This window comes from Acetobacter oryzoeni (assembly GCF_004014775.2).
Lineage (GTDB): Bacteria > Pseudomonadota > Alphaproteobacteria > Acetobacterales > Acetobacteraceae > Acetobacter > Acetobacter oryzoeni.
In genome coordinates this window covers 288,358-346,028 of the sequence record NZ_CP042808.1, presented here as the reverse complement: position 1 = coordinate 346,028, position 57,671 = coordinate 288,358, and the positions used below count along the sequence as shown (strand labels likewise).

52 protein-coding genes (2 of these 52 only partly in view) are annotated in these 57,671 nt (G+C 54.2%); 24 read left to right on the top strand and 28 right to left on the bottom strand.

Annotated elements, in window-relative coordinates:
• Positions 1 to 738, bottom strand: the 5' portion of a protein-coding gene (locus tag EOV40_RS01670; protein ID WP_128104862.1) for a Hint domain-containing protein. The gene continues 687 nt to the left of window position 1, outside the view; the window shows 738 of its 1,425 coding nt (coding positions 1-738); its start codon is at positions 736 to 738; its stop codon lies off the left edge, out of view.
• Between the two features lie 257 nt (positions 739 to 995).
• Between EOV40_RS01670 and EOV40_RS01665 the strand changes: the two genes are divergently transcribed.
• The 3 genes from EOV40_RS01665 to EOV40_RS01655 all read left to right on the top strand — a co-directional run bounded on the left by EOV40_RS01665 (position 996) and on the right by EOV40_RS01655 (position 4,811).
• Positions 996 to 1,256: a hypothetical protein gene (locus EOV40_RS01665; RefSeq protein WP_128104861.1), complete on the top strand. Its 261-nt coding sequence runs from the start codon at positions 996 to 998 to the stop codon at positions 1,254 to 1,256.
• Positions 1,257 to 1,350: 94 nt separating this feature from the next.
• Positions 1,351 to 2,655: an HlyD family secretion protein gene (locus EOV40_RS01660; protein ID WP_128104860.1), complete on the top strand. Its 1,305-nt coding sequence runs from the start codon at positions 1,351 to 1,353 to the stop codon at positions 2,653 to 2,655.
• Complete coding sequence (locus EOV40_RS01655) at positions 2,655 to 4,811, top strand: peptidase domain-containing ABC transporter (RefSeq protein WP_128104859.1); 2,157 nt, start codon at positions 2,655 to 2,657, stop codon at positions 4,809 to 4,811. The genes EOV40_RS01660 and EOV40_RS01655 overlap by 1 nt, the downstream gene beginning before the upstream one ends.
• A gap of 9 nt (positions 4,812 to 4,820) precedes the next feature.
• Here the strand turns inward: EOV40_RS01655 and acuI are convergent, their stop codons facing one another.
• Positions 4,821 to 5,801 carry an acrylyl-CoA reductase (NADPH) gene (gene acuI, locus EOV40_RS01650; protein WP_128104858.1) on the bottom strand — a complete coding sequence of 327 codons (981 nt, stop codon included), beginning with the start codon at positions 5,799 to 5,801 and terminating at the stop codon, positions 4,821 to 4,823.
• A 224-nt stretch (positions 5,802 to 6,025) separates the two neighbouring features.
• Here acuI and EOV40_RS01645 point away from each other — a divergent pair, with 224 nt between their 5' ends.
• Positions 6,026 to 7,348, top strand: a complete 1,323-nt coding sequence (locus tag EOV40_RS01645; protein ID WP_050819136.1) for a hemolysin family protein — start codon at positions 6,026 to 6,028, stop codon at positions 7,346 to 7,348.
• On the top strand, positions 7,345 to 8,640 hold the full coding sequence (locus EOV40_RS01640) for a histidine-type phosphatase (protein ID WP_128104857.1): 1,296 nt from the start codon (positions 7,345 to 7,347) through the stop codon (positions 8,638 to 8,640). Before EOV40_RS01645 ends, EOV40_RS01640 begins: the two co-directional genes overlap by 4 nt.
• 48 nt (positions 8,641 to 8,688) lie before the next feature.
• Here EOV40_RS01640 and EOV40_RS01635 read toward each other — a convergent pair whose 3' ends face one another.
• Complete coding sequence (locus EOV40_RS01635; RefSeq protein ID WP_128104856.1) at positions 8,689 to 9,555, bottom strand: glycosyl transferase; 867 nt, start codon at positions 9,553 to 9,555, stop codon at positions 8,689 to 8,691.
• A gap of 219 nt (positions 9,556 to 9,774) precedes the next feature.
• On the opposite strand from EOV40_RS01635, the gene EOV40_RS01630 reads away from it, so the two are divergent.
• Positions 9,775 to 10,218 (top strand): glycine zipper family protein, encoded by a 444-nt coding sequence (locus EOV40_RS01630; RefSeq protein WP_006116868.1) that lies wholly within the window; start codon positions 9,775 to 9,777, stop codon positions 10,216 to 10,218.
• Between the two features lie 101 nt (positions 10,219 to 10,319).
• Here EOV40_RS01630 and EOV40_RS01625 read toward each other — a convergent pair whose 3' ends face one another.
• The 10 genes from EOV40_RS01625 to trpB all read right to left on the bottom strand — a co-directional run bounded on the left by EOV40_RS01625 (position 10,320) and on the right by trpB (position 23,001).
• A complete protein-coding gene (locus tag EOV40_RS01625; protein ID WP_128104855.1) occupies positions 10,320 to 11,987 on the bottom strand; it encodes an OprO/OprP family phosphate-selective porin in 1,668 nt (555 codons plus the stop codon).
• A gap of 164 nt (positions 11,988 to 12,151) precedes the next feature.
• A complete protein-coding gene (pstS, locus tag EOV40_RS01620; RefSeq protein WP_003623764.1) occupies positions 12,152 to 13,186 on the bottom strand; it encodes a phosphate ABC transporter substrate-binding protein PstS in 1,035 nt (344 codons plus the stop codon).
• Between the two features lie 73 nt (positions 13,187 to 13,259).
• On the bottom strand, positions 13,260 to 14,567 hold the full coding sequence (locus EOV40_RS01615; RefSeq protein WP_128104854.1) for a sensor histidine kinase: 1,308 nt from the start codon (positions 14,565 to 14,567) through the stop codon (positions 13,260 to 13,262).
• Between the two features lie 19 nt (positions 14,568 to 14,586).
• The gene (gene phoB, locus EOV40_RS01610) at positions 14,587 to 15,276 is read right to left on the bottom strand and encodes a phosphate regulon transcriptional regulator PhoB (protein WP_019088766.1); all 690 of its coding nucleotides are present in this window, start codon (positions 15,274 to 15,276) and stop codon (positions 14,587 to 14,589) included.
• Between the two features lie 222 nt (positions 15,277 to 15,498).
• The gene (locus EOV40_RS01605; RefSeq protein WP_128104853.1) at positions 15,499 to 16,788 is read right to left on the bottom strand and encodes an adenylosuccinate synthase; all 1,290 of its coding nucleotides are present in this window, start codon (positions 16,786 to 16,788) and stop codon (positions 15,499 to 15,501) included.
• A gap of 64 nt (positions 16,789 to 16,852) precedes the next feature.
• Positions 16,853 to 18,037, bottom strand: a complete 1,185-nt coding sequence (locus EOV40_RS01600) for an ATP phosphoribosyltransferase regulatory subunit (protein WP_128104852.1) — start codon at positions 18,035 to 18,037, stop codon at positions 16,853 to 16,855.
• A 52-nt stretch (positions 18,038 to 18,089) separates the two neighbouring features.
• The gene (locus EOV40_RS01595) at positions 18,090 to 19,568 is read right to left on the bottom strand and encodes an ATP-binding protein (protein ID WP_050819129.1); all 1,479 of its coding nucleotides are present in this window, start codon (positions 19,566 to 19,568) and stop codon (positions 18,090 to 18,092) included.
• A complete protein-coding gene (locus tag EOV40_RS01590) occupies positions 19,565 to 20,818 on the bottom strand; it encodes a TIGR03862 family flavoprotein (RefSeq protein WP_128104851.1) in 1,254 nt (417 codons plus the stop codon). The genes EOV40_RS01595 and EOV40_RS01590 overlap by 4 nt, the downstream gene beginning before the upstream one ends.
• A gap of 33 nt (positions 20,819 to 20,851) precedes the next feature.
• Positions 20,852 to 21,685 carry a tryptophan synthase subunit alpha gene (gene trpA / locus EOV40_RS01585; RefSeq protein WP_050819128.1) on the bottom strand — a complete coding sequence of 278 codons (834 nt, stop codon included), beginning with the start codon at positions 21,683 to 21,685 and terminating at the stop codon, positions 20,852 to 20,854.
• A complete protein-coding gene (trpB, locus tag EOV40_RS01580) occupies positions 21,682 to 23,001 on the bottom strand; it encodes a tryptophan synthase subunit beta (RefSeq protein ID WP_208729236.1) in 1,320 nt (439 codons plus the stop codon). Before trpB ends, trpA begins: the two co-directional genes overlap by 4 nt.
• Before the next feature lie 188 nt (positions 23,002 to 23,189).
• On the opposite strand from trpB, the gene EOV40_RS01575 reads away from it, so the two are divergent.
• The 3 genes from EOV40_RS01575 to rho all read left to right on the top strand — a co-directional run bounded on the left by EOV40_RS01575 (position 23,190) and on the right by rho (position 26,448).
• On the top strand, positions 23,190 to 24,380 hold the full coding sequence (locus tag EOV40_RS01575; protein WP_196332611.1) for a magnesium transporter CorA family protein: 1,191 nt from the start codon (positions 23,190 to 23,192) through the stop codon (positions 24,378 to 24,380).
• A gap of 1 nt (position 24,381) precedes the next feature.
• On the top strand, positions 24,382 to 24,915 hold the full coding sequence (locus EOV40_RS01570) for a hypothetical protein (RefSeq protein WP_128104849.1): 534 nt from the start codon (positions 24,382 to 24,384) through the stop codon (positions 24,913 to 24,915).
• 234 nt (positions 24,916 to 25,149) lie between these two features.
• Positions 25,150 to 26,448: a transcription termination factor Rho gene (rho, locus tag EOV40_RS01565; protein ID WP_042787093.1), complete on the top strand. Its 1,299-nt coding sequence runs from the start codon at positions 25,150 to 25,152 to the stop codon at positions 26,446 to 26,448.
• A gap of 64 nt (positions 26,449 to 26,512) precedes the next feature.
• On the opposite strand, the gene EOV40_RS01560 is transcribed toward rho, so the two are convergent.
• A complete protein-coding gene (locus EOV40_RS01560) occupies positions 26,513 to 26,806 on the bottom strand; it encodes a sulfurtransferase TusA family protein (RefSeq protein ID WP_003623789.1) in 294 nt (97 codons plus the stop codon).
• Between the two features lie 159 nt (positions 26,807 to 26,965).
• Between EOV40_RS01560 and EOV40_RS01555 the strand changes: the two genes are divergently transcribed.
• The 4 genes from EOV40_RS01555 to EOV40_RS01540 all read left to right on the top strand — a co-directional run bounded on the left by EOV40_RS01555 (position 26,966) and on the right by EOV40_RS01540 (position 30,668).
• Positions 26,966 to 27,454: a Fur family transcriptional regulator gene (locus EOV40_RS01555; RefSeq protein ID WP_006116856.1), complete on the top strand. Its 489-nt coding sequence runs from the start codon at positions 26,966 to 26,968 to the stop codon at positions 27,452 to 27,454.
• Positions 27,451 to 28,299, top strand: coding sequence for a GNAT family N-acetyltransferase (locus EOV40_RS01550; protein ID WP_128104848.1), 849 nt, complete (start codon positions 27,451 to 27,453; stop codon positions 28,297 to 28,299). Before EOV40_RS01555 ends, EOV40_RS01550 begins: the two co-directional genes overlap by 4 nt.
• Positions 28,300 to 28,363: 64 nt before the next feature.
• Positions 28,364 to 30,010 (top strand): apolipoprotein N-acyltransferase, encoded by a 1,647-nt coding sequence (lnt, locus tag EOV40_RS01545; RefSeq protein WP_128104847.1) that lies wholly within the window; start codon positions 28,364 to 28,366, stop codon positions 30,008 to 30,010.
• Positions 30,011 to 30,173: 163 nt separating this feature from the next.
• Complete coding sequence (locus EOV40_RS01540) at positions 30,174 to 30,668, top strand: helix-turn-helix domain-containing protein (protein ID WP_080986739.1); 495 nt, start codon at positions 30,174 to 30,176, stop codon at positions 30,666 to 30,668.
• 41 nt (positions 30,669 to 30,709) lie between these two features.
• Here EOV40_RS01540 and EOV40_RS01535 read toward each other — a convergent pair whose 3' ends face one another.
• Positions 30,710 to 31,546, bottom strand: coding sequence for a DUF2076 domain-containing protein (locus EOV40_RS01535; RefSeq protein ID WP_128104846.1), 837 nt, complete (start codon positions 31,544 to 31,546; stop codon positions 30,710 to 30,712).
• Between the two features lie 75 nt (positions 31,547 to 31,621).
• Here EOV40_RS01535 and EOV40_RS01530 point away from each other — a divergent pair, with 75 nt between their 5' ends.
• The 3 genes from EOV40_RS01530 (at position 31,622) to EOV40_RS01515 (ending at position 35,914) form a co-directional block, all read left to right on the top strand.
• Complete coding sequence (locus EOV40_RS01530) at positions 31,622 to 32,668, top strand: glycine--tRNA ligase subunit alpha (RefSeq protein ID WP_197687316.1); 1,047 nt, start codon at positions 31,622 to 31,624, stop codon at positions 32,666 to 32,668.
• A gap of 4 nt (positions 32,669 to 32,672) precedes the next feature.
• The gene (gene glyS / locus EOV40_RS01525; RefSeq protein ID WP_128104845.1) at positions 32,673 to 34,733 is read left to right on the top strand and encodes a glycine--tRNA ligase subunit beta; all 2,061 of its coding nucleotides are present in this window, start codon (positions 32,673 to 32,675) and stop codon (positions 34,731 to 34,733) included.
• Positions 34,734 to 34,954: 221 nt separating this feature from the next.
• Complete coding sequence (locus EOV40_RS01515; protein WP_128104844.1) at positions 34,955 to 35,914, top strand: DMT family transporter; 960 nt, start codon at positions 34,955 to 34,957, stop codon at positions 35,912 to 35,914.
• Between the two features lie 9 nt (positions 35,915 to 35,923).
• Here the strand turns inward: EOV40_RS01515 and EOV40_RS01510 are convergent, their stop codons facing one another.
• The 9 genes from EOV40_RS01510 to EOV40_RS01470 all read right to left on the bottom strand — a co-directional run bounded on the left by EOV40_RS01510 (position 35,924) and on the right by EOV40_RS01470 (position 45,704).
• A complete protein-coding gene (locus EOV40_RS01510) occupies positions 35,924 to 36,094 on the bottom strand; it encodes a DUF1328 domain-containing protein (RefSeq protein WP_003623804.1) in 171 nt (56 codons plus the stop codon).
• Positions 36,095 to 36,224: 130 nt separating this feature from the next.
• Positions 36,225 to 36,983, bottom strand: a complete 759-nt coding sequence (locus tag EOV40_RS01505; RefSeq protein ID WP_128104843.1) for an OB-fold nucleic acid binding domain-containing protein — start codon at positions 36,981 to 36,983, stop codon at positions 36,225 to 36,227.
• A 121-nt stretch (positions 36,984 to 37,104) separates the two neighbouring features.
• Positions 37,105 to 38,682, bottom strand: coding sequence for a bifunctional phosphoribosylaminoimidazolecarboxamide formyltransferase/IMP cyclohydrolase (gene purH, locus EOV40_RS01500; protein WP_003629724.1), 1,578 nt, complete (start codon positions 38,680 to 38,682; stop codon positions 37,105 to 37,107).
• A gap of 98 nt (positions 38,683 to 38,780) precedes the next feature.
• Positions 38,781 to 39,518: a tRNA (guanine(46)-N(7))-methyltransferase TrmB gene (trmB, locus tag EOV40_RS01495; RefSeq protein ID WP_128104842.1), complete on the bottom strand. Its 738-nt coding sequence runs from the start codon at positions 39,516 to 39,518 to the stop codon at positions 38,781 to 38,783.
• An 18-nt stretch (positions 39,519 to 39,536) separates the two neighbouring features.
• Complete coding sequence (gene metK, locus EOV40_RS01490; protein WP_128104841.1) at positions 39,537 to 40,724, bottom strand: methionine adenosyltransferase; 1,188 nt, start codon at positions 40,722 to 40,724, stop codon at positions 39,537 to 39,539.
• A 189-nt stretch (positions 40,725 to 40,913) separates the two neighbouring features.
• Positions 40,914 to 41,693, bottom strand: coding sequence for a 4-hydroxy-tetrahydrodipicolinate reductase (dapB, locus tag EOV40_RS01485; protein WP_128104840.1), 780 nt, complete (start codon positions 41,691 to 41,693; stop codon positions 40,914 to 40,916).
• Between the two features lie 6 nt (positions 41,694 to 41,699).
• On the bottom strand, positions 41,700 to 42,842 hold the full coding sequence (gene dnaJ, locus EOV40_RS01480) for a molecular chaperone DnaJ (RefSeq protein ID WP_128104839.1): 1,143 nt from the start codon (positions 42,840 to 42,842) through the stop codon (positions 41,700 to 41,702).
• A gap of 155 nt (positions 42,843 to 42,997) precedes the next feature.
• The gene (gene dnaK, locus EOV40_RS01475) at positions 42,998 to 44,902 is read right to left on the bottom strand and encodes a molecular chaperone DnaK (RefSeq protein ID WP_050819116.1); all 1,905 of its coding nucleotides are present in this window, start codon (positions 44,900 to 44,902) and stop codon (positions 42,998 to 43,000) included.
• A 205-nt stretch (positions 44,903 to 45,107) separates the two neighbouring features.
• Positions 45,108 to 45,704 carry a nucleotide exchange factor GrpE gene (locus EOV40_RS01470; protein WP_050819115.1) on the bottom strand — a complete coding sequence of 199 codons (597 nt, stop codon included), beginning with the start codon at positions 45,702 to 45,704 and terminating at the stop codon, positions 45,108 to 45,110.
• 193 nt (positions 45,705 to 45,897) lie between these two features.
• Between EOV40_RS01470 and EOV40_RS01465 the strand changes: the two genes are divergently transcribed.
• Positions 45,898 to 46,611 (top strand): response regulator transcription factor, encoded by a 714-nt coding sequence (locus tag EOV40_RS01465; RefSeq protein WP_003623821.1) that lies wholly within the window; start codon positions 45,898 to 45,900, stop codon positions 46,609 to 46,611.
• 9 nt (positions 46,612 to 46,620) lie between these two features.
• Positions 46,621 to 48,423, top strand: a complete 1,803-nt coding sequence (locus EOV40_RS01460) for an ATP-binding protein (RefSeq protein WP_128104838.1) — start codon at positions 46,621 to 46,623, stop codon at positions 48,421 to 48,423.
• A 19-nt stretch (positions 48,424 to 48,442) separates the two neighbouring features.
• Here EOV40_RS01460 and EOV40_RS01455 read toward each other — a convergent pair whose 3' ends face one another.
• Positions 48,443 to 48,841 carry a RidA family protein gene (locus EOV40_RS01455; protein WP_128104837.1) on the bottom strand — a complete coding sequence of 133 codons (399 nt, stop codon included), beginning with the start codon at positions 48,839 to 48,841 and terminating at the stop codon, positions 48,443 to 48,445.
• Positions 48,842 to 49,105: 264 nt separating this feature from the next.
• Between EOV40_RS01455 and rapZ the strand changes: the two genes are divergently transcribed.
• Positions 49,106 to 50,086, top strand: coding sequence for an RNase adapter RapZ (gene rapZ, locus EOV40_RS01450; protein WP_128104836.1), 981 nt, complete (start codon positions 49,106 to 49,108; stop codon positions 50,084 to 50,086).
• Positions 50,087 to 50,111: 25 nt separating this feature from the next.
• Here the strand turns inward: rapZ and EOV40_RS01445 are convergent, their stop codons facing one another.
• Positions 50,112 to 50,720, bottom strand: coding sequence for a YqgE/AlgH family protein (locus EOV40_RS01445; RefSeq protein WP_050819112.1), 609 nt, complete (start codon positions 50,718 to 50,720; stop codon positions 50,112 to 50,114).
• A 113-nt stretch (positions 50,721 to 50,833) separates the two neighbouring features.
• On the opposite strand from EOV40_RS01445, the gene EOV40_RS01440 reads away from it, so the two are divergent.
• Positions 50,834 to 51,751 carry a polyphosphate kinase 2 family protein gene (locus tag EOV40_RS01440; protein WP_050819111.1) on the top strand — a complete coding sequence of 306 codons (918 nt, stop codon included), beginning with the start codon at positions 50,834 to 50,836 and terminating at the stop codon, positions 51,749 to 51,751.
• Positions 51,752 to 51,757: 6 nt separating this feature from the next.
• Complete coding sequence (locus EOV40_RS01435) at positions 51,758 to 52,261, top strand: DUF3465 domain-containing protein (RefSeq protein ID WP_128104835.1); 504 nt, start codon at positions 51,758 to 51,760, stop codon at positions 52,259 to 52,261.
• A 91-nt stretch (positions 52,262 to 52,352) separates the two neighbouring features.
• Here the strand turns inward: EOV40_RS01435 and clpA are convergent, their stop codons facing one another.
• Together clpA and clpS are read right to left on the bottom strand one after the other, a co-directional pair.
• Positions 52,353 to 54,698: an ATP-dependent Clp protease ATP-binding subunit ClpA gene (clpA, locus tag EOV40_RS01430; protein WP_050819109.1), complete on the bottom strand. Its 2,346-nt coding sequence runs from the start codon at positions 54,696 to 54,698 to the stop codon at positions 52,353 to 52,355.
• 166 nt (positions 54,699 to 54,864) lie between these two features.
• Entirely contained in the window at positions 54,865 to 55,242 is a 378-nt protein-coding gene (clpS, locus tag EOV40_RS01425) for an ATP-dependent Clp protease adapter ClpS (protein WP_128104834.1), read from the bottom strand.
• Positions 55,243 to 55,554: 312 nt separating this feature from the next.
• Here clpS and EOV40_RS01420 point away from each other — a divergent pair, with 312 nt between their 5' ends.
• From EOV40_RS01420 to ggt, 3 genes are all read left to right on the top strand, one after another.
• A complete protein-coding gene (locus EOV40_RS01420; RefSeq protein ID WP_050819108.1) occupies positions 55,555 to 56,703 on the top strand; it encodes a D-alanyl-D-alanine carboxypeptidase family protein in 1,149 nt (382 codons plus the stop codon).
• Positions 56,704 to 56,828: 125 nt separating this feature from the next.
• Complete coding sequence (gene map / locus EOV40_RS01415) at positions 56,829 to 57,629, top strand: type I methionyl aminopeptidase (protein ID WP_050819107.1); 801 nt, start codon at positions 56,829 to 56,831, stop codon at positions 57,627 to 57,629.
• A 6-nt stretch (positions 57,630 to 57,635) separates the two neighbouring features.
• Positions 57,636 to 57,671, top strand: the 5' portion of a protein-coding gene (gene ggt, locus EOV40_RS01410) for a gamma-glutamyltransferase (RefSeq protein ID WP_128104833.1). The gene runs 1,785 nt beyond the window's last position; the window shows 36 of its 1,821 coding nt (coding positions 1-36); its start codon is at positions 57,636 to 57,638; the stop codon falls past the right edge of the window.

Sequence of the window (57,671 nt, the reverse complement as noted above, 5' to 3'; positions counted from 1 at the left end):
ATGGTAGTAATCATAAGATGTTATGGTGGTATCATAATAAATGGAACGACCATTTACCAACATACGTGCGGGAACAAACTTTCCTTCTACAAATAGACAGTGTTCGGGTGTTATCAACATATCCTTAAAAGGTACGTTTTCTGAAATAGCATTTTTTAAAATACGCACAGGAAATCTGGCCTGATCTTCCGGCAAATTGGCATTGACAACAACATGCGCTGTTCCTGCCCATACAACTTCTTTTTGTTCTTCTTTATCATCAATAAAAACGGAAACCATTTCACCAGGAGCAATATCCTGCACCGGCATATATCCATTTTTTGTTTTTATTAAAGAATCTTTTAAAAAACATGAAAATGTATCGCTGTACTTTCCATCTGTTGAAATATTTGTAACCAAGTCTTTACCAAGGAAAGTGGTATTGAGATTTAACGGATTAGAAACCGTTGCTGTGTCCGGAATCACAACGTAGAGGTTCTGGTTTGCATAACCCATGTCTCCTTTAAGATCTGTGCTAATAATTGTTTCTTTCTTTGCTGAATCATATGTTGCATATAGATCTGATGTCGAAATAGAAAGATCTAATGTGAAAGGATGATCATCTGGATTGCTGATTTCATAATAATACGAATCTGAAAGATTGGAAGAATCAGGACCAGAAAGAGATACATCCTGATTAGGTGAGGTAATTTCTATAGTTTTTAGATCTGACATTTGAGAGTCACCATATAATTTTATGAAAACATGCCAAAACGTAAGAGCTTTTGAAGTGCGTCCGTGAATGCAAAAATTACATACCTGATTTGATTATTTATTTTTGATAAGCATTAATGAACAAAATAAATACACTCCATGTAATATAAATTATTTTATTTAAATATTTAGTTGTGTATTCTTTTATTTGTTACTTTACTATACTGTTGTCAGAAAATATATTTTGCCAGAATATAGGCCTGCCGCAATGGCACAACTTTCTTAGTCAAAGGTGAAAACCTATGAAAAATCTGAACGATTCCGAAATCGCTATGGTTGCTGGCGGCACGCTGGGCGATGCTCTGGGCACCACACTGACAGACACACTGGCTGGTCTGGATGTGGGACTGGCCACCATCCTTGGCGGCGTGAACAGCACGGTTAATGCTCTGGTTCCTGCTGTAACAAGCGGCGTAACCACGGTTGCCGATGGCCTGCTGACGGGTCTGGACGCCACAACCAATGGCGTAACCTCCCTGCTGGGTGACGTTCTGAAAGTTTAATTTCAGGAATTTCCAGGCGGTTTTCAAAAATCCGCCTGGTTATTTTGCAAAAATACTAAAGTGGTAAAACCTTGCTCTCTTCAAAAAAGCCTGCATGAGTTCGGACCTTTTTAGACGTGAGGTTCTGGAAGCACGACGTCAATCATGGCTTGGGCAGGTTCAGGCCTCTCAACCGCTTTCTATCCGAATTGCGGCATGGTTCACGCTCGTTCTTGTGGTACTGGCCATTCTCTACACTATCTGGGGTGTTTATACCCGGCGTGTGCACGCTACCGGCTTAATGGTTCCTCCTTCAGGCCTTATTACCGTTAATGCCAATACAACTGGCACTATTGCGCAACAAAATGCCATAGAAGGCCATCACGTTAAAAAAGGTGATGTGCTGTTCACCATAGATCTGGAGGCAACATCTTCATCAGGTCCCACGCAGGAGCACATCCTCTCCCAACTGCGCCATCAGCGCGACCTGTTGCAGCAGCAAAAGAATATTCGCACGCAGGATGCTCCCGTGGAAAAACAATCCATGGTGACCCAGATCCGTTACCTCAACCAGCAACATCAACATATCGGGCACCAGCTTGATAACGATGCCCATGTGCTGCCTGTGGTGGAAGCTGCTGTACGCCGTATGCAAACGGCACAATCCGCACATCTGGTGACAGAAACACAATTCCAGAGCCAGCTTTATACCTATGCCCAGTTGCTCAGCAGTCATGCACAGTTTTTACAAAGCTATACGGACACAGAAGGAAAGATTGCGGACCTGACCACAAAGCTCATTCGCTATGATGGCCAACTGGCGCATGATCTGAATGATCTGGACAAGCAGATTGCCCAGATTGACCAACAGATTGCCGAAAGTGAAGGCCACCGCAGCAGTATTATCCTTGCTCCGGATGATGGCACCCTCACCGCCATTCGCGTTAACCCCGGCCAGCAGGTTTCGTCTGGCACGCCCCTGCTCACATTATTGCCCACAGGCCATGCCCTGGAAGCTGAATTGTATGTCAGCTCTGCCTCTATAGGCTTTTTGCATGAGGGCGAGCCCGTGTTGCTACGCTATGCCGCCTTCCCCTATCAGCGTTTTGGTTTGTATCGCGGTCATGTCAGCGAGATTACGCGTGCACCTGTTACCGCAACAGATGGCACAGGCCAGAAAGCTGCCCCTTCAGACAAAGACAAAACGCAATCTCAAAATCCGGGGCAGGATATTTACCGCATCCGCGTACGCCCCGATCAGCAGTTTGTTGATGCCTATGGCCAACACAAGCCGCTTGAAGCCGGCATGGAAGTTGAAGCCGATATCGCTATTGATACCCGCAGACTTTACCAGTGGATTTTCGATCCCGTTATCAGCATGCGTGATGATTTTTACGCCGTAAGCGGAGGATTGAGGTAATGGGCGTAACCCTCAAATCCCTTGAATTCGGGTGGCGTTCGCGCACGCCTGTTATTTTACAGGTAGAAGCCGCAGAATGTGGTTTGGCATGTCTGGCCATGATTATGGGCCATTATGGCAACCAGATTGATCTGGCCACATTGCGCAGGCGTTATTCCATATCTGTTAAAGGCGTTACGCTGCGCGATCTTATCGCTACGGCTGATACGGTGGGGCTTTCTACCCGCGCCGTGCGGCTGGAACTGGAAGACCTGCCCAACCTGCGCATGCCCTGCATTTTACACTGGAGCATGAACCACTTTGTGGTGCTTACGCAGGTTAAGAGCAACAAAGTTACTATTCATGACCCAGCAGTGGGCCGCCGTACGCTTAGTATGGGCGAAGTCTCGCGCGAGTTCACGGGTATTGCCCTGGAAGCCACGCCAAACGATAGCTTCCGCCGCGAAGATGACCGAGAAACCCTGCGCTTGCGCGATCTGTTTCGTCATGTCGCTGGGCTGCGCCCTGCCCTGATGGTGCTGGGTGCGCTTTCTCTTGGGTTGGAAGTCATTGCGCTGATCATGCCCATGGTCTCGCAAGTCGTGATTGATGAAGTGGTGGTAACGGCAGATCACGAACTGCTCATTACCATTGCTTGTGGCATGGCCCTGCTTTTGCTTTTGCAAATGCTTATTGGCTGTGTGCGCCAATGGGCCGTGCTGCTGCTGAGCACGCGCGTGGGCCTGCAATGGAACACCAGCCTGTTTGACCACCTCTCTCGCTTGCCGCTGGATTATTTTTCCAAACGCCATGTGGGCGATGTGCTTTCACGCTTTAACTCTCTGGGCACCATCCAAAAAACTATCACCACCGATATGGTGCAAACGGTTATGGATGGGGTGATGGCTGTGGGCATGGCCATCATGCTGTTCATTTATGGTGGCTGGCTGGGCATGGTGGCTATGGTAGCCACGGGGCTGGATGTGCTGTTGCGGCTGATTACCTACCGTATCTACCGTGAGGCATCTGAAGAACAGATTGTAATTGATGCCCGCCAGCAAAGCCATTTTATAGAAACCCTACGCGGCATGGCCAGCGTAAAACTTTTGGGCCTGCGTGAACGCCGCCGCACCACATGGCTGAACTTGCTGGTAGACAGCATTAACATCCGCCTGCGCCTGCAACGCTATGATCTGATTTATGGCCGCATGGGCGATCTGATTTTTGGCGCTGACCGCCTGATCATGATGGTTCTGGGTGCGGGTGCTGTTATGAGCGGCCACATGACTGTGGGTATGCTGGTGGCTTTCCTGTCCTACAAAGATCAGTTTGCCACACGCATTGGCAACCTCATCAGCAGCGGCTTTCAGATACGTATGCTGAATGTGCAGACAGACCGTTTGTCTGACATTGTGATGACAGACCCGGAAACCACGAACACCACGGCTGCTGTGCCGCCACCCCGCCTGGGTGAACAACGGGCCAATGGCACGCTCAGTTGTTCTGGCCTGTCTGCCCGCTACGGCTCACAAGATCCGTGGATTTTCCGCAATATTTCACTAGAGGTACCTGCGGGCAGTAGTGTTGCCATTGTCGGCCCTTCGGGCTGTGGCAAAACCACATTCCTTAAGACCCTGATGGGGCTGATGGAAACCCAGGAAGGCAGCATCCAACTGGATGGTGCAGATTTGGAAAGCCTGACGCTTGAGGGCTATCGCAACCGCATTGCCGGAGTGTTGCAGGATGATGGCCTGTTCTCTGGCTCTATTGCAGATAATATCAGTGGTTTTTCCGAACAGGTGGATGAGGCATGGCTGGTGGAATGCGCCACCCGTGCTGCCATTATTGACGATATCAAGCGCATGCCTATGGGGTTTGAAACCTTGGTGGGTGATATGGGCAGTGGGCTTTCTGGTGGGCAAAAGCAGCGCGTTATTCTGGCACGCGCGCTCTATCGCAAACCCGAAATCCTGTTTCTGGATGAAGCCACGAGCCATCTGGATGAACTGACCGAACACAAGGTGGCCGAAGCCCTGCGCGATATGAACATTACCCGCATTATGGTTGCCCATCGCCCGGCAACCATTGCACATGCAGATACCATTTATATCTTCCAGCCCGGCGGCGTGCTGACCCAGTATCAACCACCCCATAAGCAAAACAGGGCGGCATCTTAATTTTTGGGGTTAAGGAATACGTACAACCAACCGTCCCCGCACATGGCCTGCCAGAAGCATATCCGCAGCCTGCGGGGCTTCTGCCAGATCAATCTCACGCACCATGTCATCAAGCTGACTAGGGTTTATCAGTTCAGCAAGGCGCGCCCATGCTTCCTGCCGCTCTCGCCGCGGACATTGCACGCTATCAATGCCCACCAATGTTACGCCACGCAAAATAAATGGGGCCACCGTTGCGGGAAAATCCATCCCTCCGGCCAACCCGCATGCTGTAACCACCCCTTGAGGGCGCATACTTGCACACACCGAGGCCAGAACCTGCCCCCCCACAACATCAACCGCACCAGCCCAACGCGCTTTTTCCAACGGGCGGGATGGCGTGGTAAAATGCGCGCGCGGCAATACGTCTGCAGCCCCCAAACTGTGCAGGTAAGGTTGCTCTTCCAACCGCCCGGTTACTGCCACAACCTGATACCCCAACCGCGATAGCAGCATGATAGCCACGCTACCTACTCCGCCACTGGCGCCGGTAACCAGTACCGGCCCGCTTGCAGGTTCCACCCCTTCACGCTGAAGGGCCTGCACACACAGCATAGCCGTAAAGCCCGCCGTGCCGAGCGCCATAACCTGCCGCCCATTTAGCCCCAAAGGTTGTGGCAAAGCCCATAAACCCGGCACACGCGCCAGTTGGGCAAACCCACCCCAGCGGCTTTCCCCCAAGCCATGCCCTGTCACAATAACATCCTGCCCAACAAGAACCGCCGGATGTGTAGAAGCCTCAACTTTACCTGCCAGATCAATACCCGGCACCATGGGCCAGTTACGTATGATCGGCCCCTTACCTGTAAGCGCGAGCGCATCCTTGTAATTAAGGGATGACCACTGCACCCGGATTGTTACATCCCCTTCTGGCAGGTCTGCCTCTGCCAGTTCACGCAGCGTAACCTGCTGGCCAGTTTCTGTTTTTTCTACATACAGGGCTTTAAACATGTTTTTTCACCGCTGGTTAAGCTTTTGCCACCCATCAACCGGCCAAAATCTTGGGCACGGTACGCAGTACACCAACGCATGCAAAGCCCATCTGTGCCTGCATGACAGTATTTTGAAGTTTCCTCTCATTCCGGTTGGGAACAAAAATTAAACTAGGTATCTGTTCGGCCTGCGGGTATAGATGAAGCCACCATTACAGGTTTCACTTTATTTCGGACGTTCTCTTGTTCCTGTTTATTATGGGTCTGCTGACCCTTGTCCTGCTGATTGCTGTCAGCATTCTGATTTCACTTTCCGAGATATCCTTCGCAGCTGCGCGGGAAGTCAGGCTTCGCAGTCGTGCAGAAGCAGGAGACAAGCGCGCCCAAGCCTTTCTGGCCCTGCGCCGCAACAGCGGACAGGTGATGACCGCCATCCAGATCTGCCTGAACGGCGTAGGGATTCTGGGCGGTATTGCCAGTTCCGAAATGTTCACCCCGCCTGTAACCGAATTTCTAAGCCGCTGGGGTATGTCAGACTGGTGGGCGCAGAATCTGGCCTCCACTTTCAGCTTTATTTTTGTAACCGGCGCCTTTGTTCTGTTTGCTGACCTGCTGCCCAAGCGCGTAGCCATGAACAACCCGGACAAAGTGGCTATGGCTGTGGGGTGGTTCCCCCGCGTGGCCCTGCGGGTGCTGTATCCGTTTGTGTGGATTTTTTCCAAGATTTCCGATGCCATTTTGCATGCACTGAAAATCCCGGCAGCTTCTGCGGTCGAACCCATCACGCCGGAAGACCTGCATGCCATTCTGGCCGCTGGCACGGCATCCGGTGTGTTGCTACAGCAAGAACACCAGATGATTGAGAACGTGCTGGCCCTACAGGCGCGTTCCGTCACCTCCGCCATGACCCCGCGTGATGAAATCATCTTTTTGGATATTCAGGACACGCCTGAACATAACCACGAAAAGGTACGCACCAACCCTTATTCCCGCTATCCGCTGTGCAATGGTGGGCTGGATAGAGTTATCGGCTCCATCCGTGCGGAAGACGTGCTGGCATCTGTGGTGGATCCTTCCATCGCACCCTCTGGCCGCCCCCATAGCAACCCCATTGCCCGGATGCGGCGTGAAGTTCTCTCTGTTCCCGAAACACTGAACCTTTGGGATACACTGGCTCAGTTTGATACGCACGGCACCGGCTTTGCCCTGATTGTCAATGAATACGGGCTGGTTGTGGGGCTGATTACCTTTAAAGACATTATGGGCGTACTGATGGATGGGCTAGCCAGCCCGTTTGAAGAACAAGCCATTGTAAAGCGTGATGAGAACTCATGGCTTGTAGATGGCGCCGCGCCGATTGGTGATGTTATCCGCGAACTGCATGTCGTGGATCTGCCCGATAGCGAGCAGTTTGACACAATTGGTGGCTTTATTATGCACCGTCTGCGCCGTATGGCCCGTAAGGCAGACCGGGTAGATGCCGCTGGTTTCCGCTTTGAAGTGGTGGATGTGGAAGGATTCCGTATCAATCAGCTACTTGTGACACGTATGACCGAGACCCCATGAATTTTTCCTGCTCCCGTTCCTCCGCTTTCCTTCTTACCTGCTTTCTGGGCACCACCTTTTCTCTTTTTCCGCCCACAATCACTATTCCAGAGGCATCTGCTGCGCAGGCAGATGTCTCTGATGCCACATTGGAACGGGTTGTGCTGGTTTCTCGCCACGGAATCCGCAGCCCAACCAAGCCTTTGGACAAGCTAGAAAAAAAGACCCGCCATACGTGGACACCCTGGCCCGTTCCCCCCGGTGAGATGACGGCGCATGGCCAGTTTGATCTGGGCCTGATGGGGCAGTTTTTAAAAAGCTATTACCATATTGCCAGCAGGGATGGTTCTGCCCGTTGCCTGCCGGAGCAACCAGCTTTTATCTGGGCAGATTCCGCCAGCAGCCGCACACAACACAGCGGCGATATTCTGGCTGCCGCGTTAAGCGATGGTTGCCAGACGCAAGCGCGCTCCATGCCTGCTAAAACACATGATCCGCTGTTTAACGCCTTGGCTGCCCAAAGCACGGCGCTAAATACAGATGACGTTGAAAAAAACCTTAATCCAGATCTCACACCGGGCACGGAACTGCCACCGCCAGTGCAATCGGGCGTTCAAACCCTGCAAGCTCTCTTTGCCCCCAACGCATGTACAACTGGCACAACGCCATGTTTTTCCAAGCATGCGCCCCTTTCATGGAAAAAGGGCACACCCCACGCAGAAAATGGGCTGGCGTTAGGTTCTACTGTTTCAGAAGCTCTGCTGCTGGAATATGTGCAGGGGTTACCTTCCTCTGTAACCGCAGCCCATACGGATACTGTAAATACGCTTAATAGCGTTTTACCTGTGCATAATTATCAAAGTGCACGTATGCGCCGCACCCCAGCCATTGCCATTCCTCGTGGTGGCAAACTGGCCCAAGCTATTTTAACACTCCTGAATGAACAGCCCCTTCCCCTACCGGATGGAAGCGTACTGCCTGCACAGGCCCGCGTGGTGATGTTTGCCGGGCATGATACCACACTGGATATGCTCACCACTCTGTTCGGGTTGGACTGGAGCTTTACAGACCAACCGGACCCGACCGCCCCCGATACAACTCTGGCTTTTGAAACATGGAAGCACTCTGATGGACGCAAAGAAATCCGCTTTGCCGTTTTCCATCAATCTCTCGCCCAACTGCGAGATGGCCTGAAACTGGACAATGTTGCCGGGCAAGGTGCGCCCCTGCTGTTAACCAGCACACTGTGTAACCAGCCTAAAAATGAAACCTGTTGGCTGGAAAACTTAAGCCAGAATGTGCCGCAACATTAAGGCACATGGCCTATGCATTGAAACCACATTGCATAGGCCAGCATATTTTCACCTAAATGGTTTAAGAAACCTAAATGCCGAGCGTGTAATCTTGTTACCTTTGTAACGCACCTGCGTTTTTTTGGGTAAAACGCCAAAATGTTCTTTAACCCGGTAAGTATCTAGGCTGAACCCGGCTTCCAGCGCTTCCTTGTAAAGCTCGTCAAATTTCTGTTGCAGATCTGGGCGCGGATGGTTGTAAATTGTGCCATCAAACCAGTGCTTGCGCTCTTCCCCCTTCAGCCGCTCCAAGGAATATTTGTGGGAAAACTGCGTACCCATATCCGAATAATGCAGAAATTTTAATGCTTCCAGCGGCATACCGTCACCATCCAGATTGCTGAAGGCGGGATCTAGCGGCTGGATATATTCGGGGTGCTTTTCAAAAAACGTTTTCAGCTTTTTGTGGGCCGAAGCGTCTTTCTTAATTTCTGCCAACGGGGGCAAAAGCTTCATGGCGGCTTCACAATCCCACATCAGGGTCCCCAACCGCAAATCTCGCCCCTGACCAGATGCCAGCATCACCTTGCCTTGTGGAATAGGCTGGTTCCATAGCTCTGCAATATCTGAAAGGGCAAAAATATCAGCATCCATATACAGCGCACGGCCCTTGCCACCACAATAGGCAGGAATGCCCCAACGGAAACCAGAAAAAGGCGTTGGCCATTCCGTTGTATTCCAGCCTTCCTCTGGTTTCAGGCCAGAATACCAGAAACTGGAAGGATCACGCGTAAGCTGCATGAAAGTAATATCAACCGGCAAACTACTATATTTTGTAATACTATAGTGTAACACCATTAACTGTTCGAGGTCACAATCATTTGGATCACAGCCAATAAACAGTTTCACTACGGCATTCATTCGTAGGTCTTTCATATTGATTTTTTGTTATTAGAATAAACGTTTGCATAACAGAAAGAGCCAACACTTCAAACAGAAGTCAGGCTAGTTTATTTTTTAATTACTGCATGGCCGTTTATCTTGTAAGAAAGCTTTTCCTGGTCATATTTTCATTCTTTCTTTTCCTTAAAAATGGCATGATTACCTACCATATATACGTATGTATCATGGCTTATATACAGAGGACAAATATACATGAAACTTCATAAAGCAGCGTTTGCCTTTCTGCCGGCGCTTTTGCTGGCCGCTTGTGCTGAAACGCCCATGGGCCCGACTGCACAGGTACTGCCCGGCCCCGGAAAGGATTATGGCACCTTCCTGCAGGAACAGAATTTCTGCCGTTCTCAGGCTGCTGCTGCTGTGCATGGTCAGGCCGGTAGCCAGAATCGCAAGGCTCTGTATGGCGGGTTGGCAACCACTGCGCTTGGCGCTGGCTTGGGTGCTGCTGTTGGTGGTGGCACAGGTGCTGGCATTGGTGCCGCAGCTGGTGCGTTGGGTGGTGGCCTTGGTGGCAGTGCATATTCCAACAGCCAGCAAGGCGGCATCCAGACCCAGTACAACAATGCTTATGTAGCCTGCATGGTGGCCTACAAAAACGTGCTGCCTGCTCCCAATGCTGGTTATATGCCCCAGCAATAAAAGCTACGCTTTACCAGCACACACATATTACGTGGGTTGATAATAGCAAAAAGAGATCGTTCCGTAAGGAACGATCCCTTTTTAGTGGCAAAATATTGGGTTTAGAATGCAGCCTGCACACGGGCGGCAACAGAGTTCCCATCGCGGCCAAGAATGTTATAGGCTTGGCTATTACGCGTTACGATAAAGTGGTTGAAGTCCAGCATCACACGGAAGTGGCGGTTGGGATACCAGTTCACCCCACCGGACCATACTGTCTGGCGGCCACCGCGCACACTGTTTGCCGTATCATCAAAGTCAGCCACACTGTAACGGCCAGAAAGTTCCAGCGCACCCCAGTAGCCATGTGCGGGGTCAAATTCGTGCTCTACACCCGGAGCAGAAAACGCACCTTCTTTTTCATTATACATACGGGGCTTGCCAAACAGCGTATAGTTGGCCGCGCCATAGTAACCCTCAAACGACAGAGACGGCAGAGACTGCCCACCCTGCTGCTGATTACGGGTTACGCCGATGTGGTAATATTCACCCTTCAGCACCAGCTTTTTCCAGCGGAAACCCAGTTCTGGGCCAGCAGACCATACGGAACCGATGTTGCGCAGGGCACCCGTGTTCAACAGCGCAGTGGTTGTCAGGTTAACTTCCGGTGCTTCCTTAAAGGTATAGGTGCGACCGTTGGTGCCATCATTCACCTTGAATGCGCTAATGGCAGAAAGACCCAGATGCACGTCTATGTCTTTAGAAACATAAGGGCGCCCGGCAACACGGAAGGTACCACCTGTCTGGCTATCGCCAATGTTGGCATCCTTGGCGCGGTTACCAAATGTCTGTCCGGTGAAATACCCTGCAATCCACCAGCGTTTTTCATAATGCAAGCCACCAACACTAAAGCGGGCATCGCCTGCGGCAATGTTACGCACGATGTCCGTGATGGCGGGACGTTCCATCATTTCGAAATCGTTGGAGCTTTCGGAATCTTCTTCCGTCACACGCGGCTGGAAGTAACCTACTGTCAGGATAGTGTTGTGCAGGCCGGTGTAGTTCAGGTTGGCTTCATACAGACCATCCGACCCGTCCGCGCTGCCTGATCCGAAATCAGGCGTTACGTTTGCCACCCAATCTTTATAGCGGAAGGTGAACGGAATACGCAGGCGACGGGCGTTTTCTGTAAAGCTGGAGAAATCACCCTTGGTTTCACCCCGGCGCGGAGACATGCCCATAAAGCCACCGAAGTCTTCATGGAATGCCAGACCGATAGACAGGCCATAAGCGCCATCTTCAGATGCAACCGTAAAGCGCCCTTTGGGGAAACCGATGATCATGCCACCAACGTGCACATTTTCATCCTGCTGCGTCGCTGCCTTGAAATCCTTCCATGATGTCGTCATGCCGCGGTCAGAGGGAGGCGTGCCAACACCATTGTTCAGCAGAATATTTTTGTGCGGAACTTGTTCACCAAACTTTACGTTGGGATCTACATCGTTATCAGCATATTTTTCCGGGAACTTATACCCGTTCTGTGCCGTTGTACGTGCAGTCCGGCGGGCAACAGGGCCTTTCTGCCGTGTTTCGTTCTGAGCGATCTGAGATTTAAGATGTGTGATCTGCCCCATCATTTCACGCCGCATTTCAGCCATTTCGGCTTTCAAGGCGCGAATCTGGGCATCATCTGAGCTGGAAGCCTCGGCCACTGGGGCGATTCCAGACATTAAAATAGAAGCAAATGCAAAAGATGGAAGAAGCGGTGAACAACGACGCATCATGGCCATTCCAAAAGAGAAGAGGAGCGATGCGTGGTGAATAACTTTATTCCAACTTTTTGTGCGTGACGCTTAGATGATGGTTTCATGACAGTTTCATGAAAAAAGCGGCCCACAAAGGGGCCGCTTTCCATAATAAAATATATTATTGAAATAAGGGTATTAAAAACTGCTTATTTACCTGCCTGCCATGCAGATTGAATGCTGTCTTTAACAGCCTTGGGCAGTGGCACGTAATCCAGCTTTGCTGCAATGGAATCGCCCTTAGCAAAATCCCAGATAAAGAAGCGCTTTACGGCTTCATCACGCGCAGGGTTACGTGCTGGCAGCGGCACCAGAACATAGGTAGCAGAAACAATAGGCCATGCCTGTGCGCCAGAAGTGTTCAGCAAATTTACAGAGAAATGCGAAGCATTTTTCCAATCTGCTGCTTCTGCTGCCTGAGAGAAACTGGCCTGAGAGGCTGCAACGGCCTGACCAGAACTGTTTTTGAGGCGAATGGTGGTCAGATGGTTACGGCTGGCATAAGCGTATTCCACATACCCTACGCCACCTTCTGTGTTCTGCACGGTGGCAGATACGCCATCGTTCCCACGTGCGCCCAAACCACCGGGCCAGCTGATGGATGTGCCTGCGCCGTACTGATCATGCCAATTTTTGGAAGACTGATCGAGGTAGGACGTAAACACAAATGTTGTGCCAGACCCATCTGCACGATGGATAGGTGCCACTGCGGTATCTGGCAGGGAAACACCCGGGTTAAGTGCAGCAATCTTCGGGTCATTCCAGCTGGTGATATCGCCGGAATAAATAGAAGCCAGCACATCACCGCTCAGCACCAGCACATCTGCCTTAATGCCCGGAATATTCACAACCGGCACAATCCCGCCCATAACGGTGGGGAACTGAAAAAGATGTGCGCTTTCCAGCTTTTTGGCATCCATAGGTGCATCAGATGCCCCAAAATCCACCGTGCCTGCCAGAATCTGGTTCTGCCCGGCGCTGGACCCTACGGTCTGATAATTTACATTAACACCTGTATCTGCTTTGGCGGCAGAGGCCCATGCCTCATAAATCGGGGCAGCAAAACTGGATCCCGCACCAGTTACACTTTGTGCGTGAGAAAAGGAGGGCACCGCAGCCAGCAAGCAGGCAACCGCAGCAGCACAGGTTTCAGACCGAAAAGAAAAACGCATTTTGGGGAGCATCCCTAAGCATCAACACAAAACGGCACCAGTATATGCCGCCTCTGCTTCGTAAGGGAGGGAACGCAAAAATGGGTTACGTCTGCAAGACAGTTTGGTGACAGTTTGATGAATGATCCGCCACCAAAGGTAAAAGTGGGAGCCAGATATGGCAGGACGTGCCCTGCCCCACAGCACTTTCCACCACAAACCGTCCGCCATGCCGGCTGACAATATGCTGTACAATGGCAAGCCCCAACCCACTACCCTGCACTGCGGCCGCAGTTTTGGCCACGCGGTAAAACCGTTCTGTTAAACGCGCCAGATGCCGGGCCGGAATACCGGGGCCATTATCTGTTACACTCAGCACAATACCTGGCGCAGATGGCCAACGTTGATCTGCCTCTGCCTGTTGGCAACTTATGGTAATAGATACAGGTTTACCGGCCTTTGTTTTTTCTGAAACAAGGCTGTATTTTATGGCATTTTCAACAAGATTAACTACAACCTGCAAAAGCTGGGTTTCATCTCCTGCAACCTGCCAGTTCTGATTTTCTGGCGGCTGCACATCAACCGTAACGGGTAAACCAGAGCTTAGAAGATCTCCTTCTGTCTGGCACTGATCCAACAGATCAACCAGCCGCACTACGTCTCGCGGTTTCTGATGTTCCTGCATTTGCACGCGGGAAAGATAAAGCAGGCTGTTCAGCAGGTTTTGCATCCGCTTGGCCTGCTGGGCCATAATTTCCAAAAACTCTTTTTGTGCGACTGGGTCATCCGCAGCAGGCCCTTGCAGGGTTTCTATAAATCCCAGCAAAGCTGCCAAAGGGGTGCGTAGTTCGTGGCTGGCAAATGCCACAAAATCTGTATGCTGGCGCTCTGCAACAACGGCATCTGTTTCATCATGCAAATCAACAAAAACCAGAGTTGTTTGCGCATTGGGTGCTGTGTTTTCCCGGCGCATACTTATGGGCAACAATGCTGCTGGTAGGCTTTGTTTTTGCAAAACGGCCTGAACGACACGAAGGCGTGGAATATCCAGAATGACACGCACACGGCCAGGCTGTATGTTCCCTGCCTTTTGCGCAAGCACCACATCCAGTTTGGCCTGAAAGGCCGGATGGCGCACTATACTGCCAAGGTCTCCATCAAACTGTTGTTCAGCCATTTTGGAAACCACGCATAACCCGCGTGTTTCGTTTATCACCAGCATGGCGGCGGGCAGGCAAGCCATAACCTGCTCCAAGCAAGGTTGTGAAACTTCCTTACTCGGGCTGCGCCGGGCAAGAACAGGCACACGGCTTGCAGAGGCACGCATGCGCCCAAGCACCATGCCACCCAAAGTTGCCACGGCTGCACCAGCTATGGCCCCTTCCCCCATTATCAGCCATGCCTGTGCAACCATGCCAAAAATTTACCCTGTTCTAGCCCTGCGGCAGATCCAGCGCATACCCTCTGGCGCGCACTGTGCGGATAAGATCCTGCTCATCACCTTCATTCAGGGTTTGCCGCAGGCGGCGGATATGCACATCCACTGTACGCAATTCCACAAAAGAACTGCGTTCCCAAGCATGTTTTAAAAGTTCCTCGCGAGAGAAAACTTTACCCGGATTGAGCATAAAAAATTCTAGCAGACGATATTCGGTTGGGCCCAAAGCCAGCAAACGCCCACTACGTTCTACCTTGTGGCTCACTCGGTCCATCACCAACGTATCAAACCGTAGGGTTTTATCTGCTGGAGGCAGGCGGCGCAGCATGGCTTTTACGCGCGCAAACAGCGCCTCCATGCTAAAGGGTTTGACAAGATAATCATCCGCCCCGGTATCTAAACCGCGGATCGTATCTGTTTCTTCCCCACGTGCGCTCAGCATCACAATCGGAAGCGTTGCCGTTTTGGGTTGCCCCCTTAACTGGCGGCACACTTCCAAGCCAGAAATACCCGGCAGCATCCAATCCAGCAACAACAGATCAGGACGTTTTTGGCGCACTTCTTCAAGTGCTGCTTCACCATCCCCAACAACACGGACTGCATATCCCTGCTTTTCAAGATTGTAGCCGATAAGCCGGGAGAGTGCCGGATCATCCTCAACCACCAGAAGATCTGCCTTATTCATGCTTTCCCTGCTTTTTGTAACATGATTGAAAGATAGGGGGTTCTCACAGCAAAAAACAACGTCCCGCCACCTTGCAAGAAAGAGATCATGTGTGAAAACCGCTTATATATCGGGCAAAAAGTACCCGTATGAAAGTTTTGTGAAACCCTCACAAAGTTGCAACAAAAAAAGGCCTTCCCGTATGGAGAAGGCCCTTTTGTTACAAACACATTGCCTGCCAGATCAATCTTCAAACGGGTCACGCATCAGAATGGTGTCATCCCGATCTGGGCTGGTGGAAAGCAGGGTAACAGGTGCGCCCACCAGTTCTTCAATCCGGCGCACGTATTTAATGGCCTGAGCTGGCAGGTCTGCCCAGCGGCGTGCACCGTGGGTGGTTTCCTTCCAGCCTTCCAGCGTTTCATAAACCGGGCGCACACGCTGCTGCGCTGCCGGGGCGGAGGGGAAGCGTTCAATCTTCTGCCCGTCCAGTTCATACCCCACGCAAATCCGGATTTCATCCAGACCATCCAGCACATCCAGCTTGGTAAGCGCCAAACCGTTTACACCACCAACGCGCACGGCATGACGCACCAGAACGGAATCAAACCAGCCGCAACGGCGCGGGCGGCCCGTGTTGGTGCCAAATTCATGCCCACGTTCGCCAAGGCGGCGGCCTGTTTCATCATGCAGTTCTGTAGGAAACGGGCCTTCACCCACACGGGTGCAATATGCCTTGGCAATACCCAGCACAAAACCCGCAGCCGTTGGGCCCATGCCAGACCCTGTGCCCGCATTGGCAGCAACCGTGTTGGAACTGGTTACAAACGGATAGGTGCCGTGGTCCACATCCAGCATTACAGCCTGCGCACCTTCAAACAGAATACGGCGGCCTGCACGGCGGGCATCATCAAGAATATCCCAAGTAGGAGCCATATAAGGCAGCACTTTAGGAGCAATATCTGTCAGGAATGTAAGAAGTTCTTCTTTGGTGAATACGGGTGCACCCAGCCCTGCCAGCAGGGTGTTGTGGTGCAGCAGCAGTTCATCCAGCTTCCAGTCCAGCGTTTCTGGCTCGGCCAGATCACACAGGCGGATAGCGCGGCGGGCCACTTTATCTTCATACGCAGGGCCAATGCCACGGCCCGTGGTGCCAATTTTACGATCACCACGCGCAGCCTCACGCGCACGATCCAGCGCGCCATGCACAGGCAGAATCAGGGGGGCGTTTTCTGCAATCTTGAGCGTATCAGGCGTAACTTCCAGACCCTGTTCCTGAATACGGCCAATTTCTGCCAACAGAGCCTGCGGGTCCACCACCACACCATTGCCGATAATGCCCAGTTTGTTGTTCACAACGCCGGAAGGCAGCAGGGAAAGCTTGTAAACCTGATTGCCCACAACCAGCGTGTGCCCGGCATTGTGCCCACCCTGAAAGCGCACAACAATATCAGCCCGACTGGCAAGCCAATCTACGATTTTGCCTTTGCCTTCATCACCCCACTGGGCGCCAATCACGGTTACGTTGGACATGGATGGTGTGCTCCTGAAAGAATCTTGCCGCTAACTGAAAGAGAAAAAGCCCCTTACGGGGAAATTATGACAGGGCCGTACAAACGGTACCACGCAACACGTGGGTGCACCCTAAACGGCGCGCTTCAATCTCTGGCTCTGCGGTGAGAGAAGACGCCGCCAGCGTGGCATAACCCTGCGTGCGCAAGCACGCAGCCTCCCGCTTATCTGCCCCCGGTGCCAGATAGACACGAGGGCGTGCAGGGGTTGGCGGAATCATGCGGAACAGCACATCTGGCCGCAATGTCAGCCCGCATGCGGGTTCATTATCATTACACAGGTACCGGCCACCGCGCCCCAGCTCTTCCGAACGGCCAACGGCAAACAGCGTTACGCACACACCTGTGTGGTATTTCCAGCCCCGGAACTCTACGGGGTCTACCGTCATACGCAGGTTGGGGCACTGCTCACGCAGGGCGGCCACTGTATCCACCAAGCGGTCCAGAACAGCGCGGGCTTTGGGTGGCAGAGTAATTTCCGTCAGCCGCGCTACGGCATGTTCTGCCAGCCCGGTGGCTTCCAGCAACGCAATAAGTGTACTTGCCAGCGCCCCGCCCTGTTCAGCCACCGCTGCGGAGTCCTTACGGTCCAACGCACGCATAAGGGCAGCACGTTGTGCTTCGGGCACTTTGCTTTCTTCCAGCAGGGCCGGAATAAAGGGCGGCATGGTGAGATCGAAGGAAACATCCTTCACACCCAGACGCTCAAGAGCTTCCGCCCCAACAGACATGACCTCTGCATCCGCCTCTGGCGAATCCGGGCCTATCAGTTCGATACCCGTCTGCATAATCTGGCGGCTGCTTTCTTCCGCAGCTACGGGAGAAACCACAACACACACACCGGCGTAAGAAACACGCAGCGGGCGCGGCGTGCTGGCCACACGCGTTGCCGCCATACGGGCAACCTGCGGCGTAATATCCGGGCGCAGCACCATCATGCGGCGGGTATCCGGGTCCATCACCCGGAAACTCTGTTCCGCAAGGGCCGCACCGGCACCCGCCAGATACGTGTCCTCAAACTCTATAAGAGGAGGCCGCACGCGGTCGTATCCGTGGGATGCAAACACGTCCATAAGCGTGGCAACACCCTCTGCCTCGGTTCGGGCATCGGGCGTTAAAAAATCTACAAAGCCTGCGGGCAGCAGCGCCGGGCTGAAAGGCGGGTCTTCCGTCATGCTTCGGGCTATAGCACTGCATGGCGTGCCCGTCATGCCCGCAAAGGGGCACTTTTTGCGCTATATGCGTCTAACTGGTGTGGTTTTTTCAGCCATCTGCGTTGCCGGGCAAGGTTTCCCACCCTGTGCCAATAAAAGTCAGCACGCGGCGGCCCATGCCATCTGCACGCAAGACAATCAGATTCTGGTCTTCCAACCAGCCAAGCAAACGGCGCGCACGCCCTTTTGAAACCGTGCCATACACCCGCGCAATAGCGGCATCAGATGGGCATGGCTGCCGCTCCAATGCGGCGCGGGCCAGAAAAAGCCCCACGGCCTGAAGGTCCTCCGGCAAAGTAGAGGCCAGCGCTTCAGCCTCCTGCCATTCAGGCTGAGTGGATGTTTCTTCATCCACCCCACTGCGAGCGGTAGCCAAGGCCCGGTTAAAGCGCCGCATATCCAGCGCATTCCGCCCAAGCCCAGCAATACGGCACCGCACCAGAAAATCCTGATACAAAACCGGTGCAGGACGAAAGGCAGCTTCCTCATCCTCCATCATGTCACGCAAGATGGCACGCATGCGGGCTTCACGCTCGGCCTGAGTTTCGGATGTTTCTTCGGGGGCTTCCTGTTCAGCTTGGGCAGCCTGTGCCTCACCATGCGCAGCAAGTTGGGTGAGTAAATCAGGCGGTGGCGGTGCAGGTGCCTTACGCGGGCGCACCGGCATATCCTGCACAGGTACGGGGGCCAGAATAAGATCATGCACAGGCGCTGGCGGCGGCTCAAACGGTGTGAGAACTGGCCCGGCAGAGCGGCTTTCTGTTTCCACTGTGCCAATACGCACCGGCATTGGCCTGCGGCACAAGGCCGGGCCAAGCGCTACAAAGGTGCCACGCGCCAGATCACGGAACGATTCGGCCTGCCTGCGCTCCATCCCCAGCAAATCTGCTGCGCGGGACATATCAATATCCAGAAATGTCCGGCCCATTAAAAAGTTGGAAGCCTCTGCGGCCACGTTTTTGGCCAGCTTGGCCAAACGCTGTGTGGCAATAACCCCGGCCAGACCACGTTTACGACCACGGCACATCAGATTTGTCATGGCGCCAAGGGATGCACGCCGGGCTTCGTCCGAAACCTCACCCGCTGCGGCTGGGGCAAAAAGCTGCGCTTCGTCCACCACCACCAATACCGGATACCAGTATTGGCGCGGCACCTCGAACATACCGCCCAAAAATGCAGCCGCCCAGCGCATCTGCTGGTCTGCATCCAAGCCTTCCAGATTCAGCACAACAGATGCACGGTGCATACGCATGCGCTCGCCCGCCGCGTGCAGCGCCATTTCGGAATGGTCTGCGCCATCAATCACCAGATGGCCGAATTTTTCCGCAAGGCTGACAAAATCCCCCTCCGGGTCAATAATCGCCTGCTGCACCATGCGGGCAGATTGCTCCAGCAACCGCCGCAGCAAGTGTGATTTACCAGACCCCGAATTGCCCTGCACCAGCAGGCGCGTGGCCAGAAGTTCGGCCAAATCTAATTGTGCCGGGCCACCCCCCGGCACTTCACCCATTATAATCATGCTGCTCATGGCTGGAGGGGATACCGCTTAGCCCCTGTATCCTGCAACCATGCCTGTAGGCCCTTTGCTGCCGCACGCCCCGTGGCAAGGCAGGCATGCAGCAGATAGCCGCCAGTTGGGGCCTCCCAATCCAGCATTTCACCCGCCACAAATACGCCGGGCACTGCGCGCAGCATAAAACCCTCTGTGCAGGAGTCGCGCGTAATGCCACCCGCGGTAGAAATGGCACGGGCAAGCGGTTGTGGAGCGCTCAATACAACTGGCACAGCTTTTAACCGCGCGGCCAAGGCTTGCGGTGAGGAAGGAATATCCTGCCCCCCTTCACGCAGCAGTGCGACAGCAACAGGTGGCAGACGCAACGCCTTACGTAATTTGTTGGAAAGGCTCTCACGCGGGCGGGTGGCGGCCAGACGGCGGGCTATTTCCTGCTCTGGCATATCCGGGCGCAAATCGACCATCATAATGGCCACACCCTCTTCGGCAATAGCGGCCCGAATTGGCGCAGACAGCGCATATATCGCGCCGCCTTCCAGCCCTTTGGCCGTTACCATCACTTCACCCTGCACGCGTTGCCCTGCAAAGCTGAGTGCTACAGGTTTAAGGGGCTCACCTGCAAAGCGCCCCCGAAACAGATCGGACCAAGCTGTTTCAAAACCACAATTTGCGGGCTGCAATGGCGCTATATTAACGCCCTGCTGCGCCAGAACCGGAACCCAACCTCCTGCACTGCCCAAGCGTGGCCAGCTTGCCCCACCTAACGCCAGCAATGTGGCATCTGCCTGCATGGGTTGTGGTTCAGGCTGCCCTTCGCGCTGCACGAGCAGGTGACCTTGTGCATCCCACCCTTTCCATGCGGTACGGGTGTGAAACACAACTCCAAGCTCCCGCAGCCGTGCCAGCCATGCACGCAGCAACGGAGAGGCCTTCATGGCCGAAGGAAATACGCGGCCGGAAGACCCCGTAAAATGGGCTTGCCCCAGCCCTTCCATCCAGTGCTGGATGTCCTGCGTGGTCCATGCATCCAATGCTGGGCGCAACCAGGATTGCGCCACACCATAACGCCGCATCAAGGCCTCATGCGGTTCGGAATGTGTGATGTTTAACCCACCCCGCCCCGCCATAAGCAGCTTGCGGCCAACACTGGGCATACGCTCCAGCACCTGCACGCCGTAACCAGCTTGCGCCAGATATTCCGCCGCAGCCAGCCCCGCAGGGCCAGCCCCGACAATAACGATGTTAGCGGCTGAAGCGTTTGTCATGGGCAAGATATTACTGGAATCGGAAAAGCGGAATCATACCGCCTTTCCGCCAGCACTGCGCACAGCTTTTGCCAGATCTTCAATCTGCGCCAACACGCGCGGAAGGGTTTCTGCCGTAGCGCGGCCTTTGTCATCCAACGTTTCTGCCAAGGTGGACAGCAGGGCCGAGGCCACAACTGCACCATCTGCAATGCAGGAAGCATTGGCGGCCTGCTGCGGCGTACGCACACCAAACCCAATGGCAATTGGCAATTTGGTGACCTTGCGCAGGCGTGGAATAGCGGCTTCCAGATCATGCGTCGTGGCAGAACGTGTGCCCGTAATGCCCGTGATGCTGACGTAATAGACAAAGCCAGACGCATGAGAGAGCACATAAGACAGGCGCTCATCCGACGTGGTGGGTGCCACAAGCCGGATGATATCCAGCTTGTTGGCCTTGGCAAATGGTGCCAGCACATCGGCTTCTTCTGGCGGCAGATCCACCAAAATCAGGCCATCCACACCGGCACTGGAGGCATCGCGGCAGAAGCGTTCATAACCGTAGGATTCTACCGGGTTCAGATACCCCATAAGGATAATCGGGGTTTCGTTATCCTGCTGGCGGAAGTCCGTTACCATATCCAGCACGCCTGCCAACGTGGCCCCGGCTTTAAGGCCACGGCGGGCAGCGGCCTGAATAACCGGGCCATCGGCAGAAGGATCTGAAAAAGGCATGCCAATTTCAATCAGGTCTGCGCCAGCAGCGGGCATTTTCCGCAACAGTTCGAGCGATGTATCCCAATCTGGATCATACGCTTCCAGATACGGGATAAGCGCGCCGCGGCCTTGGGCGGCTAATGCTTTAAAACGGGCTGCTATACGGCTCACAGCTTGACCCCCAGATGTTCGGCAACAGTGAAGATGTCTTTATCACCCCGGCCAGAAAGGTTGACCACCAGCAGGGTATCCTTGGAAAGCGTAGGCGCAATTTTGGCGGCATACGCCACGGCATGGGCAGATTCCAGCGCAGGAATAATACCTTCCATACGTGTGCAGAACTGGAAGGCATCCAGTGCCTCGTTATCCGTAATGCCTACATATTCTGCACGGCCGATATCATGCAGCCATGAATGCTCGGGCCCAACACCGGGGTAATCCAGCCCGGCACTGATGGAATGTGCTTCTTCAATCTGCCCATCTGCGTTCTGAAGCAGATAGGTACGGTTGCCATGCAGCACACCGGGGCGCCCACGCTCAATAGAAGCTGCGGTTTTGCCGCTATCCAGCCCGTGGCCAGCGGCTTCCACACCAATCAGACGCACAGATTTATCATCCAGGAACGGATAGAAAATCCCCATAGCGTTGGAACCACCGCCAATAGCCGCCACTACTACATCTGGCAAACGGCCTTCGGCAGCCTTCATCTGAGTCTTGGTTTCCGTGCCGATCACGCTCTGGAAATCACGCACCATAGCCGGATACGGATGCGGGCCTGCCACTGTGCCAATAAGCATGTAAGTATCGGCAATGTTGGCCACCCAATCACGCATGGCCTCGTTCATGGCATCCTTTAGCGTGCCTGCCCCGGAGGTAACGGGCACCACCTCTGCACCCAGCAGACGCATGCGGAACACGTTGGGCTTTTGCCGTTCCACATCGGTAGCACCCATGTAGATTACGCATTTCAGGCCAAACAGAGCGCATACGGTTGCCGTGGCCACACCATGCTGGCCGGCCCCGGTTTCTGCCACAATACGGGTGCGGCCCATACGCCGGGCCAGCAGAATCTGCCCCATGACGTTATTGAGCTTGTGTGAGCCCGTATGATTGAGTTCTTCACGCTTAAGAAAAATTTTAGCGCCACCGAGTTCTTCCGTCATGCGCTGGGCAAACCAGAGCGGGCTGGGGCGGCCGACATAATCTTTCAGATAGTAATCCAGCTCCTTCCGGAAAGCCGGATCAGCCTTGGCGGCCTTATAGGCCTCATCCAGTTCCAGAATGAGGGGCATAAGGGTTTCCGCTACAAAACGGCCCCCATGACGCCCACCAAAATGCCCCCGCTCATCCGGCTGGTGCCGGAGGGAATTGCTATGCACCGCTGACGTGCCGTGTTCCTTCGGATCTGCCATTTCTGGTCTGCCGCTCCCATACCGCGTGAAAAACCGCGCCTGCCAGATATATAAAAGCCTGACATCGCCTGTCATAACGAAGCCGCAGGCTTACCAGATACCGCAAGGCGTTGCACAGCCCTGCAACCACGTAACCTTGCCAGAAACATGTAGAAGGCCGCATAATTTGTAACAGTTGAATATTTGCAGCCCATACCGCCACCTGACATTCTGTGTTCAGAAAACAGTGGCCCTGCCTGCCTTCGGTAGCGCGCGCACACAAAATGGAGAATCGCATGTTCCTGGCCCACCGGCCTGGTATGCCCGCACGGGCTATTGAGACCGCCGCCGACGCCGCCGATGCCGTATGGCTGGACCTTTTAGACCCCACACCACAGGAACAGGCCCTGGCTACTCAGTTATGTGGCCAGCCCATTCCCACACTGGATGATCTGAATGAAATTGAAAGTTCATCCCGCATTAGCGTGCGCAATGGCGCGGCCTTTCTTTCCTCCCCTTTATTGCAAAAAACTGGCCCGGAATTTCAGACAACACCGGTAGGCTTTATTCTCACGCAAAACCGGTTGTTTACTATTCGCTTTCAGGCCTACCAGTCTTTTGAAACGGTGGCTTTGCTTGTGGCGGACCATGCTCAAGTTATGCCCGCCCCCCATGCCATTCCCACGCCAGAAACAACGGCCCCTACGCCTGCATCCACAGCGGCTCCCTCTGCCCCATTGCACACCCAGCATGATGCAACCCTGCATGCCGGGGAAATTCTGGTGGCGTTGATTGAAACCATTGTGGACCGGTTGGCCGATATTTTAGAAAGTGTGGGAGACCTGCTGGATACCCTCTCTCACGATATTTTCCGCACCCGCCCATCCGGGTCCGCTGTGCGTAATATTGCCTCCTGGCAGCGTGATCTGCTCCAGCGCGTTGGCAGTTCGGGCAATCTGTGTTCACGTATGCGCGATACGCTTTTGGGTATGGAGCGCATTGCCCTGTTTTTGAGCGAAAGCCGCAAAACGGCCAGCGCCATCCCTACCCCCGGATACATGCTGAGCACACGCCACATCACCACAGACTCCGTACCCCAAGAAGGGGGGAGCAATACTGCCGCCGCCTATGCACTTTCCAACCCGCTGCGGATGCGCATTACCACCGTAAGCCGAGACCTTTCCTCGTTGGATGCCTATGTTTCCCAAGCGCAGGACAAAGTGGAATTTCTGCTGGATGCCACGCTGGGCTTTATCAACATTGAACAGAACGGGGTGATGAAGGTGCTGACAGTTGTCAGCTTTATTGGTGTTGCCCCAACTTTGATTGCCGGTATCTATGGTATGAACTTCAAGAACATGCCTGAACTGAACTGGTCTTTCGGATACTGGTATTCACTCGGGCTTATGGCCTCCACCATTGTGTTACCGCTACTGTGGTTCTGGAAAAAAGGCTGGCTGGGAGGGATCAAGTAAGATGCATCAGTTCTGGAAAACGGCTTTTTTCTGCGCCTCTCTTATGGGGTCCGTTGCTACGGCACATGCCGCGCCTTCCTCACCCGTTCAGGCTCCGCCGCCTAACGGATATCAGGCATTTTTTGATCATCTCAGTACCGAGCCTCTGCGCTATGCCGCCATTTCTTCACACAGTGGCAAACGGCTTCTTGTAGGGCTTCATCCCTCTACAGAAGGCCATGTGACAGGGGAATTGATGCTGCTGGATGGCACCATGCGCCCGCTGTTAACTGCAGATGTGGAAGGCACCGCGCCTGACCTGCAAAATGGGCAAACAGGTGCATGCCAGCTCACAGCCACCCTGAAGGAAGACAGCCTGCACCTAAATGGCCCGTGCTCGCGGGATCAGATTTCCGGCGGGCTTACGCGCACCATGCACCCTTCCCAACTGTGGTCGCAGGTCAACAGCTTTATCTCGCCCGATATGTCCGTTTCTGCCGTGTGGCTGACGCGCACCGGGTGGAATGCGGCCATTACACCCGCGCCAACGCCATGAAGCCCACACCACAAGGTTATTGACGACACATCGGGCCATCGTTATTATGCGGTTCCATAGTGCTGGCTGACTTCACCTGCCCAGCGCATCCTCCCTTTAGTCTGGATTATTCTGCTCCGGCATCACCTTCCAGCAAGGTGTTTATTTGCCATAGCCGCGCGCTTTCGGCAGCCGATGGCATGAGAAATCCTGACATATCCCTTATGAACTTTTGCCAGTCAGGGCATTTCCTAGATGCATCTTGCGGAACTCAAGGCCAAATCCCCAGCGGATCTTCTGGCCTGCGCTGAAGACCTGAATATTGAAAACGCGTCATCCCTGCGCAAGCAGGACATGATGTTTGCCATCCTGAAGGCACTGGCCGACAACGACCAGGCGATCTACGGCGAAGGCACGCTTGAGATCATGCATGACGGGTTTGGTTACCTGCGTTCCCCCGAATCAAACTACCTTCCCGGCCCGGATGATATTTACATCTCCCCCACTCAGGTGCGCCGCTTTGGCCTGCGCACGGGTGATACGGTAGAAGGCCAGATTCGCGCCCCGCGTGATGGTGAACGCTACTTCTCCATGCTCAAGATCAACACGATCAACTTTGAGCCACCGGATGCCGTACGCCACCGCATCAACTTTGATAACCTGACCCCACTTTACCCTGAACGTCGCCTTCAGATGGAAGTGGAAAGCCAGGCTTCCGCCCCAGAACCAAAGGCCGAAAAAGGCAAGAAAGGCGCGCAAAAAGACTTTACGCCGCGCGTTATCGATCTTGTTTCCCCCATTGGTATGGGCCAGCGCGCCCTTATTGTGGCGCCGCCCCGTTCGGGTAAAACGGTTATGCTGCAAAGCATTGCCTCTTCCATCAGCGCGAACCACCCGGAAGTTTTCCTGATTGTTCTGCTGATTGATGAACGCCCCGAAGAAGTAACCGACATGGCGCGCTCTGTGCGCGGTGAGGTGATTGCCTCCACCTTTGATGAACCCGCACACCGCCACGTGCAGGTTACGGAAATGGTGCTGGAAAAAGCCAAGCGGCTTGTTGAACACAAGCGCGATGTGGTGATCCTTCTGGATTCCATTACCCGTCTGGCCCGCGCCTACAACACCGTTGTGCCTTCATCCGGCAAGGTGCTGACCGGTGGTGTGGATGCCAACGCCCTGCAGCGGCCCAAGCGCTTTTTTGGTGCTGCCCGTAATATTGAAGAAGGTGGTTCCCTCACCATTATCGCCACCGCGCTGATTGATACCGGCAGCCGTATGGACGAAGTGATCTTTGAAGAATTCAAAGGCACGGGTAACTCCGAACTGGTGCTGGATCGCAAGCTGGCAGACAAGCGCACCTTCCCCGCGATCGACATCACCAAGAGCGGCACCCGTAAGGAAGAACTGCTGGTGGATCGGGCTACGCTATCCAAAATGTGGGTTCTGCGCCGTATTCTGGCCCCTATGGGCACGATGGACGCCATGGACTTCCTGTTGGACAAGCTGAAATACAGCAAAACCAACAACGACTTCTTCGAAGCCATGAACAACTGATTGGGCAGGCGCTTTTCTCGCCTTCCCCTCTATCAGTTCTTTTCTACAGAGCGCCTGCTTCGGTTTACGAGGCAGGCGTTTCCTGTTTTTTGCGCAGCGTAAGCACCACACTGCCATCGGGCTGCGGCACATCAGACAAAATGGTATGCCCCAGCGCACGGGCAGACCGGCTGATATTCTTCAGCGGTTCCTCCCCTTTCAGGCGCACAGCCAGCAAACCACCCGGCGGCAGACCATCCAGCGCCAAGCGCGTGCGCACAAATGTCATGGGGCATTTTTCCGTTGTAATATCCAAAACGGCAATGCGTGGCTCTTCCTGCACGTTAAAATCGGGCACGTATGCAGCAGAACGGGTCATTCAAAAACTCCACAAAATGGCGAAAAATGTAAGCTCATCTGCAAAAGATAGGGGCCTGCATCGCATAAAAAAACTGCCAGCGAGTGTAAAATTGGACAAACCCTATCACTTTCGGCTACCTGAAACCTGAAACACAAATTGTAACTCAAAGCAGGATTTGTGATCTTGAAGGCACAGTCGGCAGAATCGCGGATCGAGCAGCTGTGTGTTGAACACGGCCTGAAAATGACCGGACAGCGGCGCGTTATTGCGCGTGTTCTGTCTGAAGCAGACGACCACCCAGATGTGGAAGAACTGTACCGCCGTGCCTTAACGCTGGATTCCCGCATTTCAGTGGCCACGGTGTATCGCACCGTACGCCTTCTGGAAGAAAAAGGCATTCTGGAACGCCGAGATTTTGGCGGCGGGCGCGCACGGTATGAAGCAACGGAAAATGGGCGTCACCATTATCATCTGATAGACGTGGATAATGGGAAGGTTATAGAGTTTGAAGACCCGGAACATGAAGCCTTGATGAAAAAAGTGGCGGATCGGCTGGGCTTTGAATTTGTTTCCATGCGGCTGGAGCTGTTTGGCCGCAAAAAATCCGCTGCAAAGCCGGGCACCAAAACATCCTCTCGCGCCCGCCAGAAAGGAAATGCTGCATGAGTGCAACGCGCAACAACGGAGGGGGGCTTTCTGCGCTGGATCTGGAACGCAAAGGCTTTCCTGAACTGCGTGGTGGCACCCTGAGCGTACGCATTGCAGAAACAGAGGCCGAGCTGGAAGCAGCACAGGCCCTGCGTTATCGCGTTTTTTATGAAGAAATGGGTGCACGCCCCGAGGGCGAAACCCTGCGCCTGAAACGCGATATTGATGAATTTGACAATGTAGCAGACCACCTGCTGGTTATTGACCACGCTATTGCCTCAGACGCACGGGGCGTGGTGGGCACATACCGGCTGGTGCAAAGTGATGCCGCAGAAAAAATCGGGCGTTTTTATTCTTCCAGCGAGTATGACATTACGCCGCTAAAAGAATTCCCCGGTAAATTGCTGGAAGTGGGCCGGTCCTGCGTAGATAAAAACTACCGTGGGCGCACAGCCATGCAGTTGCTGTGGCGCGGCATTGCCTCCTACATTTTCCTGCATCAGATTGATCTGCTGTTTGGCTGCGCCAGCCTACCGGGAACAGACCCGGATAAAATGGCAGATGAGCTGACTTATCTGTATCACAACCACTTGGCCCCTCCGGCCCTGCGCGTACGTGCATTGCCAGACCGGAAAGTGGAAATGCTGCGCACAGACCCGCACAGCCTGAACCTGCGCCGGTGCTTGGCTGGCTTGCCCCCACTTATCAAAGGCTATCTGCGGCTAGGTGGCTATGTAGGTGATGGCGCCGTGGTGGACCCGCAGTTCAACACCACAGATGTGGCTATTCTGGTTAAAAGTGAACTGCTGGCAGATAAATATTACAGGCACTACGAACGCCGCCTGCGCGATGCGCTGGACTGAGAACGGGCAGCTTTTTCAACGTCCGTTTTCTTTTTCTGTCAGTCAGTAAGCTAAGGTTTGCGCCGTGGTAAAACTGCCCGCGTTTTTTCAAACGGCGCATACCCGCCTGCGCCGGTGCTGGCGGGAAAATTGGCGTTTTATGGGGTTTATGCTGGGGGTTGGCGCTCTTTCTGCGCTGGCTCTACCCCCTTTGCATTTTTTACCTATTTTGTTGCTAACCTTTGGCATACTGGGCCGGATACTCAACACCACAACAAGCTGGAAACACGCGGCGTGGGCTGGCTGCCTGTTTGGCTTTGGCTTTTACACCGCAGGGCTTTACTGGCTGGTTAATGCGGTGCTCATCCGCGCGGATGAGTTCTGGTGGTTTGTACCCTTCCCTTCCATGGGGTGTGCTCTCATTCTTGCGCCAATGGTAGGCGCACCAGCCGCGTTAAGCCTGCTTGTACCTGCGGGACTGCGCCGTTTGGCATTTTTTGCCGGTGCGTGGACAGTGTTTGATATGGGCCGCACATTTTTATTCAGCGGCTTTACGTGGAATGCACTGGGCAGTTGCCTTGCCATACCCGGCCCTGTTGGGGACCTGCTCATTCAACCTGCTGCATGGATGGGGGAAGACGGGCTGACTTTGGCGCTTGTACTGGTAAGCCTGTTATGCGGGAGCGCCTTATTAGACAGCCTACACCTGCACACGCCATTTACACCGCAATCAGCAACACCGTGCTGCTCATCTGCAGCGCGGCGTAGAATTTACGTGGGCAGTCTCGCGGCCTGTGCGCTTTGGCTTGGTGTTGGGGCAGCACGCTTTTACAGCATTCACCCCCAAGGAGAATCCGGCCCAATAGCTGTTATGGTGCAAGGCAATGTGCCGGAAACTGAAAAAGTAGGCAGGTTACGCCCAAGAGATATCTTTTTGCATTACCTGCGCCTTACAGCCCAAGGTGTGCAGCAGGCGCGGCAAATTCAGATTCAGCAGGCAGCTTCTGGCACACCTTACCGCCCTATTGTGTTTTTATGGCCAGAAACCTCTTTTCCCGGCTATGATCTGTTGCAGGATACGCCCAAAGCCCGCGAAGTTATTATGGACTGGGCACTGGGGGCTGATGCAGGAATTATTGGAGCACTTCGCCAGGATGATAATGGGCGTTACCGCAATTCCGTTTTAGCTTTGGCGCCCGATGGCGCCGTAAGTGCTGTGTATGACAAGGCACGCCTTGTACCTTTTGGAGAGTATCAACCCTCCTTCATTCCGTTGCAGATTGTACCACAAGGCGGATTGGCTGCTGGGCCGGGCCCACAAACATGGCATTTAGCCAACATTCCACCTGTTGGTCCGTTAATCTGTTACGAGGTGATTTTTTCAGGCGATGTCACCAACCCTCATGATCGTCCGCGCTGGTTGGCTAATGTGACGAATGATGGCTGGTTTGGTAATAGTGCAGGCCCACGCCAACATCTGGAATCCGTGCGCTTGCGGGCTGTAGAAGAAGGGTTGCCCATAGTCAGAGCTGCCAATACAGGTATTTCTGCCGCGTTTGATGGTAGAGGCCATCTTCTTTCCAAATTGGGGTGGGACAAAACAGGAGTACTTGTTTCTGCTGTACCTGCTGCGCTGCCCCGCACATTTTTCGGGCATTACGGGCAAACTGTTCCTTTACTATGCTGTGCGTTGCTAATGCTTGGAGCCCCTCTCCGGCGCAATAAAATCTAACTTTTTATTCATTACTAGTTCATCATTTTTTAATTTTATGACGCAGTTCCTTTTTAAACAGGTGTCTGCACTGTTTTTCTTTTGGAGGAAATGACTAACATCTTTATAAAATATTAATCTTCTTGAGCATCTCATTTCATGAAAGCATGAAAAGTTTCGAGGCGTGAAACACACGGAGCACGAACCGATCGACACCACCATGATCCAGTCTCATGCTGCTGCCACTGCCATTGATGCCCATGTTGGCAAACGCATAAGACTACGCCGCACACTGCTAGGCCTCTCTCAGGAAAAACTGGGAGAAGCTTTGGGAATTACCTTCCAGCAGATCCAGAAATATGAACGTGGCGCAAACCGTGTGGGTGCATCACGGCTGTACCATATTGCCTGCGCGCTGGATGTGCCGATCAACTTCTTTTTTGATGATATGTATCCCGCTGAAGCTGTTTCCAACAAACATGCGCACTTTTCGGAAACACGTAAAAGCTTTGGCACAATATCGGATAAAAATGTTCCTGTAACTTCTACAACAGATACAAAAAATATTTTCAAAAATCAGGAAACACTGGAACTGGTGCGCGCATATTACAGTATTCCAGATGCCCAAATGCGCCAAAAAATTCTCGAACTCATGCAAACAATGAGTGGGACCAAATAAAAAAGGGCGGCCTTAAAGCCGCCCTTTGTAAATGAGGTCGATCAGAAACTCTGATCATCTCCGCCACCCCAGTCTCCACCGGCATCTCCAGCGTCTCCGGCATCGCCGCCCCAGTCAGAACTGTTCGCGTCAAAGTTGGGGTCTGCGCTGGTGCCAGCACCGCCAAACGGATCTGCGCCCGCTGCTCCAGCTCCTGCTCCTGCTCCTGCTCCTGCATCACCATAGTAATTGTTAATGGTTTCCGTGGGGGCTGCACCACCGCCCCAGCCTGCATCACCACCTGCTGCACCGGCATCATGATGCCCGCTGAAAAGGCTGGTCAGCGCATTGGCAGCCATCATGCCGCCAGCAACACCTGTAGCTGTGGAAAGCGCGCTGCCCAAAAAGCCGGAACCGCCCTGAAACATGGAGGGGCGCATACCATACGGCATGGGCTGCGGCTGATACTGCGGCGGCATGGGCGCTGCTGCAGGACGACCGCCCCAACCCGGAGGAGCCGCCGTTGGCTGCGGTTGTGGCTGTGCATTCTGCCCGCCGCCAAACAGGCCGCTAAAGAAACCACCAGATTTCTGCTGCCCGGCGCCCTGCTGCTGCTGTGCCTGTTGCAAAGCCTGCTGGGCCTGCTGCAACTGGAACTGAAGCTGCTGAATACGGTTTTGCGCTTCTACCAGTGCGGCTTCCTGCACAACCGCCATTTGGGTAATGCGATAGCGCGCTTCCGGATATTTCTGGAATTCCTGCGCAATAAACTGGTCTGCCTCCGGGTCTATCGGGGGCAGGTTGGGCCGCGTAGAGGGCACACTGGCAAAACCGCCCTGTGGTGCGCCGCTTACACGCGCAAAGAATTTTTCGATCAGATCGCGTTCGTCGTTATTCATCCCATACCTTCCCTGCCCTTTGGGGGCTAACACTGGCGGCTATAGCCTTTGTTTTACGCCAACACTCTGTCCAAGATGTGGCGCGGATACAAGCGCGATGCAAGAAGCCCTGCGCAGGAAGAATTGCACCATGGCCTGCCTTCTCTTCCGGTTCGGCGCATGGGGCTGTATGGTGTGCCCGCACGCAGCATGTATGAGCTGCATTATAACGTAACCTACCGGAGTAGCACCCTGATCATGGACCCGGCGTCTCCCCGCCCCACTGAGCGGCCTCTTTCCTTTCAGGATCTTATCCTGACCCTTCACCAGTTCTGGTCCAAACAGGGATGCGCCATTCTCCAGCCCTATGATCAGGAAATTGGCGCGGGCACTCTTTCCCCCCACACCACCTTGCGCGCCCTTGGCAGCAAACCGTGGAAAGCGGCTTATGTGCAGCCTTGCCGCCGCCCGTCCGATGGCCGGTATGGGGAAAACCCAAACCGCTTGCAGCACTATTATCAGTATCAGGTTCTGCTCAAACCCACGCCAGAAGAAAGCCAGAAACTGCTGCTGGACAGCTACCGCGCCATCGGGATTGACCCAGAACTGCACGATATCCGCTTTGTGGAAGATGACTGGGAAAACCCCACCATCGGTGCATGGGGCCTTGGCTGGGAAGTCTGGTGTGATGGTATGGAAGTCACGCAGTTTACGTATTTCCAGCAGGTTGGCGGTATTCCCGTAACCCTGCCTTCTACCGAGCTGACATACGGTCTGGAACGTCTGGCCATGTATGTGCAGGGCGTAGAGAACGTGTACGATCTGGATTACAACGGCGCGGGCCTGACCTACGGTGATGTGTTCCTGCGGGCCGAGAAAGATTATTCCCGCCATAATTTTGAACTGGCAAATACAGACCTGCTGTTCCAGCACTTTACAGATGCAGAAAAAGAAAGCGTGGCACTGGCAGAAGCCGGCGTGGCCCAGCCTGCATATGACCAGTGCCTGAAGGCCAGCCACCTGTTCAATCTGCTGGATGCGCGCGGCGTTATCAGCGTGAGCGAACGTGCTGCCTATATTGCCCGAGTGCGTAATCTGGCCAAGCTATGCTGTGAAACCTGGCTGGCTGGCGAGGACAAGTAAGATAATGCCCGAACTGCTGATAGAACTGTTCTCTGAAGAAATTCCGGCCCGCATGCAAAGTCAGGCAGGAGAAAACCTCCTACGCCTGCTGACAGAAGCTCTGGCCCCTCTTCACCCGCAAAATGCCGTGGCGGCCACTGGCCCACGCCGTATTGCCGCCAGCCTGAACATTGATGCCACTGTACCCGGCCGCACGGTTTCTGAACGCGGCCCGCGTGAGGGCGCGCCAGACAAGGCGCTGGATGGGTTTACCCGCAAGCACGGCGTAACGCGCGATGCGCTCACATTGCAGAACGGGTTCTGGATTCTGGAGCGTGAAGAACCAGCCGTAAGCGCACAGGCCCATATTGCGGCTGTGCTGCCTGATCTGCTGCGGCGCTTCCCTTGGCCCAAATCCATGCGTTGGGGGGCTGGCAGCAGCTTTACATGGGTGCGCCCGCTGCGCCGCATTCTGTGCATTCTGGATGGTGAAACCGTGCCTTTCTCCCTCGCTCAGGGTGAAGATAACGGGCACAATCTGGTGGCTACCAACCTTACAGAGGGCCATCGCTTCCTCAACCCCGGTGCTGTGGCTGTTTCCAGCGCTGCGGAATGGCGGAAAACCCTGCATGACCGCCACGTAATGGTGGATGCTGCTGAACGCCGCAAAACCATTACAGAAGGCCTGAACGCTCTGGCGGCCTCCGAAGGGCTGCAGATTGTGCCAGATGCCGGGTTGGTAGACGAAGTGGCCGGGCTGGTGGAATGGCCTGTGCCGTTCCTTGGCCAGATTGATGCGCAGTTTATGGAACTGCCTGCTGAAGTGATGCAGGTTTCCATGCGTGTAAACCAGCGTTACTTTGCCCTGCGCAACAGCGATGGTACGGCTGCACCGCGCTTTGCTTTTGTGGCCAACATTGTTCCGGCAGATGATGGCACGCTTATTGTCACCGGTAATGAACGCGTGCTGCGTGCCCGCTTTGCAGATGCCCGCCACTTTTGGGATCTGGACCGCAAGCAAACGCTGGCTTCCCGCCTGAAGGCGCTGGATTCCATCACCTTCCATGCCAGCTTGGGCTCTCAGGGTGATCGTACACGCCGTATGGTGCGTCTGGCCGGTATTCTGGCCGACATGGTGGGTGCACCCAAGGCCGACTGCGAGCGCGCGGCTGAACTAAGCAAAACCGACCTGACAACCGGCATGGTTGGAGAGTTCCCCGAACTTCAGGGTGTGATGGGCGGTTACTACGCCAAACATGACGGCGAAAGTGCTGCCGTAGCGCAGGCCATTAGCGAACAATACACCCCACGCGGCCCCGGTGATTCGGTGCCAACTGCTCCGGTTTCCGTTGTGCTGGGGCTGGCTGACCGCATTGATATGCTGGTAGCCTTCTTTGCTGCGGGTGAAAAACCTTCGGGTTCGGGAGATCCGTTCGGCCTGCGCCGTGCAGCCTTGGGTGTTATCCGCCTGATCCGTGAAAACAATCTGCGGCTTGATCTGGTGCGCCTGTTTGTTTTGGCAGCCGAAGCTCTGCCTGCCGATTTGCAAGATGCGCCTGATCTGGATCTGCTACCGCAGTTCATTGCCGAACGTCTGCGCGTGCAGGTACGCTCTGAAGGGGCGCGGCATGATTGTCTGGCCGCAATTTCCGTTGATAATTCCGATACGGATATCGTGCGCCTACTAGCCCGTGCCCATGCCTTGCAGGACATGCTGGAAACAGAAGACGGCAAAAACCTGCTGGCCGCCACGCGCCGCGCTGCCAACATTCTGCGGATTGAAGACAAGAAAGACGGCCCGCACGAAGATACGCCAGACCCCGCCCTGTTCACGCAGGATGAGGAGCGCGCCCTGTTTGACGCTCTGGAACGTGTGGAACCTGCCGTAGAAAAGGACTTTGCCGCCGAACGCTTTACCGATGCCATGCGCGAAGCCGCCAGCCTGCGCGAGCCGTTGGATAAGTTCTTTGAAGTGGTAACGGTAAATGCTCCAGAACCAGAACTGCGGCTAAACCGCTTGAAGCTGCTTTCCCGCGTTGTACGTATGATGCGGCTGATTGCAGATTTCAGCCAGATTGAGGGGTAATTACCCACATTATCTTAACGTGGCTTGCTGCCTGTAAACGCAGCAAGCCACGTTAAATCTGCCCGCAAAAACCCCACACAATGCGTTGCACGCAGGCGTGTAGCTGATACCTGCAAAAAGCATAGTGTCTGCCCCAATACTCTTTTAGACAGGCATGAACCTTTCTCCGGCAAAACAAAGCTGGAATTGGCCTTTTCCGGTTTTTTGCATGGTAGAATAAAATGACATCTTCCCGCTCTCTCACCCTTGGTGTGCTTAATGGTATGGGAAGCGGTGCGTTATGGGGCACTGTATTTATTGTTCCCCTGCTGCTGCATGATTTTACATCTCTGCAAATGACAGCCGGGCGTTACATTGTTTATGGTCTGATCTCTCTGGCCCTGTTATTGCCCCGTTGGAATATTCTTAAAAACATTCTGGGAAAAGCCGAGTGGATTGCGCTTATCCGCTTATCTATTCTGGGCAATGTTCTGTATTACATTCTGCTTTCCACTGCCATTACAACCGTAGGCGGCCCTGTAACCACGCTTATTATTGGGTTTTTACCCATTGCTGTGCTGATTATGGGCATACGGGCGGGCAGTAGCATCCGTATCAAACAGATTGCTGCCCCCATGAGCCTTAGTATTATTGGTATTCTGCTTATTGTCTCGCGCAGTTTTACAGCTCATGCAGCAGCCACTCCGGCGCACCCGGTGGCTTTTTCTACCCAAGTTATTGGATTGCTTTGTGCTGTAGGGGCTTTGGCATCATGGACATTATATGCCGTTGAAAACACGCGCTGGCTGTTAAAAACCTCTACCGTGAGTGACCATGACTGGTCTCTGCTAACAGGCGTTGTTACCGGCGCACTTGCTCTTGTGCTGGTTATTCCTGCCTTTGTTTTGCATGCTGCGCCCCATGCCTGGCTAGATTGGGCACGTTTTTGGGGCGTGTGTAGTGCTACGGCGCTTTTGGCTTCTGTGGTGGCCAACGGGTTATGGAACCGAGCCTCCCGCCTGCTGCCGCTCACGCTTTCCGGGCAAATGATTATTTTTGAAACGCTGTTTGCCCTGCTTTACAGCTTTGTATGGGCGCATCGCTGGCCCAGTCTTGTAGAGTTTTGCGCCATTATCTGCCTGATAACAGGTGTGCTGTGGTGCACGGCAGCCCACCGCACACCACACAACACATCTGAATAAAGGCTGAAATCAGGTTCGGGGTGTACGGCCAAAAAAGAGGCTGATTACCAGCAGCACCACAAACACAAACAGCAGAATTTTAGCTATTTCTGTAAAGTTGCCTGCCGCGCCAGAAAACCCGAATATGGATGCCAGAAGGGCAAAAATTAGAAAAATCAGAACCCAGCGTAAAATAGCCATCTACTTTCTCCCTTCCGCCACACGTCAACACGTATGACTGTTAGTCACCTGTAGTAGAAAGGCTAACGCACAAAAGCGGCAACAGTTTGCTTGCCACTTTGCGCTTACGCTGCACGCCTATAGGGCGACTTTAGTGTTCTTCTGCACCGGGAATAATATCATAAGCCGGGCTGCCAGCAGGTGGGCCGGGTGGCGGCGCATCACCCACAGCAATACCCACCATTTTTTCGGCTGATGTACCAATTTCTCGTGCATCAATGGCCGTGCCAAGCTCACCACTACTGCCTGTGCCAACAGCATAGAGCATTTGGCCCGGTGTAAGCAGATTAGCCACACGCGCAGCTTCACGCGGGGTAATGCAGATAACGGAGTGATCTTTCAAAATCACACCGGAAAGTTCCCCATTGGCATTGTAAAGCTGCTGCCAGATTTCGCCATGCAGCACCAAATCCGGGCCAGCAATCATTTCAGTAGAGTGCACGGGCATGGCAATAAAATTGTCCTGCATGCCACGGCCACGCGGGCTGGTAATTCCAAACGCCCGAATAATAGGCAATGTGCGGCCTTTTAACCCGCGGATAGAAATAATATCCCCCGGTTTAACCAGCCCAGCCAATGCATGCGTTTGTTCTGGGGAAACAAAAACCTGCGTGCCATCTTCCAGCACCAGCCCAAACACACCCCCATGAGGGGATGGCAGAAACTGCGCGACCTTACCGCTAAAGGAAGGCAAGCCAGAAAGATCATATACACCATCTGCCTGCTTTTCTGTGTGTGTCTGCCGAGCAGAAAAGGACTCTGCCTTGGAGGCAGGCGTTTTATGTGCTGGCGCGGCTACAGCCACGGAAGACACCAATAATGCAGCAGACAAAGAAAGCAGATAGCGCATAGCCCAACCGATTATGAAACGCCGCCCCCGCCCATATGTGCACGGGGGACAGCATTGCGTGAGATTCGTGGCCCTATTCTTTGCCACGAACTGTCATTCCCGCAAGAGCGGGAAAAGCGTGTCAGTGGCGGAAATGGCGCATACCAGTAAACACCATGGCAATACCGGCGGCATCTGCTGCGGCAATCACCTCGTTATCACGGATGGAACCACCCGGCTGAATAACCGCAGTGGCCCCAGCGGCAACAATGGTTTCCAGACCATCTGCAAACGGGAAGAACGCATCAGACGCAGCAACAGAACCCTGCGTAAGCGGCGTATCCTGCCCGGCAGCCTTTGCGGCCTCACCACTTTTGGAAGCCGCAATACGCGCAGAATCCACACGGCTCATCTGGCCAGCGCCAATGCCCACTGTGGCGCCATCCTTGGCGTACACAATAGCGTTAGACTTAACGTGCTTGGCCACGCGGAATGCAAAGATCAGATCCTGCATTTCCTGTTCCGTAGGGGCGCGCTTTGTCACCACCTTCAGGCCTTCACGGCTGATCTGGCCGTTATCACGCGTTTGCGCCAAAAAACCACCGGCTACAGAACGCACCACAATGCCTTCTGCCGCAGGGTTAGGCAGGCCACCGGTTAGCAGCAGACGCAGGTTCTTTTTGCGAGACAGAAGCGCCTTGGCATCTTCTTCCGCATCTGGAGCCACAATCACTTCCGTAAAGATAGTGGAAATCTTTTCTGCCGTAGCCGCATCCAGCGTGCGGTTTAGGGCCACAATGCCCCCAAAGGCAGAAACCGGATCGCACCGCAGAGCCTGATCCCACGCGGCTGTCAGTGAAGGTGCAACAGCCACGCCACAAGGGTTGGCATGTTTTACAATCACAACGGCCGGGCTATCAAATTCGGCAACAGCCTCAAACGCAGCATCGGTATCATTGATGTTGTTATAAGAGAGAGACTTACCCTGCACCTGCTGTGCCGTAGCCACGCCGGGGCGCACTGTGCCATCACGATAGAAAGCGGCCTTCTGGTGCGGGTTTTCACCGTAACGCAGAATTTCCGCACGCTGGCCAGCCATAATGAAGCGTTCGGGGAAAGGCTGCTGAGCCTGCTTGGCAAACCATGCAGCAATGGCGGCATCATACGCAGCAGTACGGGCATACGCAGCACCAGCATAGGCACGGCGCATTTCCAACGTGGTACCGCCATCACCCAACGCATCAATCAGCCCTTCATACTGGGCCGGATCTGTCAGCACCACCACATGGGCATGGTTTTTGGCGGCTGCGCGAATAAGTGCAGGGCCACCGATATCAATGTTTTCAATGCAGGTGTCTGCATCTGCGCCAGAAGCAACCGTTTTTTCAAACGGATACAGATTGACAGCCACCAGATCGATCGGGCCAATGCCGTGTTCTTCCATCTGGGCCACGTGCGCAGGAAGATCACGCCGGCCCAGAATGCCACCATGGATTTTGGGCACCAGTGTTTTTACCCGGCCATCCAGAATTTCGGGAAAGCCCGTGTAATCCGAAACTTCCGTAACAGGGATGCCTGCATCGCGCAGCGCCTTGGCAGACCCCCCGGTAGAAAGAATTTCTGCCCCCTGCGCCGCAAGAGCGCGGGCAAGATCAAGCAGACCTGTTTTATCGGAAACAGAAACAAGGGCACGACGGATAGGCAGCGTCGTCTGGCTCATGGCGGACCTTTCGCATGGCAAAAACGTAATGCGGGCTGATGACCCAACATGTCACATGCAGACCATCAGCCGAGGGGTAAAAAACGACAAAACCCGCCTTAGCGGCGGGTAAATGTCCAGTACATAGGCTGGCGGCCAGCAGCAATGGCCTTGGCCTCATACCGCGTGGGGAACCAGCCTTCCGGCCGGGTTAAAACGGGTTTTGGCGCTTCAAAGTAATCCTGAGCTGCCATAACTTCCTGCACCCATGCCTGATAGGTAGGATCATCACTAGCAACGCGCCACACGGCACCGGGCTTAAGCACACGGGCGGCCAACGCCACATTTTGCGGATGCACAAAGCGCCGCTTGGCATGGCGTGCCTTGGGCCACGGATCTGGAAACATCAGGAACAACCTGTCCAGACACGCATCGGGCAGCACATTCAGCACTTGCCGGGCGTCATCATCCCACAGCCGCAGCATTTCTGGCACGGGAGCCGTTGCTTCTTCCCCCACCGGCACAAGGCGGCTTAACAGGGAGCACAAACCATTATGGAAAACTTCGGAGGCAATATACCCCACTTCGGGGTGTGCATTGGTTTGGGCAAGCACGTGCTCACCACCACCAAAGCCAACCTCAAACCAGATCTGTTCTGGCTTATGGCCAAAAACAGAAGCCGGATCTGCCGCGCGCTCTAGCGGAAAGCGCATACGCGGCAGGGTTTCATCCAGCAGCCGTTCCTGACGGGGGCGCAACGGATGCCCGCGCTGGCGGCCGTACAGCCGCTCCGGCGGGGGTTTAACATCTGCTACCACAGGCTGACCATTTTCAGCCGAACCTTTAGCCTCCGCCATGAACAAAACGCCCTAAACTTAGCGGTTCAGCGCGCTACGCAGGGCATCAACCAGATCGGTCTGTTCCCACGTAAAGGTGTCCAGCTTGGCATCTGGCTGGCGGCCAAAGTGACCATAAGCAGATGTCACAGCATAAATCGGACGATTCAGGCGCAGGTGCTTACGGATACCACGCGGGGTAAGATCCATCACTTCACGCAGCACGTCACCCAGACGGTTTTCATCTACATCTTTACCGGTTTCATCCAGATCCACATAGACGGACAGCGGATGAGACACGCCAATGGCGTAGGAAAGCTGAATGGTGCAACGGTCTGCCAGACCAGCGGCCACAACGTTTTTAGCCAGATAGCGGCAGGCATAAGCTGCGGAACGGTCCACCTTCGTGGGGTCCTTACCGGAGAATGCACCACCACCATGCGGGGCTGCACCACCATAGGTATCCACAATAATCTTACGGCCTGTCAGCCCGCAGTCACCATCCGGGCCGCCAATTACGAACACACCCGTGGGGTTGACGTAGAATTCTTTTTCCGGCGGCACCCAACCTTCTGGCAGCACATTCTTAACCACCTGGCCCAGACGGCCACGCAGTTCTTCCTGATTGATGCCTTCATCATGCTGGGTGGAAATCACCACAGAGGTTGCACCAACCGGGCGGCCATTGACGTAGCGCAGGGTCACCTGGCTTTTGGCATCCGGCTGCAGGCCTGCCACAATCGGGTCACCCGCACGGCGCAGATCACGCATTTCATGCAGAATGCGGTGCGCATAGTAGATGGGAGCTGGCATAAGGGTATCGGTTTCGTTCGAGGCATACCCGAACATGATCCCCTGATCGCCTGCGCCTTCGTCTTTTTCACCTGCGCTATCAACGCCTACTGCAATATCAGCAGACTGCGCATGCAGGTAATTGGCAGCTTCCGCACGGCGCCAGGAGAAACCTTCCTGATCGTAACCGATATCTTTGACAGCTTCGCGCGCCAGTTCAATCAGCTTGTCCGATGTAACGGAAGATGGGCCACGTACTTCACCCGCAAGAATGATGCGGTTGGTGGTTACCAGCGTTTCACAGGCAACGCGGGCTTCCGGATCTGCCGCAAGATAAGCGTCCAGAACGGTATCGCTGATCCGGTCAGCAACTTTATCGGGATGGCCTTCGGAAACAGACTCCGAAGTAAACAGAAAATCGCCGTCTTTACGCATGATGGTGCCGTTTGCCCCACGCACTGTGAAAAAGGAAACAGAAGCCCGCCCTAAAAAAGGGGGGACGAGGTCGTATGAAGGGATAGCAAGCAGCGGTCAAGAGTATTGGCCAAACAGGCCAGTAAGAAACGCCGTTTTCAGCCTTGCACCCAACGCGGGGCGGACGCTGCCCGCCCCTTTAAGCTGGCCTTATAGTGGGGGCAGGCCCAGCACGTCTTCCATGCTGTAAAGGCCGGGTTTGTGCCCTTTTACCCACTTTGCGGCACGCACCGCACCAGTGGCAAAAATGCGCCGATCAAAGGCGCGGTGCCCCAGAACAATCTGCTCATCCGCTGATGTGAACAATACTTCATGTTCGCCCACAATCTGCCCACCGCGCAAAGCTGCAAAGCCAATAGCCCCTTCCTTGCGGGGGCCAGTATGGCCATCACGCCCACTTTCACGCACGTCTGCCAGCTTTACACCACGCCCCTGCGCCACGGCCTCACCAATAGCCAAGGCCGTGCCAGATGGCGCATCCACTTTCTGCCGGTGGTGCATTTCCACAATTTCAGCATCGTAGGAGTCTGCTGGCAGCACACGTGCCATCATCTGCGCCAAACGCTGCACCAATGTAACGCCGGGGGAGTAATTGGCAGCATGCACCACAGCAATTTTTTCTGCTGCTTTGTTTACGGCTGACTGCTGCTCTGCTGAAAGGCCAGTTGTACCCAGCACCCATGCCGTGCCTGCTGCGGCCAATGCCTGTGCATTCGGGATAACCGTATCAGCGTGGGTGAAATCAATCACCACATCGCTGTTGGCAGCTAATTCGGCCATATCCTTAAACAGCGGCACACCTTGGGGCAGACCACTGGCGGCTTCTGGCTTACGTGTTGTGCCACCAGAAAGGGTTGCCCCTGCAGCCTGCACTTCTTCCACCAACAAACGGCCCACGCGCCCCGTTATGCCTGCAATACCGATACGCATGAGCACTTATTCCTTCCCTTCAAAAAAGTCCCGCACGCGGCGGAAGAAGCCCGTATGTTCGGGGCTCTGCTTCACATCCTCACCGGCTTCTTTTTCAAATTCTTCCAACAGTTCACGCTGGCGCTTGCTGAGGTTTTGCGGCGTTTCCACCGTAACCTGAATGTACATATCGCCGCGGGCCGTAGAGCGCAGAACCGAGAAGCCTTTACCGCGCAGGCGGAAATGTGCACCGGTTTGTGTGCCGGCCGGAATTTTTACCTTGGTGCGGGAGCCATCAATAACAGGCACTTCAATTTCTGTGCCCAAAGCAGCCTGCGCCATGCGCAACGGCACGCGGCAATAAATGTTGGCACCATCACGCTGGAAAATGCCATGTTCTGCAACGGAAACGTGGATATACAGATCACCCGGCGGCACACCGTTGCCTCCGGCTTCCCCTTCACCAGAAAGACGGATGCGCGTGCCGTCTTCCACACCGGCAGGAATCTGCACTTCAACCGTGCGTTCCTTTTCCACTGTGCCTTCGCCGTGGCAAACCTTGCAGGGGTTTTTCACCACCTTGCCTGCGCCATGGCAGGTTGGGCATGGGCGTTCCACAACAAAAAAGCCCTGCTGCGCCCGCACCTTGCCTGCACCGTGGCAGCTTGGGCAGACTTCAACGCCCGATGCGCCATCGTTAGAACCTGTGCCGTGACAGGATTCGCACGCCACGCGGGTAATGACCCGCACATCTTTCTTCACGCCGGTAAAAGCTTCTTCCAGCGTGATTTCAACATGGGTCTGGATATCGTTGCCAGTGCGTGCACGGCCACCACGGCGACCGCCCATCATGTCACCAAACATCTGTTCGAAAATATCGCCCAGACCACCGCCACCAAAGCCACCGCCAAAGTCAAACCCGCCGGGGCCAGGGCCACCGCCTTCAAACGCGGCATGGCCGTACTGGTCATACGCAGCGCGTTTTTGTTCGTCCTTCAGGATATCGTAGGCTTGGTTGATTTCTTTGAACTTGGCTTCTGCTGCATCATCCCCCGGGTTCCGATCGGGATGATACTTCATGGCCAGCTTGCGATAGGATTTCTTGATTTCATCAGCCGTGGCTGTTCGGGAAACCTCAAGAATTGCGTAGTAATCGAGCTGAGTGGCCATGGAAGTCCTCTTGTCGGGGGCTGCCTCTAAAGCATGAGCACAGCATTTGTCCGAAACAACAAAAAGCGCCCGCCTTACAATGAAGCGCGGACGCCAGAAATAAAGTAAAGGGTGACTATGTTTGTCACATAGTCACCCTTGTGCATAGCGTCCGATCAGGACTTCTTGCTGTCGTTCACGTCTTCAAAGTCAGCGTCAACGATTTCTTTTTCGTCCGGCTTTGCAGCTTCTGCTTCCGGAGCAGCTTCACCAGCCTGACCAGCCTTGTAAGCGGCTTCACCCACCTTCATGGCTGCCTGTGTCAGGCGTTCGGTTGCGCTTTTCAGAGCTTCTGCATCTGTGCCTTCCATAGCGGCCTTAACAGCGGCAATGGCGCTTTCTGCTTCGCTCTTTTCAGCAGCCGGAACCTTGTCACCAGCTTCAGTCAGAGACTTTTCAGTCTGATGCACCAGAGCTTCGGCATTGTTGCGCAGTTCTACCTGCTCACGCTTGGCTTTGTCGGCTTCAGCGTTAGCTTCAGCGTCCTTCACCATCTTGTCGATATCGGTATCGGACAGACCACCAGAAGCCTGGATCTTGATCTGCTGTTCCTTACCGGTTGCCTTGTCCTTAGCGGACACGGACACAATGCCGTTGGCATCGATATCGAAGGTCACTTCAATCTGCGGCACGCCACGCGGAGCTGCAGGAATACCGGTCAGGTCGAAGTTACCCAGCAGCTTGTTATCAGCTGCCATTTCGCGTTCGCCCTGATAGACCTTAATGGTCACAGCGCTCTGGTTATCTTCCGCTGTGGAGAACACCTGGCTCTTCTTGGTCGGGATGGTTGTGTTGCGGTCGATCAGACGGGTGAACACACCACCCAGCGTTTCAATACCCAGAGAAAGCGGAGTTACGTCCAGCAGCAGAACGTCTTTAACATCACCCTTCAGAACGGCACCCTGAATAGCAGCACCAATGGCCACAACTTCATCGGGGTTCACGTTACGGGCTGGGTCTTTGCCAAAGAAGCCTTTAACCGTTTCGATAACCTTGGGCATACGGGTCATACCGCCAACCAGAATGACTTCGTCAATCTGAGAAGCAGACAGGCCAGCATCCTTCAGCGCTGCCTTACAGGGTTCCAGCGTACGCTGCACCAGATCGTCCACAAGGCTTTCCAGCTTGGCGCGGGTCAGCTTCAGAACAAGGTGTTTCGGGCCAGATGCATCGGCCGTGATGAACGGCAGGTTGATTTCTGTTTCCTTGGAGGAAGACAGTTCGATCTTGGCTTTTTCTGCTGCTTCTTTCAGACGCTGCAGAGCCAGCTTATCAGACCGCAGATCAATACCCTGTTCGCGTTTGAACTCGTCTGCCAAGTAACCGATGATACGGTTATCAAAGTCTTCACCACCCAGGAACGTATCACCGTTAGTGGATTTCACTTCGATCACGCCATCGGAAATTTCCAGGACGGAAACGTCAAACGTGCCACCACCAAGGTCATACACAGCCACGGTGCCGCCGCTTTTCTTTTCCAGCCCGTAAGCCAGAGCAGCTGCTGTGGGTTCGTTGATGATACGCAGCACTTCAAGGCCGGCAATCTTACCTGCATCCTTGGTTGCCTGACGCTGGGCATCGTTAAAGTAAGCCGGAACGGTGATAACCGCCTGAGAAACTTTTTCACCCAGATAGGATTCAGCCGTTTCCTTCATCTTGCCCAGAACGAAGGCGGAAATCTGTGAGGGGGCATATTTTTTGCCGCGCGCCTCAACCCATGCGTCGCCATTGTCACCCTGAACGATGGCGTAGGGCACCATTTCCTTGTCTTTCTGGACTGTCGGATCATCAAAACGACGACCGATCAGACGCTTAACAGCGTAGAAAGTGTTGGCCGGATTGGTAACTGCCTGACGCTTTGCAGCCTGACCCACCAGCATTTCACCACTTTCGGTGAAAGCCACCATAGACGGGGTGGTGCGTGCGCCTTCGCTGTTTTCGATAACCTTAGTTTCGTTACCTTCACGCACTGCAACGCAGGAGTTGGTCGTACCAAGGTCGATACCAATAACTTTACTCATTATATATTCCCTTTCAGCGACCCTATCTGGCCCGAAGCACCAGAAAAGGCCCTTGCTTTCATTTACCCGCCCGCTCTGCCCGTAATAAGGTAAAAGCAGGCCTGAATGATAAACCTGATGTATGGTGGCGTTTTCTCTTTTTCAAGAAGGGAAAACACCTTGGCGGGCAGGATTTTTTACCTGCCGCCATGCCGTAACCTCCTGATCAGGAAGCCTTGGCAACCACCACCATGGCTGGCTTAAGCAGGCGCCCGTGCAGCGTCCATGTTGGCGTCCATGCCTGCATGACCGTACCGGGTTCGTGCTCAGCACTGGGCTGCTCCGCCATTGCCTGATGCAGGTTGGCATCAAATGGCTTGCCTGACGGGTCATCACACTTGATGCCATGGCGTTCCAGAATGGAAATGAAGGAACGTTCCGTGCTTTCAATGCCTTCACGCATTTTGGTCAGCACAGAATCTTCACCTTCCTGCGCAGGTGGCAGGCTGGCCAGCGCACGGCGCAGGTTTTCTGCGGCCTCTACAACGTCACGCGCAAATTTCTGCACGGCGTACTGGCGGGCATCATCCAGATCACGCTTGGCGCGGGCGCGCAGGTTCTGGTTTTCAGCCTCTGAGCGCAGCCACTTTTCCTTAAAGTCAGCAGCGGCCTGCTCAAGTTCCTGAATACGCGCTTCCGGGCCGCTTGGCTGACCGTTCTGCGCAGCTTCAGCAGCGGCTTCGTGTTCCGGAGCCGTCTGCTCGGCCGGGGCCGGCTGTGCTGCCGGCGTTTCGACCTGTGTGGGATCTGTATCTTGGGTCATGCCTTTTGAAGTAAGCAACACAAACGCCGCCGACAAGACCCGCCACCCCTGCCATGTGCATGATTTTATGCCCCATCTACACAATACAGAAAAAAGCTGGCCGATTCTGGACAGGGGCACTTGGCAGGATAGGATGGCACGTCCTAGTCTATAGGGCTTGCTCGCATGGCAGCAGGGAAGGACAACGCAGACAATGACAGAGCGCACCAAGCAGACAATTGCGCTAGTGGATGATGACCGCAATATCCTGACATCGGTGCAGATGACGCTGGAGGCAGAAGGCTTCAATGTTCGCACATATACAGACGGCGAATCGGCGCTGCAGGGCTTAACGGCCTATCCGGTTGATCTGGCTGTTCTGGACATCAAGATGCCCCGCATGGATGGCATGGAACTTCTGCAACGGTTGCGCACCCGCTCCAACCTGCCTGTCATTTTCCTATCCTCCAAAAACGAGGAAGTGGACCAGCTTATGGGCCTGCGCCTTGGGGCGGATGATTACATCACCAAGCCGTTCTCCCAACGCCTTTTGCTGGAACGCATCCGCGCCCTGCTGCGCCGGAATGAAGTAAGCCGAGCAGAAGCCAATGGGGAACCTACGGGTGGTGCATTGGTGCGTGGCAACCTTTCCCTGGATGAACTACGCCACAAATGCACATGGAAAGGGGAAGATGTGCCCCTGACCGTAACGGAGTTTCTGCTGGTAAAAACACTGGCCCAGCGGCCCGGACTGGTGAAATCCCGCGATCAGCTGATTGATGCTGCGTATGGCGACACCGTGTATGTGGATGACCGCACCATCGACAGCCATATCAAGCGTGTGCGCAAAAAGTTCCGCCAGGTGGATGACGAATTCAACCAGATCGAAACCCTATACGGTATCGGTTACCGATATCGGGAAGACTGATCGCGGTTCATGACCAGCCAGCCCGCCCCTTCTTTTTTTAAGGCGCTGGCAGGCCGCATTGGTGGCCTGCATTATCTGTCTATGCCGGGCAACAAGCCCCGCAAAGGCAGTATAGAAGCCACAGCGGCTTATCAGGCCTCTCGCACACGGCTGATTTCTCCGCTGATGCGGCGGGTCTTGCTGGTGAATATCTTGCCTATCGCTCTGCTGGGCGTAACCATTCTGTTTCTGAACCAGTTTCGGAACGGTCTTCTGGCAACAGAAGTCACAGCCCTGCGTGAACAGGCCCGGATTTATGCAGGCGCGTTGGGGCAAAGTGCCGTACGCGCAACGCACCCCCACGCCACTAACCCGCAGGATCGGGGCTATGTGCTAGAAGAATCTCTAGCCCGCCCACTGCTGCTGCGGCTTACAGAACCAAGCCCCAATGCCCATGCCCGCCTGTTTGGGCCGGATGGCCGCTTGGTGGCCGACAACCTGGCAGACTGGCCCGAAACGGCAGAACCCGCTCCAGCCACACCGCGCAACGAGCAACGTGTAAAAACCATCCCTTTTCCGCCAGCCACGCAGCCCGGCATTTATGAACGGTTTCTCACATGGCTATGGGGGAGCCATAATTCGGGCATTGTTACGCTGAACACGGATGAGGAAGATATTCCTGCCCGGCCGTCTGGCACTGCCATCGGCACACAAGGCGCCCCGCCACCTCCACCGCAGGAAGCGCCGCCCTATATCCGGCGTACTGCTCGGGGGCGCCTGATTATTACGGTGGCTGAACCCGTTATGCACGATGGCAGCACCATTGGCATTATTCAGCTTACCCGCGTGGCCTCACAGGTTGATCGCTCCCTGTTTGCCATTCGCTCTTCCATTCTGTCCGTTTTTCTGATGGCACTTGTGCTGACGGTACTGCTCTCGTGGTACCTCTCACTCACCATTGCCCGGCCATTATTGCGGCTGGCAGCATCAGCACAGGTTATGCGTGATGCAACAGGGCGCACTGGCACCGTACCCGCACGACTGCTGGCCAGACGTGATGAAATTGGCGATGTGGCGCGTGCCCTACAAGCCAGTGCGCAAGCGCTCTGGAAGCGAATGGATGCCATTGAGCGCTTTGCCGCCGATGTCAGCCACGAAATTAAAAATCCGCTATCCTCGATCCGCTCAGCCATTGAAACACTGCTGCGTATTGAAGACCTGAACCAGCAGCGCCGCCTGCTGACCATTATCAATGATGATGTGCGCAGGTTGGATAGGCTGATAACTGATATCTCAGATGCCAGCCGTCTGGATGCCGAAATGTCTCGCGCAAAGGCTGAGCCTGTTGCCATTGCGCCGTTGCTTTCTGTTTTAGCAGAAATTCAGCAGGCCACGCGGCAAGATGGACAACCCATTGTGCAAACAAATGTGCAGGGTGATACCCCAGAAAGCCCACTGGAAGTTCTGGCGGTAGAAGACCGGCTTGTGCAGGTTTTACGCAACCTGATTGGCAATGCCATTTCCTTTTCTCCGCCCAACGGCCACATCACGCTTTCAGCTATGCCAACGGGTAAGATGGTAACCATTTCTGTTGCGGATGAAGGCCCGGGCATTCCTCAGGCCAAGCTGGATTCGATTTTTGACCGTTTTTATTCCGAGCGCCCGAAGAATGAAAACTTCGGCCAACACTCAGGCTTGGGGCTTTCCATCAGTCGGCAGATTATAGAAGCCCTGCATGGCACAATTTCTGTTGATAATCTGCACAACCAGAATGGGCAGGTTATTGGGGCCTGTTTCACCATCCAGCTGCCACGGGTGAGTGTCACCCGCTAGGCTGGTAAAACTGGGCATATCAGAAGGCGTAATCTTCTTCCTGCGCCTCAAGAATTTCTTCCTGCACAACCAGCTCAAAAATGATTTTGGGCTGGGAAGAAGGTGCATCCTTCAACCACATCAGTGTCATGGTTGGGGAAATGGAAGGAAAAAACTGCCTGAAAACAGGAAAACAAGACGGAAAATTTTCAGCATCGGCAACGGTGCAGAGAATATGGGTGACATCATGCAAAGCATGCCCCTGTTTGGCCAGAAGCTCTACCCCCTGCTCCAATGCTGCCCGGCACTGCTCAGCCATATCCAGCCCTTTGATATGCGGAGCCGTTATGCCTGAAAGAACAAATCCACCCGTTATATGTTTAAGATGTGGTGTATGCTGTTTCACCAAAGCCCGATCTGCCTGTTGTTTTTGCGTCATCACAATGTCAGGACGTAAGGCAAGAACGAACGAACCGCAATTTTCTCTTTCGTAACAAACGCCTTGTTTTACGTCACAAAACGCAACGATGTGTTACGAAGTGATGCCTGCCTTGAGTATAATGCCTTCTCACAACGGGCCAAACTGCAGTAAAGTGGCTTGGCAAAGCGCTTAACTGGTTTACTGGCTGATTGCGGGTTCTGGCATCTTTTTGCATCATCAACCAGCACCTGCCAGCCTCAAGATGGAGAGGAAAAGCCGTTCATGGTTACGGCAGATGATACGCCTGCACCACGCCGCATTCTGCTGGTGTCCGGCCTATCTGGGGCGGGCAAATCCTCCATCCTGCGGATTCTGGAAGATCTGGAACACGAAGTTATCGACAACCCCCCACTTGGGATGTTGGATGATATTGTAGCCCGTGCAGAACGCCCAGTTGCCATTGGGGTAGATTCCCGCACCCGTGGGTTTGATGCTTCCGCCGTGCTGGAAGCCATGGCCCGCCTGCGCATGAACCCGCACCTGCGTGTTGAGCTAATTTATGCCACAGCAGATGAAAGCGTGCTGCTACGCCGCTATACGGCAACACGCCGCCGCCACCCGCTGGCCCCGCACGGCAGTATCAAAGAAGGCATTGAAGAAGAAATAGCCCTGACAGCGCCGCTACGGGCTGCGGCTGATCTGGTGATTGATACAACAGACATGCCCCCGCCGGAGCTACGCCAGTTTGTAGAAAGCCGTTTCAGCCCTTGGACTGGTGGCGCGCAGGAAGGCCTGACCGTAGCGCTCATGTCTTTTGCCTACCCTGCAGGCTTGCCGCGTGAAGCTGATATTGTTTTTGATGCCCGCTTTTTGCGCAACCCACATTATGTGCCCGAACTGGCCCCCAAAACCGGGCTGGATTCTGATGTTGCGGAATATGTAGCGGAAGACCGCGATTACCTGCCGTTCCTGAACCAGATTCATGCCATGCTGCAACTGGTGCTTCCGCGCTTTGTGCGGGAAGGCAAGAAGTATGCCACCATTGCCATTGGCTGTTCCGGCGGGCGGCATCGCTCCGTAACCATTGTAGAAGCCTTGGCCAAAAGACTTTCGGCGCCTGATGGAATGGGACATTACGAGGGCGCGGGAAAATGGCCCATCATGGTTATGCACCGTGAACTGGCCCGGCAGGGCATTACCTCTTGGCGGTGGGCCAGAAAACCTGTGGAGCCTGCCCTGTCTGATTCCTCCCGCACGCTCTAATTTTAAGCAGGAGCATAGACTGCCATCAGGCGTGCCCCACCTGTCCGCTCAAGCGCAATGGGTCAATATTGATAGAAGCCAAGGCACGCCGCCACTTGGCTGCATGGTCACTTCCAAACACAATATCCCGCGTGGCGGGTGCCACCAACCAGGCATCGTGCTGCAGAATTTCCTCTTCAAGCTGCCCGGCTGTCCAACTGGCATGGCCCATAGCCAACAGGGCTTCTTGCGGGCCTTTGCCTGCAGCAATTTCCTTCAGCACATCCACGCTGCCTGTCAGGGCAACATTGGGGCTGACACTCAGGCTATTTTCCCCTTCCCATTCAGCAGAATGCAACACAAGGCCCCGCCCGGCATCTACTGGGCCACCAGCACACAAACCAATGCGCCTGACAGGAGGCATGGGCTGGATATCAAGTTGGGCTAACAATTCATCAAAGCTGGCCACAGCCAGACGTTTGTTCACCACCAGCCCCATGGTGCCGGTATCTGGCGCATGTGCGCAGATATAAATCACACTCTGAGCAAAAGGGGTTTGCGCCAACATGGGAGAAGCCACCAGCAGCATACCTGCAAGAGAGTGTGTCTCTTCTGGTTTGGAAGGTGCAGAAATAGAAGAATGTACGGATATCATACTTAGAATATGAGAAGCGCCTCTTTTTTTGACAAGATTGCCCCTGCCTTTATGACTGACATATGCCCCGCCACACTCCGTGAAGGGCAAATATTTTGTAAGGCAATTATAGCATGAATACTCTTTCGCGCTTTCTGGATGCGCTAGACAGCTATCATGTTACGGATGGCAGCAAGTTTAAACTGAGCGCGCATAATCCGAATGATGACGGCAATCTGGGCCTGACAAAAGCAGATGGAAAACTTCTGCTGCGCAAAGTCAAAAGCCTTTTGCAAATATTGCAGGAACTTCTTTACGCAAACCAAACCCACTCTTTGCTCATCATTTTGCAAGGCATGGATGCTGCGGGCAAAGATGGCACCATCAAGCATGTGATGTCTGGCGTGAACCCTCAGGGTGTGTCCGTAACATCCTTCAAACAACCCGGCCCGACTGAACTGCAACACGGTTTTTTATGGCGGATCCATACTGCGGCACCGCAGGCAGGGCGGATCGTCATTTTTAACCGCAGCCAGTATGAAGATGTGCTTGTAACCCGTGTGCATCCGGAATTGCTCCAGAACGCCCATCTGACGGGAGAGGTGAACACTCCTGAATTCTGGAAAGGCCGCTTTAGCGATATCCGCCACCTGGAACACTATTTCAGCCGCCAAGGTACTGTGGTGCTCAAGTTTTTCCTGAATATCTCGCCCGAAGAACAGCGGAAACGCCTGTTGGCCCGGCTGGATATTCCGGAAAAGCGCTGGAAATTCTCACCTTCCGATTTGAAGGAGCGTGAATTCTGGAAGGAATATGCCACGGCTTATCAGGATGCCATTGCTGAAACAGCACGCCCTTATGCACCGTGGATTATCGTACCTTCCAACCACAAATGGTATGCGCGCCTTGTGGTGATTGGCACCATTATTCGTGCCCTTAGAAACCTGCATCAGGTTACACCCAAGCCCGCGCCAGAGGTTGAACACTTTCTGGATGAATACCGCGCCCATCTTCTGGCTGAAAAAGGCCAGATTCCCACACCACAAAACTGAACCTGAATGATGTCTTCACGTTTTCCCGCACTTATGCTGGCAGGCCTTACGGGTTTGACAGCCTCTTTCCTCTCCTCCCCCGCACAAGCCCGATGGGGATGGAAGCAGGAAGCCCCTGCTGCATCCTCCATGCCCGCAACCTGCAATAATCAGGATTTCCTGAACAAACAGCAGGATTATGAAAACGGCGGCGCCAAAGGGGATACACCTGTTCATATCTGCGGTACCGTGCGCGCAGTCAGCCCCAAGGCGCGCCATACCCGCAGTGGGTGGCATGGGTATTTTTACGTAACCGTTGCCCCCAACATTTCCATCCGCATTGTGACCAATCTAGATGAAATGCACACGCCATCATGGCCGTGGGTGAATAAGGGAGACCAGGTGGAAGTGGTGGGCCGTTATTACTACGATTCCTACCGCAAGCAGGGCATTGACTGGACACACCGCGGCACTGGCAAATCCTGGCCAATTCCGGGTTCTGTTACGGTTAATGGCACCAAGTACGACTGATCTTTTTTCAGTTCCACACAGCACATACAAACAGGGCCGCCAGATATTTTCTGGCGGCCCTGCTGTTATTTACGCACGTGGCAGATATTCATCAGCCCGTTGCTTCTTCCTCATGTTCACTACCGTGAGTGTCTTCCCCATTGCTGGAAGAGCTATTGCTGCTTTCAACAATATCAAACGCCAGTTCACCGTTCTTCAGGCCGATTTTCACGGCTCCACCCTTTGCCAACTTGCCAAACAGCAGTTCTTCAGCCAGCGGCTTCTTGATGGATTCCTGAATAACGCGCCCCAGAGGCCGTGCGCCATACAACCTGTCATACCCGCGCTCTGCCAGCCATTCCTTGGCTGCGGAAGACAGTTCAATGGTTACGTTGCGGTCTGCAAGCTGTGCTTCCAACTGCAGCACAAACTTTTCAACCACCTGCCCCACAATTTCAGGCGAGAGATGTGCAAACGGAATAATGGCATCCAGACGGTTGCGGAACTCTGGTGTGAACAGGCGTTTAATGGCCTCTTCATCCTCACCTTCTCGCACCTGACGGCCAAAGCCCACAGCTTCCTTGCTCATATCCGACGCACCAGCATTGGTGGTCATGATCAGGATAACGTTGCGGAAATCGACCGTCTTGCCGTTATGGTCCGTCAGCTTTCCGTTATCCATCACCTGCAACAGCACGTTGTACAGATCTGGATGTGCTTTTTCGATTTCATCCAGAAGCAGCACTGCGTGTGGATGCTGATCAATGGCATCTGTCAGCAAACCGCCCTGATCGAACCCGACATACCCCGGAGGCGCACCCAACAGACGAGAGATGGAATGCCGCTCCATGTATTCGGACATATCGAAGCGAACCAGCTCAATCCCCAGCGCTGTTGCCAGCTGGCGGGCCACTTCTGTTTTACCAACCCCGGTGGGGCCAGAGAACAGGTAGTTGCCAATCGGCTTTTCTGCATCACGCAGGCCAGCACGTGCCAGCTTGATGGCAGCAGACAAGGCATCAATCGCCTGATCCTGCCCGAACACCATACCTTTCAGATCGCGTTCCAAAGAGCGCAGCACTTCCTTGTCATCCGCAGAAATGCTTTTGGGCGGAATGCGGGCAATACGCGCGATAATGTCTTCCACATCCTTCAGGTTCACCGTCTTGCGGCGGCGGCCTTCAGGCTGAAGCATGCGGGAAGCGCCTACCTCATCAATCACGTCAATTGCCTTATCGGGCAGCTTACGATCATGAATATACTTGGCAGACAGTTCCACTGCCGCACGGATAGCTTCTTCCGTGTAACGCACCTTGTGATGTTTTTCGTAGCTGCCTTTCAGGCCGCGCAGAATCTTCACCGCATCATCAATTGTGGGTTCTGGCACATCAATCTTCTGGAAGCGCCGCACAAGTGCGCGGTCTTTTTCAAAGTGCTGCCGGAATTCCTTATACGTTGTAGAGCCAATGCAACGCAGAGTGCCTGCTGCCAAAGCGGGTTTAAGCAGGTTGGAGGCATCCATCGCGCCGCCTGATGTTGCCCCGGCACCAATAACGGTGTGGATTTCATCAATAAACAGGATGGCGTGCGGGTCCTGATCCAGCTCTGTCACCACAGCTTTCAGGCGTTCTTCAAAATCACCGCGGTAGCGTGTGCCTGCCAGCAATGCGCCCATATCCAGCGAATAGATGGTGGATTTCAGCAGCACTTCTGGCACGTTACCTTCCACAATACGGCGGGCAAGCCCTTCCGCAATGGCGGTTTTACCTACTCCCGGGTCCCCCACATACAGCGGGTTGTTCTTGGTGCGGCGGCACAGAATCTGAATAGTGCGCTCAATTTCCGTATCACGCCCGATAAGCGGATCTACCTTACCGGCAATCGCCTTATCGTTCAGATTAACGCAATAGGTAGAAAGCGCATCCTGATTGCCCTTCTGGCTCTTGCTTTCAGTCCGCTCGGGTTCTTCACCCTTTTCTGCGTTCGATTCCGTACCCGCCACCGGGCGGCGAGTAGAACGATCCGGCGCTTTGGCAATACCGTGAGACAGAAAGTTAACAGCATCCAGACGCGTCATATCCTGCAGCTGCAGGAAATACACTGCATGGCTTTCCCGCTCGGCAAACAGGGCCACAAGCACGTTTGCACCTGTTACCTCATCCCGCCCGGTAGATTGCACATGAATAGCCGCCCGCTGAATAACGCGCTGGAACGCGGCGGTAGGTTTTGGTTCTGTTGGCCGATCAGATGCCAGCCCAGCCAGATCCTTATCCAGAAAACCTGTCAGATCCGTGCGCAGGCGGTCCAGATCCACCCCGCACGCCCGGAACACCGTAACGGCGTCCGCATCATCAACCAGGGCAAGAAGCAGATGCTCAAGCGTGGCGTATTCATGATGCCGTTCACCGGCCAGAATGAGCGCCCGATGTAGAGTCTGTTCGAGATTGCGTGACAACATGACGAGACGCTCCTTTCCCCAGACATTGCAGGCACGGTAGCAACGCTACCCACCATACCCGCAGCCCTTGTTATCATATTTGGCTGCTTCTTCAGGAAATGCGAGTCTTATTCCGCGTAAAAAACGCGTACCATGCCGTTTTTTAGCAATAACCTTGCAGAAGTGATCAGTCTTTTTCGATCGTACACTGTAACGGGTGCTGGTTTTGCCGCGCCAAGTCCATAACTTGCGCCACCTTGGTTTCGGCTACTTCATAAGTGAACACACCACACACCCCAACACCGCGCCGATGCACATTGAGCATGATGTCTGTGGCCTCTTCCCGATTCTTCTGAAAAAAGCGTTCGAGCACGTACACCACAAATTCCATTGGGGTGTAATCATCATTCAGCATCAGCACTTTGTACATGGCCGGCTTGCGGGTTTTGGGTTTGGCCCGCACCACTACGCCAATATCAGCACCATCATCCGAAGAATCCGTGCCTCCGCCACGGCGCAAAGGCCCATTACCCGTATGCAAAACAGGATCGCGATACAGAACCATTATGGGCAAACTCCGGCAGCAGGTCAGACAAAATCATAAGGCTGTATCTTCCACCATATCGGTTACGGCAACCCCATATGGAAGAGGACATACCACGCCATACCTTTATAACGTGGCTATGCCCCGTGCACTGCCATATTTGTGCCACATAGGCAGAACACACGAAAATATACACTACCACGCCGCTAAAACTGAAACCCTGATTCGGATTTTTCCAGATTTATGCAGTCGTGGGCTTGCGATCTTAAGCGGCAGACGGAATAGTAACCCTGCAGGAAGCAGGTGGGGGTGGCAGTGGCAAACAGGACAGTAATGCGGCACGCAACAACGGCAGAAAATAATATGCTGCCCAAGCTGAAACGTAAAAAAACACCCTCTTTGCGCAAATGGGTTGGCCTGTTGGCAGGCTTGGCTATTGGCACCACAGTTACTTATGGCAAAGCGCAGGCCCAGTATGCAGGGCAGTTAAGCTCCATTGTGGTGGATGCACGCACCGGTGCTGTTCTTTCGCAAGATGATCCAGACCTCCGCCGCTACCCGGCCAGCCTGACAAAGCTGATGACCCTGTATATGACATTCAACGCCCTGCGCGCTGGTGCCATCTCGCTAGATCAAGCTGTACCTGTTTCCATCCATGCCTCTACTATGGAACCTTCCAAACTCGGATTGGTTCCCGGTTCACATCTTACTGTTGAACAGGCAATTCTGGCTCTTGTTACCAAATCCGCCAACGATGCTGCCTGCGCATTGGGTGAATTGATTGGTGGCGGAAGCGAACCCCAGTTTGCCGCAATGATGACGCAGCAGGCCCACTACCTGGGCATGAGCAACACCACCTTCCGCAATGCTTCTGGCCTGCCTGACCCGGACCAGATGACAACAGCACGCGATCTGGCCACCCTAGGCCGCCGTCTGATTTCTGATTTCCCCGAATATTATCACTACTTTTCAACGCCGTATTTCAGCTTCCACCGCCGCATCATTCCCAACCACAACCCCATGCTCAAAGTGTACGCAGGGGCAGATGGCATGAAAACCGGTTACACGCAGGAAGCCGGGCGTAACCTTGTTACCTCCGCCATCCGTGATAACGTGCGCCTTGTGGGCGTGGTTATGGGGGCTTCCAGCAACAACCAGCGTTCTCTGGTTATGGCCAATCAGCTAGACCGTGGGTTTGATGCAGAAGGTGTAGCCCCGGTTGCACGGCCTCTTATGCTAGCCCGTGCCCAGATTGGCACACGCACAGCCCGCAACCATCATGCACTTATCATGGCGGCATCTGCCCACCGCCGTGTGGTAGAAGTGGCCTCCGCCCCTGCAGCACGCCGTGGCCGACACGTTATGGCCATGCCTGTTTCTGGCGGCCACCATGTACGGTTAATTGGTGCCAAGGTGCGGCCAGCAACGGCTACATCTTCCAGAAGCGCAACCAAACACCATGCAACGCATAACCATACCTGAGTTTTTTCTGCCGATTCTGCAGGCTTAGGCGATCCGCAACGGTATAAGCGGGTTGCCTTTGCTGCCTGCTGGCTCCATCTTGCGGCTGACTCGTTTAACGCCTGCAAAATTTAGGGAGCACCATTATGGCCGGCAGAGGCGGAATTATTCTGCATACTGAAGAAGATTTTAAAATGTTGCGTGCTGCCGGCCGTCTGGCAGCTTCTACGCTGGATATGATTACCCCTTACGTCAAACCCGGTGTTACCACAGGGGAACTTGATCGTATTATTCATGACTACACGCTGGCGCATGATGCCGTGCCCGGCCCGCTGAATTATCGCGGTTACCCCAAATCCTGCTGCATTTCCGTTAACCATGTTGTGTGCCACGGCATTCCCGGTGATCGCGTTCTGCAGGAAGGGGATATCGTGAATATTGACGTTACCCCCAAGCTGAACGGTTGGTTTGGTGATAGCAGCCGTATGTACACGGTGGGCAAAGTATCCATCAAAGCGGCCAAGCTGATTACAGCAACCTATGAAAGCATGATGCGCGGGATTGAGGCCGTACGCCCTGGCGCCACGCTGGGTGATATTGGCTACGCTATCCAGAGCTATGCAGAAAAACACCGCTATTCCATTGTAGAAGACTTCTGCGGTCACGGCATTGGCCAGACCTTTCATACCGAACCCAACATTCTGCACTATGGCCGCCCCGGCGAAGGCATGAAGCTAAAGGCAGGCATGGTGTTTACCATTGAACCCATGCTGAACATTGGCAAAGCAGATGTAAAAATTCTGGAAGATGGGTGGACGGCAGTAACGCGTGACCGCTCCCTTTCCGCCCAGTTTGAGCACATGCTGGCCGTAACCGAAAAAGGTTATGAAATTTTCACGCTTTCTCCTGCTGGCTACACCTGCCCACCCTACCCTGTAAAAGGATAAGCCCCCATGCCTGCTCCCATACAGCGCTTCTCCCTCCCCTCC

Bases quoted from the DNA above. Each gene is read 5' to 3' on its own strand.
- EOV40_RS01455 (WP_128104837.1), bottom strand. From the start codon at position 48,841: ATGACGCAAAAACAACAGGCAGATCGGGCTTTGGTGAAACAGCATACA.
- EOV40_RS01570 (WP_128104849.1), top strand. From the start codon at position 24,382: ATGCATCAGTTCTGGAAAACGGCTTTTTTCTGCGCCTCTCTTATGGGG.
- EOV40_RS01505 (WP_128104843.1), bottom strand. From the start codon at position 36,983: ATGCGCTATCTGCTTTCTTTGTCTGCTGCATTATTGGTGTCTTCCGTG.
- purH (WP_003629724.1), bottom strand. From the start codon at position 38,682: ATGAGCCAGACGACGCTGCCTATCCGTCGTGCCCTTGTTTCTGTTTCC.
- EOV40_RS01435 (WP_128104835.1), top strand. From the start codon at position 51,758: ATGATGTCTTCACGTTTTCCCGCACTTATGCTGGCAGGCCTTACGGGT.
- EOV40_RS01665 (WP_128104861.1), top strand. From the start codon at position 996: ATGAAAAATCTGAACGATTCCGAAATCGCTATGGTTGCTGGCGGCACG.
- EOV40_RS01510 (WP_003623804.1), bottom strand. From the start codon at position 36,094: ATGGCTATTTTACGCTGGGTTCTGATTTTTCTAATTTTTGCCCTTCTG.
- pstS (WP_003623764.1), bottom strand. From the start codon at position 13,186: ATGCTCCCCAAAATGCGTTTTTCTTTTCGGTCTGAAACCTGTGCTGCT.
- clpS (WP_128104834.1), bottom strand. From the start codon at position 55,242: ATGGTTCTGTATCGCGATCCTGTTTTGCATACGGGTAATGGGCCTTTG.
- trmB (WP_128104842.1), bottom strand. From the start codon at position 39,518: ATGGCGGAGGCTAAAGGTTCGGCTGAAAATGGTCAGCCTGTGGTAGCA.
- EOV40_RS01420 (WP_050819108.1), top strand. From the start codon at position 55,555: ATGCGGCACGCAACAACGGCAGAAAATAATATGCTGCCCAAGCTGAAA.
- EOV40_RS01460 (WP_128104838.1), top strand. From the start codon at position 46,621: ATGACCAGCCAGCCCGCCCCTTCTTTTTTTAAGGCGCTGGCAGGCCGC.
- EOV40_RS01560 (WP_003623789.1), bottom strand. From the start codon at position 26,806: ATGACCCGTTCTGCTGCATACGTGCCCGATTTTAACGTGCAGGAAGAG.
- EOV40_RS01640 (WP_128104857.1), top strand. From the start codon at position 7,345: ATGAATTTTTCCTGCTCCCGTTCCTCCGCTTTCCTTCTTACCTGCTTT.
- metK (WP_128104841.1), bottom strand. From the start codon at position 40,724: ATGCGTAAAGACGGCGATTTTCTGTTTACTTCGGAGTCTGTTTCCGAA.
- EOV40_RS01550 (WP_128104848.1), top strand. From the start codon at position 27,451: ATGAGTGCAACGCGCAACAACGGAGGGGGGCTTTCTGCGCTGGATCTG.
- EOV40_RS01595 (WP_050819129.1), bottom strand. From the start codon at position 19,568: ATGAGCAGCATGATTATAATGGGTGAAGTGCCGGGGGGTGGCCCGGCA.
- EOV40_RS01530 (WP_197687316.1), top strand. From the start codon at position 31,622: ATGTGGCGCGGATACAAGCGCGATGCAAGAAGCCCTGCGCAGGAAGAA.
- map (WP_050819107.1), top strand. From the start codon at position 56,829: ATGGCCGGCAGAGGCGGAATTATTCTGCATACTGAAGAAGATTTTAAA.
- rho (WP_042787093.1), top strand. From the start codon at position 25,150: ATGCATCTTGCGGAACTCAAGGCCAAATCCCCAGCGGATCTTCTGGCC.
- trpB (WP_208729236.1), bottom strand. From the start codon at position 23,001: ATGACAGGCGATGTCAGGCTTTTATATATCTGGCAGGCGCGGTTTTTC.
- EOV40_RS01440 (WP_050819111.1), top strand. From the start codon at position 50,834: ATGAATACTCTTTCGCGCTTTCTGGATGCGCTAGACAGCTATCATGTT.
- EOV40_RS01660 (WP_128104860.1), top strand. From the start codon at position 1,351: ATGAGTTCGGACCTTTTTAGACGTGAGGTTCTGGAAGCACGACGTCAA.
- EOV40_RS01445 (WP_050819112.1), bottom strand. From the start codon at position 50,720: ATGATATCCGTACATTCTTCTATTTCTGCACCTTCCAAACCAGAAGAG.
- EOV40_RS01575 (WP_196332611.1), top strand. From the start codon at position 23,190: ATGGAGAATCGCATGTTCCTGGCCCACCGGCCTGGTATGCCCGCACGG.
- phoB (WP_019088766.1), bottom strand. From the start codon at position 15,276: ATGAATAAGGCAGATCTTCTGGTGGTTGAGGATGATCCGGCACTCTCC.
- acuI (WP_128104858.1), bottom strand. From the start codon at position 5,801: ATGTTTAAAGCCCTGTATGTAGAAAAAACAGAAACTGGCCAGCAGGTT.
- EOV40_RS01470 (WP_050819115.1), bottom strand. From the start codon at position 45,704: ATGACCCAAGATACAGATCCCACACAGGTCGAAACGCCGGCAGCACAG.
- EOV40_RS01590 (WP_128104851.1), bottom strand. From the start codon at position 20,818: ATGACAAACGCTTCAGCCGCTAACATCGTTATTGTCGGGGCTGGCCCT.
- EOV40_RS01515 (WP_128104844.1), top strand. From the start codon at position 34,955: ATGACATCTTCCCGCTCTCTCACCCTTGGTGTGCTTAATGGTATGGGA.
- EOV40_RS01630 (WP_006116868.1), top strand. From the start codon at position 9,775: ATGAAACTTCATAAAGCAGCGTTTGCCTTTCTGCCGGCGCTTTTGCTG.
- EOV40_RS01615 (WP_128104854.1), bottom strand. From the start codon at position 14,567: ATGGTTGCACAGGCATGGCTGATAATGGGGGAAGGGGCCATAGCTGGT.
- dnaJ (WP_128104839.1), bottom strand. From the start codon at position 42,842: ATGGCCACTCAGCTCGATTACTACGCAATTCTTGAGGTTTCCCGAACA.
- EOV40_RS01465 (WP_003623821.1), top strand. From the start codon at position 45,898: ATGACAGAGCGCACCAAGCAGACAATTGCGCTAGTGGATGATGACCGC.
- rapZ (WP_128104836.1), top strand. From the start codon at position 49,106: ATGGTTACGGCAGATGATACGCCTGCACCACGCCGCATTCTGCTGGTG.
- glyS (WP_128104845.1), top strand. From the start codon at position 32,673: ATGCCCGAACTGCTGATAGAACTGTTCTCTGAAGAAATTCCGGCCCGC.
- dnaK (WP_050819116.1), bottom strand. From the start codon at position 44,902: ATGAGTAAAGTTATTGGTATCGACCTTGGTACGACCAACTCCTGCGTT.
- dapB (WP_128104840.1), bottom strand. From the start codon at position 41,693: ATGCGTATCGGTATTGCAGGCATAACGGGGCGCGTGGGCCGTTTGTTG.
- clpA (WP_050819109.1), bottom strand. From the start codon at position 54,698: ATGTTGTCACGCAATCTCGAACAGACTCTACATCGGGCGCTCATTCTG.
- EOV40_RS01655 (WP_128104859.1), top strand. From the start codon at position 2,655: ATGGGCGTAACCCTCAAATCCCTTGAATTCGGGTGGCGTTCGCGCACG.
- EOV40_RS01605 (WP_128104853.1), bottom strand. From the start codon at position 16,788: ATGTCCAACGTAACCGTGATTGGCGCCCAGTGGGGTGATGAAGGCAAA.
- EOV40_RS01635 (WP_128104856.1), bottom strand. From the start codon at position 9,555: ATGAAAGACCTACGAATGAATGCCGTAGTGAAACTGTTTATTGGCTGT.
- EOV40_RS01600 (WP_128104852.1), bottom strand. From the start codon at position 18,037: ATGACGGGCACGCCATGCAGTGCTATAGCCCGAAGCATGACGGAAGAC.
- EOV40_RS01535 (WP_128104846.1), bottom strand. From the start codon at position 31,546: ATGAATAACGACGAACGCGATCTGATCGAAAAATTCTTTGCGCGTGTA.
- EOV40_RS01625 (WP_128104855.1), bottom strand. From the start codon at position 11,987: ATGGCCATGATGCGTCGTTGTTCACCGCTTCTTCCATCTTTTGCATTT.